We start from the raw sequence: 57,671 nt of genomic DNA, 5'->3' as shown, positions 1-57,671 counted from the left end.
GCCGGTGCCTGGCAGACCACCGACCGTGGTCGAGTAACCCTGACCCTCAAGACTTCCTTCTGAGCTGTTGTATAGCGCACCACAGTAATAGGGGTCGGCCTGGCCGGCCCCGCACGTGATAGCGGCTGGATCACCCGGCACGATAAGAATAAAAGCGGTAGAGGTGAATTCGACATGAAGAAACAATGGATGGGTTGGTGTATTGCCTGGTCTACGTTGTTGATTGTTCATATGCCATTCGCAGCAGATCCGGTTTCTGTCGATCCCCTCGAAGTACCGGCCTTAATGAGCAAGATGGCGGCCTCGACTCAGTTAGTCGACATCGCCCATGCCGGCCAACGCCTAGTAGCAGTTGGTTGGCGCGGGCACATTTTGTATTCCGATGATCAAGGCAACACTTGGCAACAAGCCAAGGTACCAGTTGGCGTTGACTTGACAGCAGTGAGTTTTCCTAGCCCGCTGCACGGTTGGGCAGTAGGGCATGGCGGGGTCATTCTGCACAGTGACGACGGCGGTCAAAGTTGGGTTAAGCAACAAGACGGCATCAGCACCGGCAAAGGCATGGCCAGTTATTACCAGCAGCGTCTTGACCAGGCCACTGCAGACGATAAACCGATGTACCAGAGCCTGGTTGATCAGACCCAACTCAACTACGGCACAGGCCCCGAGCAGCCGTGGCTCGATGTGTGGTTCGAAAATGACCAACAGGGCTATGTCGTTGGCGCCTTCAACTTGATCATGCACACCAATGACGGCGGAGTGAACTGGATCCCGGTGCTCGAACAAGTCGACAACCCGGACAGTCTGCATTTGGGGGCAATAGCTCAAATAGCAGATCACCTCTATATCGCTTCCGAGCGCGGAACTGTGTTCCGTCGCGAAGGTGGGCGATTCGTTCCCAGCAGTACCGGCTACAAAGGAACGTTCTTCGGCGTGGTCGGCAACGACCATGTCGTTCTTGCCTATGGATTACGTGGCACGGTCTACCGCAGCCTTGACCAAGGTCGTAGCTGGCACAGGGTCGACACGGGGGTAAGCAACGCGCTGACCGGTGGCGCTGTGCTTGCGGACGGACGCATTGCCCTGGTCAGTCAAGGAGGGCAGTTGTTGATTGCATCTCCAAGCGCCGACCGTTTTTTCGCTGTACCGCTTTTGGGCGGCGCGCCGTTAGCCGGCATCGAAGCCCTCGACGCTCGTCGAGTGGCATTGGTTGGTAGTAACGGAGTCCAGGTCCAGCCTTTACCGGCATCCGGCAGCTGAACCACCCCGTCTGACTGAATTGGAGCAATCATGGCTGTCAACACCGAAGAACTGCGCCTGCCTGTGGTGCGTGAACTCAAGGACTTCGACCAACACTCCGGCAACCGGTTGGAGCGGCTGATATTCAACCATAGAATCTGGGTGATCCTGCTGGTCGCGGCCGTGACGGTGGTGCTGGGCTTTCACGCCACGCGCCTGGCTGTACAAGCGCGTTTCGATGACATGATTCCGCAGTCGCATCCTTACATCCAAAACTATTTCGCCAATAAATCCGAACTCAAGGGACTGGGTAATTCCCTGCGTATCGTCGTGCAGACTGAACAAGGCGATATTTTTGGCAAGCAGTATCTGGAAGTAGTGCGGCAGATCAACGATAAGCTTTTCCTCACGCCTGGGGTGGACCGCGCCTTCATCCGCTCGTTGTGGACACCGATCGTGCGCTGGACCGAAGTCACCGAAGAAGGCTTTAGCGGTGGGCCCGTGATGCCGTTCAACTACGACGCTTCGCCGAAGGCGTTGGAGACATTCAAGCAGAACGTGATGCGAGCTGGCTTGCGCGGTAATCTGGTGGGGAAGGACTACAAGTCCAGTATGATCTTCGTGCCACTTCTCGACGCATTGCCTGAGACAGGTGCACCGCTGGATTACCGTGTTTTGTCGACATTGCTGGAAAAGGAGGTACGCGACAAGTTCCAGTACGCCGCTAATGTCGAGCAGCAAGTTGCCCAGGTGGGGCAGGGTGGTCCTTACAAGATCCATATCATCGGCTTTGCCAAGCTGGTCGGCGATTTGATCGATGGGTTGGTTCAGGTGATGTTCTTCTTTGCTGTCTCGGCAGCGATTGCGACCCTGGTCATTTACCTCTATACCCGAGACTTGCGCAGTACTCTATTACTGGTGGGGACCGCCGCCATTGGGGTGGTCTGGCTACTGGGCTTGCTGCAATTGCTGGGTTACGACCTCAACCCCTATTCCATTCTGGTACCGTTCCTCATCTTCGCCATCGGCTTGTCCCATGGCGCGCAGAAAATGAATGGCATCATGCAGGATGTTGGCCGCGGTACACATAAGTACGTTGCTGCCCGCTATACCTTTCGACGTTTGTTTCTTGCCGGACTAACGGCGTTGATTACCAACGTGGTGGGTTTTGCGGTGTTGATGATCATCGATATCCCGGTAATTCGCGATTTGGCCATGACCACCAGCTTGGGTGTCATGGTGCTGATCTTTACCAAGTTGTTCTTTATTCCAGTGGCGCTCTCTTACACCGGGGTCAGCGAAAAAGCTGCCTTGCGTAGCCTGCGAGAGCGCGGTGACGGTAGGGCTGGCGCCTTTGGACTATTGCTGCGTTGTACAGAACGTCGTTTTGCGCTGCCGCTGGTGATCGGTGCTGTCGTTGTAGGCGGTGCGGCAGCCGCGGTCAGTTTGACCAGCCTGAAAATGGGCGACCTCGACCCCGGAGCGCCGGAATTGCGCCCGGACTCGCGCTACAACCGCGACGTGGCCTATGTCAATGAGCACTATGGGCTCTCCAGCGACCAGTTTGCGGTGATCGTCAAGACCAGCAAAGATGGCATGCGTCGATATGATTCGCTGGTAGAGCAAGACCGCCTGGCCTGGGAATTGGATCAACTGCCGCAAGTGCTGATGACTTCGTCGGTGGCCGGTGGTATTCGCCGGGTGGCTTCGAGCTCATTCGAAGGCAATCCAAAGTGGGGGACCATACCGCGTAACGAGCAGACATTTGGCAACGTCACGCAGAACCTGCTGGTGGGTAATCCCGAGCTGATGAATCCCAACGGCAGTGTCGCGCCCGTGATTGCCTATCTCAAGGATCACAGTGCCGATACGCTCGACGCCGTGGTCAAAACCACCGAGGCCTTTGCCGCCAAGCACAACACTGTCGATCGTCAGTTCTTGCTCGCAGCCGGTCCGGCGGGTATCGAGGCTGCCACCAACATTGTGGTCAAACAAGCGAATTACCGAATCCTCGGTCTGCTCTATGCCGCCGTTGTAGTGTTGTGCCTGATCACTTTCCGCAGCTGGCGGGCCGTAATCGTGGCAATGGTTCCTCTAGTGATCACCTCGTTCCTGTGTGAAGCGCTGATGGTGATGCTTGGTATCGGCGTCAAGGTAGCGACTCTGCCGGTTATCGCCTTGGGGGTCGGGGTCGGTGTGGACTACGCGCTCTACTTGCTCAGTGTGCAATTGGCCGCCCAACGCCGTGGTGTGCCGTTGACCGAAGCCTACGGTCTGGCCCTGAATTTCACTGGCCGTGTCGTGGCGTTGATCGGGGTGACCATGGCGGCAGGTGTTATCACCTGGGCGTGGTCGCCGATCAAGTTCCAGGCAGACATGGGGATCCTGCTGACCTTTATGTTCCTGTGGAACATGCTCGGTGCGCTGACTTTGATACCTGCGCTGTCGTATTTCCTGCTGCGTGATGTCGGGAAGGAACTACGTCAACCGCAAGTTGCTGAAGGGATGGCGCATGTGACGCGCCTGGAGCGCATCGAATCGCCCGCCGAGGTTGGTGGCGAGCTGCAAAAACAACCGCTGGTCTTGCGGGGCTGAGGAGTAGTGACGATGAGCGCACAACCTAATCGAGGCTGGAAGAGCGTAATTGCTGCGCTGATGTTGGCTGAAATTGCTTCGGCCTTTGAAGTCAGCATGGCCTTTGCTGCACTGCCGACGTTTTACAAACTATTCAACGACCCAGCTCTGGTGGGCTGGGTCATCACGGCCTATCTGCTGATGGCAGCAGCAGCCGCGGCCATTTGCGGTCGAATCGGTGACATTTACGGGCGAAGCCGTGTTTTGATTGCGATGCTGGTACTTGCGGCGGTTGGTTCGTTGATCAGTGCGCTGGCCGATAGTTTGGAGATAATCGTGCTGGGGAGGGCAGTGCAGGGTGTTGCAGCTGCTGTGACCCCGCTGTGCTTTGGCCTGGTTCGCGAGAATTTGCCTCAGGACAAGGTGCCGTTGGGTATCGGTATTGTGGCCGGGACCATGTCTACTGCAGCCGGCGTGGGTTTTGTGGTGGGTGGCTTGGCCATCGACTACCTGACCTGGCACTGGATTTTTTATATCAGTACTATCGCTGCAGTGATCGGATTGATCCTGGTGAGTTTGTTGCTGCCACCTTCACCGCGCAAGCCACAGGGTGAACACTTGGACATCCTGGGTGGAGTGATGTTCGCACCCGCAGTGGCGGGACTGCTGTTCGCGCTAACCAAGGCACCTGCCTGGGGCTGGGCTGATTCGCGTACCCTGGGCCTGGGTGGCTGCAGCCTGGTCTTGTTGCTGTGTTGGGGGGTGTATGAGTGGCGGCATCCCACGCCACTCATTGACGTGCGGCTGTTCCGTAATCGCCAGATCGCCCTGACCAACTTGTGTTATGTGTTGATTTCACTCGGCGCCATGCAGTTTGCGCAAGTGTTGTTCACACTGCTGCAACAGCCGACCTGGACAGGTGTGGGCCTCGGAGTGGCGGCAACCATGGCAGCCATGATCAAACTGCCTTCATCTCTAGTCGCGATCGTTGCCTCCCCGTGGGGCGGTTACATCTCTGGTCGTCATGGCGCGCGGCGGGCCATGCTCTATGCAATGTGCTTTATGATCAGCGGTTGGGCGGCATTGACCATTCACCACAGCACCATCTGGTTTGTAGTACTGGCGGTGATGGCCAACGGTATCGGTGCAGCCATTGCCTTCAGCGCTATCCCGAACCTGATAGTGGAAGTGGCACCGGCTCAGCGGATCAGTGAAATCACCGGTTTGACCCAGGTGATCCGTACTACTTTCATGGCAGTGGGCGCCCAGATGGTTGCTTTCATTTTTGGCGCTTACTCCATCACCAGCAGCGAGCATCCCGGTACCTTCCCGAATGAACAAGCCTACACCACGGTATTTGGCATCATCACCCTGTTGAGCATGGCCTGCCTATTGGTGTGTCTGGCCTTGCCTAGGAGAGGTTCCCCTGGGTTCGCAATGCAACCTGGTGACAAACAATCCGGGGAAGTACAGGCTAAGGCGACTACTTGAAGGTCAGCGACTGGTAACCCCTGGAAGGAGATAGTTCATGCCGGAATCATTGATGCCAGACAACAGCATCATTCGTCTTAACCGCGTTCCGGAACCCGGCGTATTACCAGCAGATATATTTGAACTGGTCACTGAACCGATGCCAGAGCTGCGCCCTGGACAAATCCTGGTTGAAATCCTCTATCAGACCATCGATGCCGGTAGCCGCGGTATGTTGGACAGTGCCAGCGGGTATGTTTTCACTGTGAAACCGGGGGATCGTTTACCGGCTTCCGCCAGTATCGGTCGGATTGTCAGAAGTCATTCAGATCAGTACATCGAAGGTGCGCTGGTACGGTTGTTTGGGGGGACGCGCCAGCGCTACCAGCGCATCGATCCGAACCGTTGTGTCGGGCTTCAAGTGCTGGAGTCAGACGTTCCGGAGCCGATACACTACTTGGGCATCCTGGGCATTACCGGGTTTACTGCCTGGCTGGGTATCACCGATATTTGCCGGCCGGCTCCCGGCGAGACCGTGTTGATTTCTGCCGCAGCAGGAGCTGTAGGCAGCGCCGCAGGCCAGTTTGCCAAAGCCATGGGCGCGCGGGTCGTGGGCATTGCCGGCGGTGCGATGAAGTGCCAATACGTCCGCGAGCACTTCGGTTTCGATGACTGTGTGGACTATCAGGCTGTCGACTTTACCGAACGCCTGACAGAGGCATGCCCACAAGGCGTGAACAGCTATTTCGAGAATGTGGGCGGTTCTGTCCAGCAGGCGGCGTTCGCGTTACTGCGCGATTTCGGTCGCGTGGCGATGTGTGGCCAGGTCGCGCAGTACAGCGGTTCAGGCGAAGTGCCAGGGGCCAATCTCATGACCGTGGTTACACGACAGCTTGAGGTACGTGGTTTCCTGGCTCATACGCACTACCACAGACTGCCTGCGTTCATGGCCCAGGTCGGGCAGTGGTATCGTGAAGGCAGGCTCTTTCAACCCTGCGACGTGGTTCAGGGCATGGAAAACCTGCATGAAGCCATCAACTCATTGATGGAAGGGCGCAATATTGGTCAACAGGTGCATCAGCTCGCGGCGAGCTACTGATCATATTGTGTGGCGCCGGCGGGTGGCCAACGGCGCCAGTCAACCTTTAACCTGGAATGATCAACTCTTTCCAGACGAGGGGGTAAGTTGCCCAAGAGCAGCCGATACCTGCCTGGTTTCGCCTTCGGAAACGTGCATCTGTTGAAGAGTCAACTCGGGTTTGATTCCAACGAACCCCAGTAGTGCGACGCCTAGCGTACAGATCCCAAAGCTTGCGATTGCTACTTCGAATCCATGGGCGATGTCATTGCCATTCAATGCAATCAATTGTCCGACGAGTGCAGGCGTTGCGATGCCTGCTGACGTTTGCACGGCATTGTGGATGGCCAGCAATGATCCCCTTTGCGGTGTCGGCGTGAAATACGCAATCAGAGTCATGCTAAAGCTTGGCAGTGTCGCTAACAAAGCGGTTGCCAGAAACATCAGGGTCAACTTCACAGCAGATTGATCGCTCATCGCTATCGCGGCCAACATCGCACCACCGCAGGCACAGCAGAGCAACGGTGGCACAACCAGTGCGCGGAACAAGCTGGCACCTCGTTTATAGGCACGCTGAGCCAGCGCTGGAACGATTAGCCCGCAAACGATGGCCATTGTCGTCATGCTCAAAAGATAGGCACTGAGTGCCTGGGTCTGAAGTCCCATCCCCTTTTTCAGGTAAACGATCGTCCAGCTAAAGCCGAGGGCGGCAGGGGTGTAGCAGAAGAACGCCAGCAGAGTCAGGCAGATGAATGTGCGATTCAGCAATAGCCGCCGATAGAAAACCCTCTGGTTGTCAGGCGCAGCGCTCTCAGTCTCGCTGTGCTGGTTGCCTTCGCAGCCAAAAGTCAGCCATAACAGCATCCACAGAAACCCTGCAGCAGCAAGTACCAGGTAGGCCGCGCGCCATCCCAATTGCTCGATGGCAAAAGGCAATATCAACGCACCGATCAGGCTGCCGATCATGATCGAAGTGTAGATTAGCGAGGAGGGAAGCATCCGTTCGCAGGGTTCGTACCATTTGAATGCCGCGTGCTGGGTGACTGCTGTTGCGGGTCCGGTGCCAGCGCCAAGTAGCACCCGACTGGCAATCAGGGTAGCCAGTTGACTGCTGAATGTAACCATTGCTTGTGCGGCCATCCAGACGACTGACATGCCGATCAGGATCCAGCGCGTCTGAATGCGATTGGCCAAGAATCCCACCATGATTCCGCTCAAGGAATACAGTAGGAAAAAAGCACTGCCTACCATGCCGTACTGTCCGGGCGTCAGGTGCAGTTCATCGATGATTTGCACGCCCGCGAAGGCAAAGATAGTTTTATCCAATGCACTGATGATCATTACTACCATCAGCAGTGCGACGATGATTTGACGTTTTTTAAGATATTGAGTCATGTTGATCGCCTCCTGGCGACTGCACAGAGTCGAGTATCAAACCAGGTAGGTCTGTACCAAGCGGGCCCAGTAGCTGGCGCCATAAGCGATGATCTGATCGTTGAAGTCATAACCAGGATTGTGCAAGCCATGCACCTGACAGCCGGTGGCAGCACCGTCGCCGTTACCGATCGCAACGTAGCAGCCGGGCTTGTGCTCGAGCATCCAGGCAAAATCTTCGCTGCCGAAGCTGCGGTTACCTGAGTGGGTGATGAGATTTTTCTCTCCCACCAACGCGGTGATGACCTTTTGCGCCAAAAGGGTTTCCTGCTCACTGTTGTTAAGGCAAGAAACCAGCGGGCGATAATCCATTTCCAGATCCATGCCATGGATCATTGCCACACCTTGAGCAACTTCACTGATACGTTGCTTCAATTGAGCACGTACTTGTGGGTCGACCGCTCGGATGCTGAGTTTTAGTGTGGCGTGGGCGGGAATGACATTCGGTGCATCGCCGGCATTCAGGGCACCGACTGTAATAACTGCGGCGTCCGTTGCAGCAATGCTGCGTGACACGATGGTTTGCAAGGCCAGCACCATTTCGGCGGCCGCAATGATCGGGTCTTTCGCCAGGTGAGGCATTGCACCATGACCACCTTGGCCGATCAGACGGATGACCGCCTGGTCTGACGAGGCGCCCAGCGTACCACTGCGAGCGGAGAAGCAACCCACGGGCAAGCCGGGGGCATTGTGCAGTGCATACACGGCATCGCAGGGAAAGCGTTCGAAAAGACCGTCCTCAATCATACGTACCGCACCGCTAAGAGTTTCCTCCGCGGGTTGAAATATCAGGTTAAGCGTTCCGTTGAAGTTTTGATGTTCGGCCAGATAACGGGCGGCGCACAGCAGCATCGCCGTATGCCCGTCATGCCCGCAGGCATGCATCTTGCCGATGTGTTTGCTCTGATAGAGCAATGCGTTGTCTTCCTCGATGGGAAGGGCATCCATATCGGCACGCAAACCAATGGCGCGCGGTCCTTCCCCGGTCTGCAGAACGCCGACAACACCAGTTCCGCCAACGCCTTCCTGGACTTGGTAGCCCCATTGGCGGAGGTACGTAGCCACCAGTTTGCTGGTCTCGCGTTCCTCGAACCCCAGCTCAGGGTATTGATGAATGTGCTGGCGAATAGAAGCGAAATCGCTTTGCATTGCTTCGATTTCAGGAATGAGTCCAAGGGGCTGCGCGGTCATGCGTGAATCTCCGTTGAGTAAGGCGGGTGATTCGCAGCATGCCAAGCTGTGGCGTCGTGGAATAATCGTCAATACGTATGGGTATAGGTTTTTTGCATAGCGAAGTTAGAACGCGTTCAGCGGACCAGCATTTCGTCAGTGGGCTGGTGTTGCTCAATGGCACAGCGGGTGCCATGGAACTCATAGATGATATCTTCCGCCAAGGCGGCTGCTTCCCTAGTAAGCAGTCCCATTTCTCGACTGACCATGGAGAAGGTAAACGATGGGACTGGTTCAATCAGCTGCAAAACCTGTAGGTGGTTGCGTAGGTCACCCAATGCCATCCCGCGCTTGGACCAGAAGCTGACCGCGTCTGTACGCATTGCCAACTCCAGGTACATGACCAGTGAAGAGCAGGTCATCAGGTTGTCCGGTGGCAGCAGTTGTTGATCGGCGAACATCGTGGACACCGGCGAGTCTTCAATGCGATCGGGCAATATCCAGTCCAGCTTGCGGATGTCGTGTAGTGCACGCAATTTGCTTTTGGGGTGATCTTTGCGAACGGCCAGGACGCCCGGCTCCTGATACAACTTCACAGATTCGAAACCTTCCAGAGTGCGTGTGTTTGAATGCGATGTCAGTATCAGATCCAATCTCCCTTCACGCAGTCCTTCGAGCAATTTAGTCGGGCGTAATTCTTCGATCTGCAAACGGACTTGAGGATGGCGTTGACGGAATCTAGCTACGCAATCGACGAACCTTGTGCTCGGGGTGACTGGTGATACTCCAAAGATCACGCTGCCATCCATGGCACCCTTGAGCGTGTCTATCTCTTGTTTCGCGCGGCGAACTTCCTCGACAATCAGCCGTGCCCGAGTGACTAGGTGCTCACCGTACTGTGTGAGTGTGATGCCGCGATTTGAACGCACCAACAAGCTAACGCCCAGCTCCGCCTCGAGTTCCTTGATGCCGCGTGACAGTGAAGGCTGGGAGAGGTGCAGGGTTCTGGACGCTTCCAGGATGCTGCCACTTTCACAGATGGCCAATAATGCGCGAAGCTGATGGATCTTCATGGCGTCAACCTGGGGCTATTGGCAGAAAGGTTTGCTTTAAGTAAACAACTCTCTGATCAGTTGAAGCCAGCAATTGCATGTGGAACGTACGGTGCTTCCAGACGCTGCCTTTCTTCAGGGGTCAATTGCAAGCGCAGTGCGGCGATGGCATCGGTCAGATGATGGGGCTTCGAGACGCCGATCAATGGCGCGGTAATACCAGCGCTCTGCCTGACCCAGGCCAACGCGACCTGAGCCCGCGTTACACCCCTTTCGGCTGCGATGGCTGCCACTGTTCCTACAACCTCACGATCAGATTCGGCAGTTCGTTGGGTGTAATAGGTCTTTCCAACGTCATCGGCTCGCGCTCGTTCGCTGCTTTGGTCCCAATCTCGCGTCAGTCGGCCGCGTGCCAGCGGACTCCAGGGAATTACTGCGATGCCCGCATCACGACAGAAGGGGATCATTTCTCGCTCTTCTTCGCGGCTGATGAGGTTCAGCTGGTTCTGCATTGACACGAATGGAGTCCAGCCGTGGCGTTGCGAGGTGTAAATGGCTTTGGAAAATTGCCAGGCGTACATGGACGAGGCGCCGAGATGCAAAACCTTGCCCGCTTTGACGAGGTCGTGGAGGGCTTCCAGGGTTTCCTCGATGGGCGTGTTGTAGTCCCACCGATGGATCTGGTACAGGTCGATGTAGTCGGTGCCAAGACGCTTCAGGCTATTGTCTATTTCATTGAAAATAGCTTTGCGCGACAGGCCCCTGGCATTGGGTGCGTGCCGTGAGTTGAAATAGACTTTGGTGGCAATTACCACCTCATCGCGTTGAGCGAAATCGCGCAGTGCACGGCCGAGAATTTCTTCAGAGTGGCCATCGGAATAGACATTGGCAGTGTCGAAAAAATTTATACCGCTTTCTACTGCCAGCCTTATCAATGGTCGACTTGTTTCTTCGTCCAGAGTCCAGGATTGAGCTCCGCGATCAGGTGCCCCGTAAGTCATGCAACCCAAAGCCAGAGGTGAGACTTCAAGACCGGTGTTGCCGAGTTTGATGTAGTTCATTTGGGCTCCAGAAAGGGTTGATGTCGCTGCAATGAATCACTCAGGGCATCATGGGTTGAAGCTTTCGCTCGGAAAACTTCCAGCCTTGCTCGGTATGCACATAGCGATCGGTATATCGCAATGTGGCAGCCAGTAACCAACGTTCATCGGTGGCGCGGAGAGCCAGCATGTCCATACTGCCGGAGGCTTGACCTGGAGAAGTGACTTCGATGAGCGGATTCATAAATAGATGGCGAGTCTTTCCGGGTTTCAAAGTTGCCAGCAACCATTGCTCGATTTCGGCATGGCCTACGCAGCGCTTAGTAGGCAGAGCCAGTACGCCGTCGCTGGTAAACAGAGCCGCAAAACACGCAATGTCCGAGTCATCAGCCGTTTGTGCGTAGCGTGCGATCAGGTGGCGGATCTCACGTTCGGCCACCAGTGTTTCGATGAGCTCCATGGGTAATTCCTATTAGGTTTACGGGGCGGTGTTGGCAGGGTAGGAATATATGGATAAATAGTAGCAATTATATATATGAATAATCGGCGCATCGTCAATCGCTACGCACGGGCGAAAACGCCCTGCCATCAATCTGGTGCGGGTGGGGTAGCGTAGGGCGTGACGTCGAGGCTGGATCGAAATGGTCTCGACTAATTCACATCGACGCTTGCTTGATATCTCCGCAGAAAATATCGGCATTGCCATCGGCGGGTGTTGTTCGCACGACGATAGAGTATTTGCCCGAAAGCAGGTCTGGCATTGTGATAGGTGCGTTTCTTGAGTAAGTCCAAGCGCGCGCTCTTGCCATGCGTTCAGTATCGATCCGATCATTCATTGCGTATGCGACTGGCCCAGGTTGCTGGCAGCTACCGCTATAGATGAAGGTATAAAGACGCAACGGCAGGGAGGCTCCATCTGGTACACCACCGATGAAGAAAGTGAAGCCGGTTTGAGTACCTTGGCTTACCAGCGTTGTATTGGCAATTTGGCCGGCGTTCCGTGTGGTGGCTGCCAGAGGAAGGGTCACTACAGGGTTTGAAGTGGTGCAACCGAGCGTGCTCGTGGTGACCAGCAGAACTATCAGTTGGCATCTGAAATTCATCGTCGGCTTCCAGTTAGCCCAGGATGGGGAACGACGGGAAAGACTCTTCAAGATGAATGAAAGCCAAATTGCTTTCTAGGCAGCCATTCTGGATCTCACCAGTTTAGTCGAGCCATGACCATTCGCTACCTTACGTCAACTGCTGTTGATATTGTTGGCGTGTAGACGTAGGCTCGAAAAAACTCAGAACCGGGTTCCAGGTTCAAACGACAACAGTTCTCACCCAAATTGATAACTCAACTGCCGCCGAGTTTTCCATTTGATTTGGGGCCTGATGTGGCCGGAATCACCCATGTGAAGCGTTATGTCCCAGTTGCGGGAGGTCATTCCTGCTAAAGAGGAGGGGTACCCCGGCACGTGCGGTTCCAAGGCTCGCCAAACGACCAGCAGGCTCCGGGTGTCAGTTCGTGCACCATTACAATAATAAAGAAACAAAGAATGAAACGTTGGTCAATATTTGTCGGATGCTTTCCCGGGATGAGTATCGCGCCGCCCGCCATTCTGCTGATTCCGCTGGGTTTGTTCATTGAAGTCGGTGGCAGGGGAGTTCGGCGGGTCCCGTACCGATTTCTCTATCATCCTTTCGACCGCTACCATCTGCAGCGCTCTGGCGATGACGCTGGCCGGCTACCTAGTAGACCGCTTCGGCACGTTTGTCGCGATCACGGCGTTGAGTGTTGACTTGAGCAATTTGGCGAGTTATCCGGCCTTTCTGTTCTTGACCCAGCGCTGGTTCGACAAACATCTGAGGCTTGCCTTTGCCATCACCTCGTCGAGCCTCGCGGTGGACACCGGCGGATTTTCTTACCTTATTTCGCAGAACATCGAACTGCATGGCTGGCGTGAGGCTTTTGTGATCGGTGGGGCGATTGCCCTGCTAATTGCCCTGGTCAATCTCGCCGTGTTTGTTCGCGACAACAACAAGGCGCCGATTCATCTCATTGCCCGTCGATTTGGTCGCCTGGCTTACGCGCGAGTCATCGGCAGCGCCTTTTCGGCCACGCTAGTAGGAGCCATCATCGGCCCCATCGTGCTGGGTATGGTTTTCGATAAATTCGGCTCTTACCCATGGGCTTAATGCTGTTTCCGGGCTCTACCGGTCTTTGCGTATGGCTTGCTTTGCCTGTCAGCCAAGTCGCCGCAACAAGCATGAACCTCTACCGCTGCCAAAGTGACATAGCGCGGTGCAATAACGTTATCTTCTGAATAAAAAATAATAATTAGGAAATAGTATGCGGCCCAACTCAATCGGGATGAACCGAATTCGTAAGTGTGCGCCTTTGTTTATACGCGTTACGCTCGCGGCATCCCTGGCTATATGGGCAGCTCATTCGCTGAATGCTCGCGCTGAAATAACGACGACCAAACAAGATTTAGTCGTGCAGGTTGCCCCAGAACTGAAGCTGCCGGTTTCCTCTTTTGAGCAGGCGGTAGGACAGAAATCACTGCCTGACAGTCAACTGCTTGGCCATATTATCGAGAGAAAAAAGCAGTTCGCGAAAATCGATGCATTGGTAGAGCACGGCCAACTGACCGAGTTGCCACCGCCGTCCGAAAGTATCCTCGGTGATGCTGGTGGACTGCGCAATGACCTTGCCGAGCACGGCATCGGCTTCAACATCCTGAATATTTCCAATTTTACCAATAATTACCTCGATCACGATCGGCATAATCCGCAAGCCTATAGCGGCGAACGTCCGACTTACTCGTCGATACTGGTGGCAGGATTTACCTATGACCTGGGGCGAGTAGGCCTGGAAAATGGCCAGTTCATTTTTGGGGTTGGCAGTTACTACTCCAGCTGGGATGAAGTGAATCCATCCTCGAAATTTAGTTACACGCGCATCGCCTACTACCAGAGCCTGTGGGATAAAACCGTCGAATTCAAGATAGGTGTGTTGCCCAACGAACTGGAGTTTATCGGCCCGTTCACTGGCGGCACGTTAGTAGGTGGTACGCAGGGTCTGCAGGCGCTCATTCCCTATCAGGTCGGTTTGAACCACGCCCCCATTTCCAGCCCTGCAGCCAATGTGACCCTGAACGTCGGTAACTTCTACAACAAGTTTGGTGTGCAACGCAGTATCAGTCCTGACGGTATGGGGGCGGAGATCGACCGCCATCTCGGTGAGCTTGATTTGCACGTGGATCATGCCGGCGCGCTTTATATTGATGAGCTTGGCTTCAAGCGCAACGCGACCCCAAGCACCCCGTATGCGTGGTTGCGTGCCGGTTACATATACAACACGTCGGACTACACCCAGTTTTTAAGCAGTGAACGTAGTGGCAATAATTACGCGGGTTACGTGCTGGGTGACTACCAGTTCTATCAGTTCGATAGCGCCATCGCCTCACGCGGTCTTTATGCCGGCTTTACCTGGATGTCGGCACCGGAAGATCGCAATTTGTTTGATCTGTATTACGGCTTCCGCGTGTTCGCAAAAGGGCCGATGGATTCGCGCCCGTTCGATATGGTGACGCTGGAATACGGTTACACCAGCTACAGCGACAACGCCAACAAGAAGCTCGATAATTACCATGTGTCGAACGCTGACGATTCAAGGTCTACATCGCTTGCTTACAACATGCGCCTAGCTGCCGGTACGTATTTACGTACGGGGCTTAGCTACGTCGAACATCCGTCATTCAGTCCGGATGTCAAAGATGCACTCAACCTGCAAGTCGGCCTGACGTTGTTTTTTTGATGTGTTCTACAGCTGGACAGAGTAGTGATGTTGTTGGTTTCAGCTACTAGTTTTTTCAGCCACTCGATCAGGTCGTAGCAGTCGCGGACGTCATGGCGGTAGATCACCGGGCACCTGGGGAGTCCTCAAGAGTGAGTCCCCCTTTTTTTGCAGCAATATCGAGTTCCTGTTTTTGGCCGATTCTGTTGAAAAAGTCGGATTTTCAGCTGGCCTGAACTCGGGCACGGCTAGCAGTGCTAATTAGTTTGTGAACAGAGGCAATTGATTGCTAGAAAATAGTTGCTAAAATTTTTTCAAGACGTACCCCTAGTAATCTCCAAGCCTCGGTTTTTTCCTTAGCATAATCATGATGAAGATAATGTCGACGAACCTTTGATCCACCAAGTACATGATTTTGGCAGCGATCAATTATCTCTATTGTTATTCCGAGCTCTTGCATCATAGTTGCGCCAGTTCGGCGCAAATCGTGAGGTGTCCATTCACCTTTGCTTCCCTTGTTGAGTACCAATGAGTCATCATGGTGGCGGCCAATTAGTGGTTTACTGCGCTTTTTGAATCGGCACTGCCGGTCACCGATCAATTTGCTAATTGTCTTCGTATCGACATGGCTTTTCTCGTCTTTGCTAGGGAAGCAGTACGGCGTATGTCCGCTTTCCCTTTGCAATAGCTTGAATTGTGTCTGCACGAAAGAAGACATAAACACGTGGTGATCCTGGCGTCTGCCCATATGTCCTTTGGTGGATTCGGCGGGAATGAGCCAGGTCCCTTTTTCCAGATCCACATATCTCCATTCAGACTTGAGCAGTTCTCCGATGCGGCATAGGGTACCTAGACAGATCCAGACTGCGCATTGCACGCGTTGGTTTACTGGGCGGATACCAGAGTATTTCTTGCCGGCGGGTAGGGCGTCATAGTCGTGTGCCAAACTCGCGAAGATGTCGCGCAACTCGCGAATTTCATCAGGAGAGAGTAGGCGGTCGCGTTGTTCTTGGTAGTCGTGATCGAGCAGTTTGCTAGCGTCTATTAAGTAGGCCGGATTTCCATCAACCATTAAGGTGCGCCACGGCTTGCGTTTCTCAGCCCAGCGCAGCATCTGGCCGATGTCCTTACTGCGAATCACAACGGCGCGGTTCAGGCCGCGGGCTTTAACCAAGCGTAGGACAGTGAGCAGATCTTTCTCGGTGAGGTTGCGCAGCGGCTTATCGCCAATGACTGGTAACACGTCTTTGGTGAAGCTGCGGCGCAGTTCAGCGTTTCCGTCCTGGCGAGATACGCCGTCGCGAATCCACTCTTCGAAGAGATCAGTGACTGTCTTGTTCTCTACTGCCTGGCGTTCGGCCTCGGCAAGGGTGGCGACAATGGCAGCCTGGGCTTCGATTCTGGCGGCCTTGCGGGCGGTGATGGGGTCTATGCCTTTAGTGATGCTCACTCTCATTTCGTCACGCTCGGCACGAATTTGCGCCAGCGTTTTCTTCGGCCAACTGCCCAAGCGGTGATCACGTTTGGTTCCGTGCAGTTTGAACTCGTAGCGAAATAGGAGAGTAATTCCGCGTACACCGGCGCGAACCTTCGCAGTCAGGCCACCGTCTTCGCGTAGCGTCCTTCCGTCATCCGCGGAGGTGAGTGCCTCCAGTTGCTTCACCGTTAGTTTTGCCACTGTCGACCTCATGTCTGTCCAGCTTCTTGAAATTTTGCCCCACTTTTGCCCCACCGAATCACTTGGCTGTCGATGGATATTAGTGGATCGCAATAGACGTTAATATAGCCTGAATCTCTGTAAATTCTAGGTTAAAGCGGTCCATCAGAGCGTACGTTCACCCATGGACTTCCGGGTATTAAGTGTATGGGGTGCTAGGGGTCGAGTGTTCGAATCACTCCGTCCCGACCATATTTTTCAATGACTTAGCCGCTTTTTAGCGGTTTTGTTATTTCTGCCCTAGTGACTTTCCGAGTGAGCTAGGGTTTTTCTTCAAGCCTGCCTCCTTTTCAGAATCGTCAGCGCTGGTCCACGCGAATCGGTTACTGATACCTTATTCGCAGCTTCAATCAGTTGACCCAGCTCTGCGGCCGAGTAGTAGCTGGTAATACTTCCTTTCTTGTGGCCGAGCATCGCTTTCCGATTTTCCTCAGTCACATCTGCCGCACGCAGCCTTCTCACAAAAGTGTGCTTCAAGTCGTGAATGCGGACTCTGGCAAAGCCATCGTGTGCGGTTTTCTTACGCCCTGAATTTTCAACAACGTCACAGAATCGATTCAGACCCGTTCTGCTCAAAATCGAGCTGCCAATAGCGTTCAGGAGAGCCCATGTCGGCGCGTTTGGCGTTTCCGAATAGTGGAAGTTGACTCTGATAGGCGCCTACGGCGTAGGCTTTCTTTATGAGGCTTGAGGTGGGAAATTTAACCGCCCTCATTGTTAGTCCAGCCTGCTTCCAGGCTGCGAGCCGAGTAAGGACCAGGCCCGGAAACTGCCGATAGGTAGCCTCCTCATAGACGAACCAATTCATTCGGTGCTCAGGTGCTCCATCCTCTGTGTATTGTTGTGCAAGACGTAACGCTTCGCGCACCGCCAAGCAAGCGTTGCTAGTCAGCAGATGGTCGGGGTGGCGAAGTCCCATAGGCATGAGGACGGTCCCACCCCTTTGCTCAATGATTGTTTTTAGCGCAGGTACCAGGTCGGTCGTTTGATAACTGCGACCGTACTGGCTATCCCAGAAGCTGAGCCATGCGTTTTTCGCACCCAGTCTGCGCATCGACTCCGTATCTTCATCACGTCGCGCAAGCACCGCCTGATACCCACTACTAAAACCCGTTGCTACATCCCAAGCCGGGGCCGCTATTTCAGGATCAGGCACGCCAGCAAATACTGTAATGACTAGAGCGTCTCGACTCTCAGCCAAAAGGCAACCGCAACTGAAGACGGCATCATCTAAATGTGGGGAAATTACGGTAATTTGTTTGGGGATTGGTAAAAGCATTTTATTCCCACTTCCCGACTGCAGATGAGTAAGCGCTCACTTCATCAATTCAGGGAAACCGGTGCCTCTCCTCAGTTATAGCCAAGCTTGAATATCAGGCGCACAAGGAGTTGCCGAAAGCGCTCCGGCTTGAGGAAAAACATTGTATTTAAGAGTGCGTATTATTTGCGATTCAACGTTCGGGATTCGCTCTGACGATGGTAAGCGGCCGCCAGAGTCACCTTGCGTGACTGAGGTGGGCATGGGAAACGCCAGGGGGCGAGGGATTTCTCCTTGCAGCTCGGTGGTTAGGGCTTGGAAGTCCTGCTGTCGAGCACCTCAACAGGCCGATTTGACTTTGGAATCGCCGGTTTGACCCACGTACTTAACCTGAAAAGCTGAATGAAGGCGCTGACGCTAGCAGTGGTCGTTGTCTTTTTCCGAGCACCAGGAGGCGACCAATAAGGTCTTTTACTGATTTCAAACTCATCGTAAAGCGTCGGGTACACCGTTTCTGCTGGTCGTTCGGTACCAAACTTGATCATGCGAGCCCCCTCCTAATTATTGTTGCTGCGCTTAGGCTAGTCGATTCAAGCATTCTTGCTTTGCGTTTTGGTGGCACCCGCGATTGCCAACGCGCCCGCCTCAAGCGGTCTTTTTGCCTGGAGCCTGGAGAGCAGTAATGACTGCAATCCACAGCGCCCTCGACCTCCTCACTCGAACGCTGTGAAAGCCTGTGGGTTCGGGGGAAATCCGGTTCCGCCAGCAACGTTTTTTTGGGGATGCGGCAACCATAGAACTCTCTGTAGTTACTACTGGATCGGCTGTTTTCGATATGAGGGCCGGAGTCGTTGCCAATCAAAGCGCCTTGAGGGTATTGCAGATATATATGAGGGAGGTATGTCGGGCGGGAGAATGAATTTCAGCGTTGGATGCGCTCTGGCCTACCGCTGCTTATACGATTGAAAATTCACACATAGTTGCCGTAAAAATAGCACCGGAAGTTAATTCGACCAGACTCAGTGCCCCATCTTCAAACGAGCAGCCGGTATCGATGTACATTACATTTCCCAGGCTCATAACGTTCGGTACGGTGGAGTGGCCTACGTAGAGTTTATCCAGTCCTTTAACGATGGAGTGATCATGCCGATCGATTTTTTTTCGCGAATACAGTGCAAGCATTAGAGCTTGTTGCTGGAGCTCATCGCCAAGTTCGCAGCTTATGGCGTCTTTGGCTTCTTGCCAACCGTCAGTAGTGAGTAGAAGTGGGGCTTCGGCATGCACAACTCCAACTCTTCGACCATCCGACAACTCGATCTCGATCATGATTGGTAGGTCGCGCAAAGCTCCAGAAATACCGAGTTGGGCAGAGGGTGGAAGATCGTAAAGCCACGCACCTCCATTTCGAGTGTGCCTTGGTATATCCCCTATACCCGACATGCATTCAACTATCATTTGCTCATGATTGCCGCGTACTGCGTGGAACCATGGTTCCTTCAACCATGAAATTACTTGTTCGGAATCAGGCCCGCGATCAATAAGATCACCTACAGAAAAGATGCGATCTTGGGTTGCGTTAAATTTTATTTTGCTTAACAGTGAGTCTAGAAGTTCAAAGTGACCATGTATATCACCCACGACAAAGTCACGACCTTTTTCGTTGGCAGCGTATGATTTGACGGTAAGAGAAGGAACAGGTTTGCGCATGATTACTTGGTAAGGTCGCGGGTAGCCAATAAGCATATCATCTTGCGAATTTTTTTTGACAATCGAAGCCAGGCGTCAAAAGATTTATGCCCGCCCAAGTCAGCACCGCACATGAACTCGCGGTTCAACTTTTTCGCGGCCCGTATCGCTACGCATGTGGCTGCGGACTGCCCGGGAGGCTGGCGAAGTCTATTCTGGCCTCAGCACAGGTGCTAAAGCTCGCTGATCTTTACTCTCCCGAACGCCGGCCGATACGCCACCAGGCTGGGCGATGCAGGAACCATTGAGCTCTCTGTAGCTTGCGAATCAACTGTTTTCGATATCCGCGCCGGGACCATTGCCGACCAAGCAACCTTGAGGGCGTTTCAGGTGTATGTGTGTGAGGTGTATTTTCGATAGATGCACTTTCATTGCACCAGGAAAAAAAGGCTTGCTTGAACGGCTTCAGGGGGGAGACGTCATTTAGAACGCCCGTTTCTACCCATTCTTCTTTTTTCGGCAGTCGTAGTGTGCCAAAAAACAGGTCTAAAACCGGAAAAAACGCTGCGTAGTTTGAGTTGTGATATTGAGCTTCCTTCCCGTGATGCAGTCTGTGCCATTGTGGGCCTGATATTATTCGGGTGAAGGGGCCTAATGATAGGCGAACATTCGCGTGATTGAAGTAACCCCAGCCACTGAACAATATCAATGAGCCAACGTAGGGAATACTGTTTCCACCGCATATTATTGCGGTAGGTATGTGGGTTAGGAAAAAGCCGATTAATGCACCCCCCACGCTTTGACGTAGAGCCGTTGAAGCATTCATATGCGCATCGCTGTGATGCACCCTGTGGAAAGCCCATAGAGCTGCATATTTGTGCTCAAGTCGATGGGTCCAGTATTGGAAAAAATCCCAGATAAACGCATAGATGAGAGTGGCAAGGATGCCACCTGCGATGCCTTTTGATTGCCAGTCCGGCGCAATACGTTCAAGCAGCGATATGCTCGGTAAGAGTTGCGCGCATTGATTCAATATCGGGGCGGCAAAAGCCAAGCCGATTAGCAATAAAATGAAGACTTTGACGTTGTGCCACCTACCGCTTAGATCCGAATCGGTTACGGCGGGTCTGCACCACTCAAATAACCAAACGCCACCCGTCATCAAGACTGCGATCATCACATCCTTCGTATTACCTTCAAGCACCTGAATGATGTACTGCAGGAAATCGTTCATCGCCGCCCCATTTTCTTGTGGGCGAGTTTACAGAGACCTGGCTTGGCAGGTCCAATGCGATCAATGGTTGTCGGGCCAAACAGATCAATCCGTTGCTCGATGTCAGGCAAACTGGGGCGGTCGGACGGGGTCGATTGGCGGTAAGCATTGCAGCGTGGCCAGCTCCAACAGCGTGAAGTGGCCATTCATCCAGCCAGCGGTATCTATGTGGTAAACATTCCCGAGTACAGCCGGCTGCCAGAGTGGCGTATGGCCCACGATCACCGCCCGCACGCCATCGACACCGGCGTGGTTTTCGTCGGTCAGGCGCTTGCGTGACCACTGAAGGATGGCGGCAATGTGGTCGGCCTCTCTTGCCGATCCGGAAAGGGCTGTAATCATTTCTCCCCAGCTTGCGCACGGAACGTCGGCGTGCACGATGCCGATCAGGCCCAGGGCGGTCTCGACTTCGATCACCAGGGGCAAGTCCTGAAGGATAGTGGCGTACCCGTCTTGCTCAATGCTGGATAGCCCGTAGAACCACGCACCACCGTTGATGAAGTGCATGCTGCATTGATTGCTTAGGCGGCCGGCGGCGTGCGAATCAATAGCCATTTGCTCGTGGTTGCCACGCACTGCGTGGAACCAGGGCTTGCGCAGGAGCCATTCATCGACATCCAGTGACTCGGGCCCACGATCAATCAGATCCCCGACGCTGAACAGGCGGTCAACGGCAGGATCGAATCCGGCGGCATCCAGCGCAGCCTGCAGCCGGGTGAAGTGGCCATGAATATCCCCGACCGCGAAATCCCGGCCAACCGTGTTTGCGGCGAAGTGCTTCACGCGCGACAGCTCGGTAGTTTCGAACATTGGATGCTCCGACGCGGCAGAAGGCGGCCAGGTTATCGCTTTGGCGATGACTGACTCAGCATCAGCGGCTCATCGCCAAGCGCTCCCTTAAATTCTGGCATAGCTTTGCCGCGCCCGCTGTTAACCGACGAGAACGCTGTCCTCTTTCACTTAAACATACCAACTAAAATCGCCCGTCATTAACCAAGAAGATCATAGGCTCTTCTGGTATCTATCCTCGGGGTTAACATATTTCTGGCGTCAAATATTTACACTAATTAAGTTGATCGAAAAGCGATTGGCCTTAGTGCAATTCATTCATACGCCGTGTTGAAACTTCAACCATAAGTATCACAGCGTCCAACTAGAACAAGAGGCGAGGAGTATTGCGACCCGACAAAAGACAAAATTCTGACAACAAAAAACAGTCACATTCTCCCTATAAGTCGGTGATACATCATGATCAAGATCATGGCCTGCTTTTTAATAGGAGTTGTCACTGCAGGATGCAACGGCATCGTAAAACCCGATCTTTCGGGTGTTACTAATGATTCATATTTTTTAGTCTTCTCTGGCTTTCCCGTGCCGTATCTGTACATGGCCTCGGCAGTGCAATGGAACGATGACTACGCCGTCACCACCCGCCATACGCCATTCATCCCCAATGTGACATACAGCTGCAGCACCCACTGCGATCTTGTCTTCATCAAGCATAAAGCCAACGGCCACTACCCATCATGGCGCGCACCGCGTGTGGGCGAGAGCATTACGGCCGTGGGGGGAAGTCCCTACCTCGTGACCACTACCGGGAAAGGCAAGGTGTATCAAACGCCTTTCGTCAATGCTGATGAACACAGCGGTGATCTCTACGCCATCCATGATGCCCCGCTGGTCAAGGGGATGTCCGGTGGGCCTGTCATTGCCAATGACGGTAGTGTCGTCGGCATCAATATCGGTTTCTACTCCACCACATTAAACGATGTGAGTAACAACTCCGGGGTCAAGGGCGCTGAGAGGATCAGCATCTTTATCCCTTACTCGATCATTCAGCGCGAGTGGGGGATGTTGCAGGCAAAGCTTAATAATCCGCACGGACCGAAGTATGCCGCGAAGTAACCCTGCAGGAGCCGGCTTGCCGGCGAAGACGACATCCCGGCCAACAAGGCAGTGTCTGATCCACCGCGATCGCCAGCAAGCCGGCTCCTACAGGTAGAGGAAGCATTACTTCTTCGGTGGTTTACCGCTGGAGGGAATATGCAAGTAAGACATCACGCTTTCAGTCAACTCCGTTGCAAGTTTGACGGCCTCTTTATTGCGCGCCATCACACCCGCCACCAGTCCTTCGATCAATGCGAGGACGGCAATGTTGGAGCTGGTCATGACCGGATGATCGGCGGGGGCAAACAGCACGTGTTCGGCAATGCCGGTGAGAGGCGATGCGGGTGAGTCGGTGATTGCCAACACCGAGGCGCCGCGTTCATTGGCAAAACGTGCGAGTTGCAGGGTGTCGAGGGAATAGCGTGGCAGGGAAATCGCCAGCAATACGTCCTGATCGGTGATGGCGGCCAGACGGTAAGCGGCGTTTTCGTTGCCGCCCTCCATGCTGATGGCCGTGGCGTCCGCACAGAACGGCATCAGGGTCGAGGCGGCGAGGCCGGCGAAGTAGACACTGTTGCCAAAACCCAGGATGTAGATTTTGCGAGCGTTGATCAGGCGGGTGACGAATGCTTCGAAGGTGTCTGCATGGTTGTTCGTCGCCGCGGTGGCGAGGTTGCTGGTGGCGCTCTGAATTTGCTCATGCAGGCCAAAAGCGCCGCCAGGGCGATGCGCCAGTTCGTTGCGCAGTTTGTCCACCGGCGACACCATCTGTTGCAACGTCGCTACCAGTTCGGCCTTCATGCCGGTGTAGCCACCCAGGTTCAGCGCCTTGGCCAAACGATTCACCGCTGCTGGTGAGGTGGATGTTTCATGGGCCATTTCTTCGATAGTCAGCGTCGCGGCCCTGAGCGGGTGACGCAGGATAAAATCCGCCACCTTGCGCAGTGACGGCGGTAAATCGGGAACGATTTCCGCGAGTTTGCGCATCACTGGCGCGGCATAGACCGTGGTGTCTTTCGAAGGGGTCGGCATATCCGGTTCAACACTTCCTGAGGGTTGGAAAAGGGGCGGGGGGTGGACGCATAACCTGTGGGAGCGTGCGGGCGGCGTTCCCACGGGGTTTTGCGTTGGCTGGAGTGTAAGGTTATTTCAAGCTGCCGGACAGAAACTGCTGGAGGCGTTCGGACTGCGGTTTAACCAGCACTTCGCGCGGATCGCCGCGCTCTTCGACCTGGCCTTTATGCAGGAACACCAACTGATTCGACACCTCCCGTGCAAAACCCATTTCGTGGGTCACGACCACCATGGTGCGTCCTTCGAGTGCCAGGTCCTGCATGACTTTAAGCACTTCGCCGACCAGCTCGGGGTCGAGCGCCGACGTCGGTTCGTCGAACAACATCACTTCAGGTTCCATGGCCAATGCACGGGCAATGGCCACCCGCTGTTGTTCACCCCCAGACATATGCGCCGGCCAGGCATCCTTGCGGTGCGCTACGCCGACTTTGTTCAGGTAGTGCTCGGCTTTTTCCCGCGCCTCTTTTTTACTGATACCCAGGACGTGCACCGGCGCTTCCATGACGTTTTCAAGGGCACTCATGTGCGACCAGAGGTTGAAGTGCTGAAACACCATCGACAATCGCGAACGCATGCGTTGCAACTGCTTGGGTTCGGCCGCCTTGAGCCCGCCGAGCTTGTTGGTCACCAATTTGAGCTGTTCGCCATTGAGCACGATATTGCCTGAGTTGGGCTGCTCCAGCAGGTTGATGCAGCGCAGGAAGGTGCTTTTGCCTGATCCGCTGGAACCGATGATGCTGATGACATCACCGGCTTTCGCCTCCAGGGACACGCCCTTGAGTACTTCGTGGCTGCCGTAGCTTTTGTGAAGGTCCTGAATTTCAAGTTTGTACATGGTTTCAACTCTCTGGAATCAGTCGCTGAGCAAGCGGCCTTGGCGAATGGGGGTACTGCCGGCCACTTTGGCCAGCCACAAACCGGGCTGGGCGAAGCGCAGGCGTTCGCGGGCATACAGGATGCCGTCGGTGCTGGCGTTCACCACGCTGTGCTGATCGGTCAGCGGATCAATCACTTCGAACAGCGGATCGCCGACCTTTACGCGGGCGCCCAACGGTTGCAGATAACTCACCACCCCTGGGTGCGGTGCATAGGCGTATTGGGCGCCGGCGAATGGTGTCGCTTCACAACGACTGGGTGGCGCGGCGGGCCAGTCACCGCTGATCAGGCCTTGCTCGGCGAGATAGCCGAGAATGGCCTGCGCACTGTCGACGCATTGCTCGCGTTCGGTGTCAGCCATGCCGCGCAATTCGATCGTGGTGGCGACGCACGCCAGCGGAATATTGGCCTCAGGAAAGCGATCGGCCAGGTGCTGCCAGGGAATGGCGCAGGCTTCATCGAAGGCGCTGCCTCCGGCGGCCTCGGCCAGCAGGGCAACGCCGGCACCAAGACGGGCTGCCAATGAGTGCAAGCGCGACCAGTTTTGCGGCATCGCATACAGCAGCATGATCGACTCGAAGTCGCAGTGCAGGTCCAGCACCACATCGGCATCACAGGCATGCTGCATCAGCAGGCGCCGCAGGCCATCGAGTTCCGATGTCGGCGGCGACAGGTTTGCGAGGGCGTCGCTCATGGCGCGGCGAATCAGCGTGATGTTGGTGTCGGCATCGTCTCCCAGGCGACCTTCCAGCATCGGCACTACGGCTTCGGCGAGCTCCGGAAAGTCGCGGTTGAAATTCTTCCCGCTGGAGAACTCGAAACGACCTTGATGAGTGGCCTGGAACATTTGTGCGATACCGATTGGATTGGCCATCGGCACCAACTCGATCACACCGGTCAGGCGACCTTGTTCTTCCAGCGCTTGCAAGTGGCGCTTGAGCTCGACGGCGACGCGCATTCCCGGCAGCTCGTCGGCATGCAACGAGGCCTGGATGTAGGCCTTGCGCGGCCCGCTGCCAAAACGAAACACGGTGAGCTTTCGTTCCGTGCCGGAGGCACTCCACGGCAAGAGATATTGAATGTGCTTCATAAAGCTCCTTAGTGCTTGCGCGGTGCCAGATAGGCCAGCCAGCGGCGCTCGGCCAGCTTGAACAGGCGAACCAGGATGAAGGTCAGGGCCAGGTAGATAAGGCCGGCGGTGATGAACGCCTCGAAGGGCAGATAGAACCGCGAGCTGACGGTTCGCGCGGCCCCGGTGATATCGATCAGCGTGACGATCGACGCCAGGCTGGTGGTCTGCAGCATCATCAGCACTTCGTTGCTGTACTGCGGCAGCGCCCGGCGCAAGGCTGACGGCAGGAGAATGCGGCGGTACAAGGTCAAGCGCGACATGCCCATGGCTTTGGCGGCTTCGATCTCGCCGTGGGCCGTGGACTTCAGGCTGCCGGCCAGGAGTTCCGCGCTGTAGGCACTGGTGTTGATCGCGAAGGCCAGGCAGGCGCAAAAGGTGGCACTGGACAGGTAAGGCCAGAGCACGCTTTGGCGCACCGCTTCGAACTGCGCCAACCCGTAGTAGATCAGGAACAATTGCACCAGCATCGGCGTGCCGCGAATCACGTAGGTGTAGAGCCAGGCCGGGAAGTTGATCAGCGGCGACCGGGATACCCGCATCAGCGCCAACGGAATCGCCAGTACCAGGCCAACCGCCAGGGAAATCAGCAGCACTTTCAGGGTCACCAGGGCGCCACTGAAATACAGCGGCAGGTTTTCCCAGATCAGGTTGTAGTCGAGAATCATGGGGGGCTCCCGGTTACAGTTCGGCGGCTTTGACGCCGACCGAGTAGTGTTTTTCCAGATAGCGCAGGACCAGCAATGACACGCTGGTCAGCATCAAGTAGAGCGCGGCGACCGCGAGGAAAAACGTGAACGGTTCATGGGTGGCGTCCGCTGCGTTCTTGGCTTTGAACATCATGTCCTGCAAGCCGATCACCGAGATCAGCGCGGTGGATTTGGTCAGCACCAACCAGTTGTTGGTGAACCCGGGAATGGCGAAACGGATCATCTGCGGCACCAGGATCCGCCAGAACACCTGAACGCCACTCATGCCATAAGCCGCGCCGGCCTCGCCCTGGCCTTTAGGAATCGCCATAAAGGCGCCACGAAAGGTTTCCGAGAGGTAGGCACCAAAAATGAAGCCCATGGTGCAGACGCCGGCAATAAAGGGATTGATGTCGAAGTAGCGGGTGTAACCCAGGGCCAGGGCGATGCGGTTCACCAGATCCTGGCCGCCGTAGAAGATCAGCAGGATCAACACCAGGTCAGGAATACCGCGAATCAGGGTGGTATAACCTTCGCCCAGCAACGCCAGCCATTTGAACGGTGACAAACGAAAGGCGGCGCCGATCAGGCCCAGGGCAATCGCCATGGCCATGGAGATCAGGGCCAGGTTAATGGTCAGCCAGGCGCCATCGAGAATGCTCGATCCGTAGCCGTGTAGCATGATGAAGTTCCTCAGGCGAGCGCCGGGAGGCGCGCGAGACAAGCCGTAAGTGACGCCCGCCAGTGCCGGCGCCAGGGTTTCGGGTAAAGGCTTATTCGCCGTAGATATCGAAGGCGAAGTACTTGGCCATTACTTGCTGGTACTTGCCATTGGCGCGGATGGCGTCGATTGCGGCACTCAGGCGCGCAACGTTCGCGCTGTCGCCTTTGCGCACCGCGATCCCGGCGCCTCTGCCGAAGTATTTCGGGTCGTTGATGTCCGGCCCTGTCAGGGCGAACCCTTTGCCCAAAGGTGTTTTGATAAAACTCTCATCGGTGTTGACGATGTCGGCGAGCGTGGCATCCAGGCGACCTGATGCCAGATCGAGGAAGGCTTCATTTTGCGAGCCGTAGCGCACCACCTCGACGCCGGCTTTCTCAAGCTGCTCGGTGGCGAAACGGTCGTAGGTCGAGGAACGTTGCACGCCGAGTTTCTTGCCTTTGAGATCGACCTGCGGATCGGTGATCACGTTGCCGGCCTTCATCGCGAACTTGCCGGGCGTGTGGTAGTACTTTTTGCTGAAGTCGACTGACTTCATCCGGTCTTCAGTGATCGACATCGACGACAGCACAGCATCGATCTTGCGCACTTTCAGCGACGGGATCATGCCGTCGAATTCCTGGATGACCCACTCGCATTTGACCTTCATCTCCTCGCACAGCGCGTTGCCAATGTCGTAGTCGAAACCACTGACGTTGCCCTCAGGCGTCTTGAAGGAGAAGGGCGGGTAGGCGGCTTCGATACCGATACGCAGGCTGTCTTCGTCGGCATGTGCCAGAAAGCTTGCGGCGCACAGTGCCAGGGCACCTAGAAGTTCTGTCTTGTTCATATTGTTGACTCCTTGGAGGGGGCGTTTGGATGACGCGGGAATCTGCCGTCCGATCCGCGGAGGTGGATCGGTCCTGGAGATTCCTGGGGATATAAATGACATAGAATGTTTCACAAATCAATATTGTGAAAATAAACGTGTCAGATCGAGGCGACAAAAGGTGCGTGGCCGGACGGTAATCGCCACCCCAGGTGTATGCGCTGGCTTGACAGCGAAGATATGAACTTCAGAACAGTTGCGGTGCACGCCCCCCCTGTAGGAGCTGGCTTGCCAGCGAAGACGGCGGCACCGTCAACATCAATGTCGACTGACAATCCGCTTTCGCTGGCAAGCCAGCTCCTACAATGGCGACATCAACTCAAAACCGATTCAACCTGTACGCCTCAACCGCCGGCAATGCGTGGACTTCCGTGTCGCTCACAGGCGAGACCATCCGCCCGATCATCTCGGCCGTCACCGCCGCCTGAGTCAGCCCCAAATGCTGATGACCAAACGCAAGCAACACCTTGCCGTCGCACACTTTGTCGATGATCGGCAGGGAATCCGGCAGCGAAGGACGAAACCCCATCCACGGCGTCGCAGCCTCGGCATTCAGATCACGCTTGAACAGGCCTTTGCTCAATCGGTGCAACTGCCAGGCGCGCTCCATGCTCGGGGGGCTGTCGAGGCCGGCGAATTCGACGGTGCCGGCCAGCCTCAGGCCATCGGCCATGGGGGTCATGATGAATTTGCGCTCCAGTGAGGTGACGGCGAAAGGCAGGCGCTCGTGTTCATGGGGCAACATCAGGTGATAGCCGCGCTCGGTGTCCAAGGGCACCTTCTTGCCGGTCAGCGCGGTGGTGAGTCGGGCGGAGTGGGCGCCGCAGGCAATGAGAACCTGGCGGGCGGCCAGGCTGCCCTGGTGGGTGAGCAGTGACACGCCATCCTGCTGCACGCGCCCGTCGACCACCTGTTGCTTGATGAACTGCACGCCGCTGGCCTTGGCAGCCTTGACCAATTCGCAGACGACCCGGTAGGGGTCCAGAAAATGCCCCGTGCGCGGGAAGAACAGCCCGCCCTGAAGATGCTCGCTCAACTTCGGGGCAATTTCGCGCACAGTCCCGGCCTGCCATAAATCAACGGGCACTTCTTGCTGGCGCATGCGTGCCTGCAACCCGTCGATTGCCTGGCGCGATTCGGAGCGCTCGAACACCAGCAGCGAGCCGTCCTCTTTCAGCAGGTCCGCACGGGCAATCGCTTGCAGCAGCCGTTGCCAGGCGCCAAGGCTGCTTTCGTTGAGTGCGCGGATGCCGGCCACGGTGCGCTGGAACGGCGCTGGTCGCAGGTTCAGCAACAAACGCATGAACCATGGCATGGCGCGAGGCATGTATTTCCAGTCCAGGCGCAAAGGCCCCATTGGGTCCATGAGCATCGCCGGCAGGCGTTTGAGGATGGACAGGTCGGCGATGGGAAACACCTGCTCGGTCGCCAGATGCCCGGCGTTGCCGAATGACGCGCCCTGGCCGGGGTCCTGATGGTCGATGACCACCACCCGCCGACCCTGGCGTGCGAGCCGCAGGGCGCAGGCGACGCCGATGATGCCGGCGCCGATCACGGCGATATCCGCCGGGTCGTGCGGATTGTTTGAAGTGAGAGGCATGTTCCTAGGCTTCCCTCTGGCCGTCGAGCAGGCGGCGCAGCAGCAGCGGGTTGCCGTGCTTGAGCGCGGCGGGTAACAAGCTGTCCGGGAAATCCTGATAGCAGACCGGCCGCAGGAATCGCAGGATGGCGGCGGTACCGACCGAGGTCGTGCGCGGGTCGGAGGTGGCCGGGAAGGGGCCGCCATGGACCATGGCGTCGCATACCTCGACGCCTGTTGGCCAGCCATTGACCAGCAGGCGCCCGGCCTTGCGCTCCAGGGTCGGCAGCAGTGCCCGGGCCTGGTCCAGGTCGGCATCATCCAGGTGCAAGGTCGCGGTCAGTTGACCTTCAAGATGCTCGGTAACCTGGCGGATCTCTTCGTCGTTGGCACATTGCACGATCAGCGATGCGGCGCCGAATATCTCTGCCTGAAGATGCTGGTCAGCGAGAAAATCCTGTGCACGGGTGACGAAGAGATGGGCCTGGCACTGGTTCGGTCCTGTTCCCGTTTGACCCGTCACCACGAGCTGCGCGTGGGCGTTTTCAGCCAGTGCGTCGACGCCTTGTTGATAGGCGTTGAAAATGCCCGGGGTGAGCATGGTCTGGGCGGGGCTGCGCTGGACGAGGTCGGCAGCGGCAGCGATGAAGTCGTCCAGTGCCGGGCCTTGCCGGGCAATCATCAGGCCAGGGTTGGTGCAAAACTGGCCGGCACCCTGGGTCAGGGACGCGACGAAGCCCTGAGCCAGCGCTTCGCCGCGAGTCTGCAAGGCGGCCGGAAACAGGAACACCGGGTTGATCGAACTCATTTCCGCGTACACCGGGATCGGCTCGGGCCGCGCCTGGGCCGCCTTGCACAAGGCGATGCCACCGCTGCGCGAGCCGGTGAAACCCGCGGCCTTGATGCGCGGATCGCAGACCAGGGCGATGCCCACTTCGCGGCCGGAACCGAACAACAGCGAGAACACGCCTTCGGGCAAATCACATTTTTTCACGGCACGAGCCACCGCACGGCCCACCAGTTCACTGGTGCCGGGGTGGGCGCCGTGGGCCTTGACGATCACCGGGCAACCGGCCGCCAGTGCCGAAGCGGTATCGCCGCCGGCGACAGAGAACGCCAGTGGAAAATTGCTGGCGCCGAACACGGCCACCGGCCCCAACGGCACCTGGCGCTGACGCAGATCCGCGCGTGGCAACGGCTGGCGTTGCGGTTGCGCGTAATCCACGCGAACGTCCAGCCATTCGCCGGCACGCACTGTGCGGGCGAAGGTGCGCAGTTGTTGGCAGGTGCGGCCACGTTCACCCTGGATACGTGGGCGCGGCAGGCCTGTCTCGGCCACGGCGCGTTCGATCAACTCATCGCCCAGCGCTTCGATTTCATCGGCAATGGCTTCGAGGAATTCGGCGCGTGCGCCCAGGGGCGTTTCGCGATAGCGGTCGAAGGCTGCCCAGGCCAGTGCGCAAGCCTGTTCCACCTGCTCGGCGGTGCCGCCGGGGTAGGCCGGTTCGAGCGGTTGGTCGGTGGCTGGATTGATCGCCCGGATCGCTTCGCGGCTGCCGCAAATGGCGTGCTGGCCGATCAGCATGTTGCCTGTCAGAGTCATGGCGCGTCCTGAAAAATTTGGGTTGATCCTGTCCCACAGCCGGCGCGCTTTCACGCGCCGCTGTGGTCGTGTGCCGGGTGTCAGACCAGGTTCTGCTCTTTCGACCAGTTCGCGTACCACTGGCGGAACAACCCGTACTGGGCCTCGGCGTATCGACGCTGGGCATCGGTGAGCGCATCGGTCTCGTTGAAGTGCAGGGTGTATTCCTTGTCGCCATTGAGCACCATCAGGTGCTTGTAATAGAGCACCAGGTCGCAGCCTTCGTCGAAGGACGACAGCACGGCCAGCGCGGACTCCAGTTCGCGCGCCAGGCGCCGAGCCTTCGCGTCACCTTTGGCGGCCTGCTTGCTCAGGGTCACCAGTTGCAACACTTCGCGGGGCAGTGCGTTACCAATGCCGGTGATAGCGCCGGTGGCGTTGCAGTTGACGAAGCCATGAACCACCTGGGTATCGACGCCCACCATGAGGGTGACGTCGTCGTCCTTGGACGTGATGTTCTCGGCGGCGTAGCGCAGGTCGGCGGCACCGCCGAACTCTTTGAAGCCGATCAGGTTCGGGTGCTCGCGGCGCAGTTCGAAGAACAGATCGGCGCGGGTGGCGAAGCCGTAGTAAGGGCTGTTGTAAATCACTGCCGGAAGTTTCGGGGCGGCGTTGAGGATGGCGGCGAAGTGCGCCTTTTGCGCGGTAGCCGAAGCACCACGGGACAGCACACGCGGAATGACCATCAGGCCATGGGCACCGACTCTGGCCGCATGGGCTGCGTGGGACACCGCTTCGCGACTGTTGACGGCCCCGGTACCGACGATGGTCGGGATGCCGGCGGCGACCAGGCGCGCCACGCCTTCCTGGCGCTCGGCCTCGGTGAGCAGGGGCCAGTCGCCCATCGAGCCGCAGTACACCACAGCGCTCATGCCGATTTCGATCAGTTCGCGACCCTTGGCCACCAGGGCGTCGAAGTCCGGTTTGCGCTCGGCGGTGCAGGGGGTCATCAGCGCAGGAATGCAGCCAGTGAAGATGTTATCGCTCATTGTTGTAGCTCCTTGGAACATTCATTCAGATTGATAGGAAGGCGCGGGGGCTCAAATGCCCCACGCGAAGGGGTCCTGTTCGTCGATCAGCAGCGTGCTGTCGGCAGTCATGTAGGCGCGGCCGGTAATGAACGGGCGGATGCGTTCACCTTCCCATTCGTAGCGGCCTTCAAACTGGCTGGCGGTGATGCTGGCCTGGACCCAGCGCTCGCCCGCGGCCAGTTTTCCATCGGCCGCCAGGCATGCCAGTTTGGCGCTGGTGCCGGTGCCGCAAGGCGAACGGTCGTAGGCCTTGCCCGGGCACATGACGAAGTTTCGGCTGTCGGCCCGGTCGTCCTCGGCGAACAACTCGACATGGTCGATGAGGGCGCCATCTTCGCCATGGATGCCCTGGTCTTGCAGCGCCTTGAGCATCGCCCAGGTGTACTCGGTGAGGGCTTCGACGTTGTCCAGTTGCAGCGCCTTTCCATGGTCGGATACCAGGAAAAACCAGTTGCCGCCCCAGGCGATATCGCCGTACACGCGACCATGGCCGGGCACCTCGACGGCGACGTGTTGGCGGTAGCGGTAGGCGGGCACGTTACCCACGGTCACCGCCCCGTCTTCGTGCAACGTGGCACTGACCTGACCGACCGGCGTATCGATCTGGTGCACGCCGGGGCTGATATGACCCAAGTGGTGCAGGGACGCGACCAGGCCGATGGTGCCGTGGCCGCACATGCCGAGGTAACCGGCATTGTTGAAGAAAATCACGCCGCAGGTAGCGTCCGGCGAGACCGGCTCGCAATACAGGGCCCCGACCAGTACATCGTTGCCCCGGGGTTCCAGCAGGCAGGCACGACGCCAGCGGTCATGATGGTCGCGCAGGGCATCGCGCTTTTCGGCCATGGAGTTGCCGGGCAGATCGGGAAAGCCTTTCATCACCAGGCGAGTGGGTTCGCCGCCGGTATGGGAATCGATGATATGTACTCGTTTCATGAATCTATCCATTGAGTGATTGGCGGGTTTCAGGACGCAGCTCGAACAGGTGCGCTTGCGGGACGCTGGCCAGTGGCAATACCGGTAGCGGTCAGCGCGGTTTCGCTTTCATCGTCCTCGGTCTCGAGACGGACCAGATGCGCCGGTACGCCGGTCGCCGCGCCCCAGTAATAGATACCCATGGCGCAGGCCGCCACGACCAGGGTGTCGAAGGGATGGCTGAGGACGCCCAAGCCACCGAAACTGCCGAGTTTGGAAAGGACGATGGTCACCGCGTAGAAGCCGATCAGCCACGCGGACGAGCGCACTTGTTGGCCCAGGTTCAGGTGATGGGTCGGCACGAAGCGACCGCACAGCAGGTACACCACGAACATCAGGATCTGCAGGCCGAGCAGCCAGGACACGGTGTTCCAGCCCGACCAGTAGACGATCAGCGCGGCGATGATGAACGACAGCGGCCCCAGCACATTCATCCACTTGACCCGGAACGGGCGCGGCATATCGGCAGCGTTGCGGCGCAGTGCGGCCACCGTCACCGGCGCCACGGCGTAGCTGAGGACCAGGGCGGCCGATACCACGTTGATCAACGCCTCCCAGGACGGGAAGGGCAGGGTCCAGAACACCGACAGGGCAAAGGTCAGCCACAGCGCGGGGCGCGGGATGCCGGACTTTTCGTCGATCCGGGTGAAGACTTTGAAGAAGGTGCCCGTTTGCGCCCAGCCATAGATGACCCGTGGTGTGGCGTTCATGTAGATGTTGCCGCAGCCGCTGGGGGAGATCACCGCATCGGCGACCACCAGGTAGGCCAGCCAACCCACGCCCAGCGCCAGGGCGATGTCACGGTAAGGCAGGGCCAGTTCCTTGGTGACCCCGGCCCAGCCGTTGGCCAGCATTTCGGTGGGCACGCCGCCGAGGAAAGCGATCTGCAACAACACATAAATGGCGGTGGAGAGCAGCACGGAGAGGATCAGTGCAATCGGAATGGTGCGTTGCGGGTTCTTCACTTCGCTGGCCACCGAGATGATCGGCGTCAGCCCGAGGTACGCGAAGATGACGCCGCCGGCGGACACCGCCATCTCCACACCCGAAAGGCCGAATGGTGCGAAGCCCTGGGCCTGGAAATTTTCCGGCTTGAAGAAGGTGAACAGCACGCCGATGACCAGCAACGGCACGACGAACTTGAACACGCTGACCAGGTTATTGGCCTTGGCGAAGGTCTTCACGCTGCGATAGTTGAGCAGGAAGAACAGGCAGAGCAGACCGAATTGCACCAGCCAGCCCACCACCGTGGGGTCGCTGGAGCCGGCCTTGGTCAGCCCGGGAAACCACGCGGCGGCATATTGGCGCGAGGCGACCACCTCGATCGCCACCAGGCTTGAGAAGGCGATCAGCGTGATGAAGCCCATCAGGTAGCCGAGCAGCGGGCCATGGGAGTACACCGGATAGCGAACCACGCCACCGGCACGGGGCAGCGCCGCGCCCAGCTCACAGTAGACGATGCCCAGCAGCAGGACGGCAAAACCGCCCAACAGCCAGGAAAAAATCCCGGCCGGTCCCGCGATGGCGGACACGTGACTGGCCGCAAACAACCAGCCCGAACCGAAGATCGCACCCAGTCCGATAAACGTGAGGTCTATCAATGAAAGTTGCTTTTTGAACTTGCCGTTGCCTGACATGGCGTCGCCTTCTTGTGAGTTATTGGATAGGCAGGGGTGATGTCACTGGGGCTATAGCGTGAACCCGTCAGCCTGGCCGCGATTGATGTTTTCCACCGGCATGGATGACGAAATCAGCACAATGCAGATGACAGTGAGGTGCCCTCGACAGGGCGCCTGGGTTGCGGCAACCTGCTCGGCGTGCGCCGCATCAAGGGCGTTTTGCCTGGGCAAAGAGGGGGGAGGGAGCTTCATGACGCAGAATGCGCTGGCGATCCTGTGCCAAGGGAACGACGCCAGTCGTCCTCAGACCATCGATGAATTATTGGCGGGCGTGGCATTGCTGCTACCGATGCTGGACGTGATTCCCAATGCGGCGATCTTTATCAAGGATGTCCAGGCGCGCTACGTCATGGCCAATCGCACCCTGGTTCAGCGCTGCGGGCTGAAACACTTGCAGCCCCTGCTCGGGAAAACCAGTGCCGAGGTCTTCCCCGCGCAGTTGGGGCCGGGCTATACCGAACAGGATCGACGGGTTCTGGAGCAGGGGTTTGTACTGGAGGACCAACTGGAGCTGCATCTGTACGGCAGTCGAGAGCCCGGTTGGTGCCTGACGCACAAGCGGCCGTTGTATAACCGTGACGGTGAAATCATCGGCCTGGCGGGAATCTCGGTCGACTTGCAGTCGGCCAGTGAGACACATCCGGCCTACCAACGCCTGGCCGCTGTGGACGAATACATTCGTGCGCATTTCAACCGGCGCGTCACCCTGGGCGAGTTGACGCGGATTGCCGGTATTTCAGTGGCGCAACTGGAACGGTACTGCAAGCGTGTGTTCAACCTGACGCCGCGACAGATGATCCAGAAAGTTCGCCTGGAGCACGCGCATCGCCTGTTGCATACCGACATGCCGATCACGGATGTCGCACTGCAGTGCGGCTATACCGACCACAGCGCGTTCACCCGCCAGTTCAAGGCATTGACCGGCTTTACCCCGCGCCAGTACCGGCAGGTCACGCTCGGCGAATCATGACGATCAAAAACCGGCTACCTGCGCGACGTGATTGTCCTGCGCGACGGCCATCAGGTGCAGCGGTACCTGCTGTTGTTTCTCCAGACACGGAATTTCAAAGCTACCCACGATCTGAAGCTGTCGCTCATTCAACCCGGTCGCCTCCTCTTCTTTTGCCTTGGCCATTCTCGCGTGGTTCGCTGCGATTTCATTAAGAGTTGACACGTTACATCTCCGGTGACTGACCAAGCGTATTGCTGGAGGCCTTAAGCATTAGTTTGAGGGGCGGGCGTGTCAGAATTATGTCGTTCTGGGGCCGCTACGACCGCCTGTGCAAGCCGTAAGCCAGACAGGGGCGCGTTTTGCGCCCCAGGTTTTGATTTGCGACGAAAGGTTGTGTGATCACCCCGGACCCACCAATACCTGTAGGAGCTGGCTCGTCGGATCGCCGCACCGCAGCGAAGGCGGCGGGTCATTCAACATGAATGACATCTGACACACCGCTTTCGCCGGCAAGCCGGCTCCTACAGAAAACAGAGGGCGGCGGGTCAATCAACAGCGATGACATCTGACCCACCGCTTTCACCCGCAATCCTGTTCCTGCTACAACCGGTACTTGATGACAATCCCTTTGAGCTTGCGCCCCTCGATGGTTTTCACGTCCCGCGCCCACAGCGGCCCGTTGGCATGGGCACCCACTGTGCCGATATGGTCATAGACCACCACCACGGCATCGCCCCCCAGCTTGGCGGATTCTTCACGCAATTTCTGTTCGACCTCGGCAATCGGTGGAGCGGGATCGACACTGGCGTCAATCAGCACTTCACCCAGGCGAATGTGCGGGCGCAGGGGTTCGGAGCGCAGCACCACGACTTCGCTGGGCACCGTCGGCGCGGGATGCTCGACGCCGACGTAGGCGGTGGTATGGGCATCGACGGTGGCGCAGCCACTGAGGGCGAGCAGTGCAGCGGTGAGCCCTCCGGCCAATAGCGACAGTTTGAAACGGGCAGACCAGGAAGGGGCAGGCATGGTGGATTTCCTCCGGACAATCCGCTGGGGATGGCATGTTGACGGTAGCAGACGGTCGGGGAGTTGCCAGAAAGCCCAACCTGTTCAGGTTGGGCCGTTTCATGCGTGGAACATCGTCGAACGTGTAGGAACGAGCTTGCTCGCGATGGACGATAGAGCACCGCGGTTAACCAGCAAAAACGCGTTTTCGTTCACGACCATCGCGAGCAAGCTCGCTCCTACAGGGGACTTTGGATGGTTGTCATTGACCCTTTTCGCAGTTGACCATCCACGACACGCCAAAGCGGTCGACCAGCATGCCAAAGCGGGCCGCCCAGAACGTGGACTCCAGCGGCATTTGCACGTTTCCGCCGGCTGACAGCGCGGAGAACACCCGTTCCGCCTCGGCAATGCTGTCGACATTCAACGAAATCGAACAGCCGTTCATTTCTTCGGTGGGGCGGTCGGGTGTGGTATCCGAGCCCATGATGGCCTGGTCGCCCACCGCCAGGCGTGTGTGGATGATCAGGTTTTGCAGATCCTTGGGCATGTGATCGCCGGCGGGCGTTTCACCGAAGGTCAGCATGGCTTCGATCTGGCCCTTGAGGCTTTCGGCATAGAAGGTGAACGCGTCTTTGCAGTCGCCGTTGAAGATGAGGTAAGGATTGATTTTCATGGTGCGGCTCCCGGTCATTGAAGGGACACATCGGATTGGACGCTTCGTTCAGGCGCGAATTCCGATGACATCGACTGGGCAAGCAAAGCGCTAAATGGCGGTGGGAGCCTGGGTTTCTTTAGACGATTTTTCGATAGACCGGGCAAGGCTTATCGCTTCGTTCGCGCGACGTGGCGCCAACAACCGCTCGATGCCGCCGCTCACCAGGTTTTCCAGCAGCTCATCATGCTCATGTTCGTCAAGCGAATGGCGAGCCAGCCAATCGGGCGCGCTATTGAGCAACCTGGCAATGGCATGCCCGGCCGCCAGAACGCCCGGCTCACTGAAGCGCGTTTTGGCCCCGAGCATCACCAGCAACCGGCGCTCATATTGCTCGCGCAGGTGCCGGACCCGAGCCTGTTGCTCTTCATTCAGGCAGCGGCTATCGCGCTCCACCAGCCGGAAATGCCACGGCATGTCACGGTGCAGGTTCAGGTGCGCGCGGATCAGGCTGTTGAGCCGGTCGCGTTTGGCCGGGGCCTTTTGTTCGATGCGGCCAAGGGTGGCCAACAGCTCTTCGTAAAACTCCTCGATCAGGTCGAGCAGCAAGTGCTGTTTGCTCGGGTAATGGTGATACAACGAGCCTGGGGAAAGCCCCAGGCACGTGGCGAGCTCACGCATGCCGACCTGACCGAAACCCTTGCTGGCAAACAACTCCAGCACCTTGTCCCGGTACTCGGCGAAACGCGAGCAACGCTCAGGCGTAGACATGGAAGCCACGCCCCGTCTTGCGGCCCAGGTAACCGGCGGCAACCATTTCCTTGAGCAGCGGCGCTGGGCGGTATTTGCTGTCGTTGAAGCCTTCGTAGAAGGCTTCCATGATTGCCAGCAGGGTGTCGAGGCCGATCAGGTCCCCCAGGGCCAGCGGGCCGATTGGCTGGTTGCAGCCCAGGCGCATGCCGGCGTCGATGTCTTCGGCACTGGCCAGGCCTTCCTGGAACACCAGGATCGCTTCGTTGATCATCGGCACCAGGATCCGGTTGACCACGAACCCCGGACGGTTGCCGGCGGTGATCGCGGTTTTGCCCAGCGCAGTTGCCATGTCCAGCGCCAGGGCGTGGGTGGCGTCGCTGGTTTGCAGGCCGCGGATGACTTCAATCAGGCCCATCACCGGCACCGGGTTGAAGAAGTGCAGGCCGATAAAACGCTCAGGCTGGCTGACACTGGCGGCAAGCTGGGTGATCGACAGCGACGAGGTGTTGGAGGCAATCACGCAGTCGGCGCTGACCTGTGCTGCGATCTGCTGCAATACCCGCAGTTTCAGTTCGAGGTTTTCCGTGGCGGCCTCGATCACCAGTTGCGCGTTATTCAGGCTGCTGTAGTCGGTGCTGGTGCGGATCTTGTCGAGGGCGGCGAGTTTTTGCTCCGGCGTCAGGGTCTCTTTGGCGATCTGCCGATCAAGGTTCTTGCCGACGGTCGCCACGGCTTTTTGCAAAGCGCTCTCGGAGATGTCGAGCAAAGTCACGTTGAAACCGGCCAGGGCACAGACCTGCGCAATACCGTTGCCCATGGTGCCGGCGCCGATCACGCCAATGTTTTGCAGATTCATGTTGCCGTCCTTCCGCTCAAACCCTGCGATACCTTGGCCGCGAAGGCGGCCGAAGGCGTACTATTGCCGCGAGTCTAGAGCCGGCGGGGCGGTTGTCCTATGCCGAAACTGTTCAACGGCACTGGTGTTTTTTGCCATTTCGAATGATGGGGAGCGTAGCGTTCAGATGCGGGAAAAGGACTCGGTGGCCGCCTACTTCGTGCAGGCGATGATCCACGGGCTGGGGGACGATCCGCAGCGGGTGCAGGCTGTGCTGGAACAGGCGGGCATCGATCCGGCGCTGATGCAGCAGCCCACGGCCCGGGTTTCGGCCAACGCCTTTGCGGCGTTGTGGCTGATTCAGATCCGCGAATTGAATGACGAGTTCTTCGGGCTCGACTCCCATGGCATGCCGCCAGGCGCTTTCGCCCTGATTTGCCGCGCATTGATTCAGGAGCCCGACCTGCACAAGGCCATGCGTCAGTGCCTGGCCAATTTCGCCCTGTTCCTGCGCGACTTTCGCGGCACGCTGACCGTGCGCGGCAAACGGGCGGTCATCAGCATGGATAGCCACTCGGCGAATGATGACGTCGGTCGTTTCGGCGAAGAGACCTTTCTGGTGTTGATGATTAGCCTGCTGTGCTGGCTGGGCGGTCGACGCATCCCAATCGATCGCGCGGATTTTCGTCACGAGCGGGTGTCCCTCAGTGACGACCGCTTGCTCTGGGGACCGAACCTGACCTTTGGTGCCGAACGTACTGAAATCGAGTTCGCCAGCCACTACCTGCGTCTGCCGGTGGTGCAGGATCTGGCCTCGCTGAAAGTGTTTTTACGCACAGCGCCGCAATGGCTGGTGATCCGCTTTCGCAACCAGCACGGCCTGGCGTCACAGGTGCATCAACGCCTGCGCAACAGCCATTACAGCGATTGGCCGACCTTGCAGGCCTTTGCCCTCGAACAGCACCTGAGCCCCAGCACCTTCCGCCGCAAGCTGGAACGCGAAGGCTGTTCCTATCAGGAGATCAAGGACGAAGTGCGCCGCGCGGTGGCCTTCGAGCAATTGCGCCAGAGCCAGGCGAGCATCAGCGACATCGCCGAGCAACTGGGCTTTCAGGAACCGAGTGCGTTTCATCGCGCGTTCAAGAAGTGGACGGGGGAGAGTCCTGGGCGGTATCGGGCAAGGTTTCAGGCGTAGATAACGTGGGTCTTCGATTAAGTGTTTGTAGGATTTTTCCCTGATATTTGCCCGCTAAATCCCGGCCTGTAACCTTGAAACGTCTTGTGACGACAGCGACTTCGCAACTGATGGCGCGAGTTGCTGAGGTGAGGTATTTCTTTGCCCCGAATCGAAGCTTTCAATGGATTGAAAACTTGCATGGATGATTTGATCAAGGAAGTGATTCCGCTACTCCAGTATTTGATTCCGGGATTTTTAGCCGCCTGGATCTTTTATTCACTGACAGCCTTCAAGCGACCAGACACCTTTGGGCAAATAGTTCAGGCGCTGATTTTTACCTTTGTGATCCAGTCGCTGGTTGTCGGTTTGGGAGCGTTGTTGTTGGTTGCAGGTGAACGGTTCTTTTCAGTCGGCATGTGGGACAGAAAATCAGAGACCCTATGGTCAGCGGTGATCGCGGTGGTGATGGGGTTTCTTTCCTGCCACATTGCCAGTGGCGACAAGCTTCATGCTCTGCTTCGCAAGCTGAAAATAACCCGGCAATCTTCATATCCTTGCGAGTGGTACAGTGCTTTTTCAACGCGACAAAGACATGTGGTGCTGCACCTGGTCGATGGTAAACGCCTGTTTGGCTGGCCGATAGAATGGCCGGCGGAGCCCGCAAGAGGGCAGTTCGTTCTTGAGCACCCTCACTGGATTGAAGATGCAGACCAGAGGTTTCACACCGGGGCTGAAGTGATTGTTATCGATGTTTCAAAAGTACAATGGGTCGAACTCCTGAAAACAATAGGGTGAACAAATGACAAGCAGAGCACCGCAAGAAATGCCGCCTGAAGTGCGGCGGCTAATGGAGGACTGGATTAACGGCGGTCCTCCTCCCCCGGGGCTGGTGATTCCACTCGGCCCGCCACCTTCAAGAAAAGAGTCTGAGAGACCGCGTCGGCGAAACCGATAAATATGCCCGCGGTCCTTACCCGCTTCTCCTCATTGCTCGACCAGTCCCGACGCGCTCTGCTGCTGGTCTGGGGAACCTCCCGTGGCCTGTTCCTCGGCCTGGTGCTGGCAACACTGATCGCCGGGGTGCTGCCGGCGCTGGCGGCGTGGTTGGGGCAGCGTATTGTCGATGCGGTGGTGTTCGCCATGCAGTTGCATGCGCAGCAGGGCAGTGCGCCGCTGTGGCCTGTGCTGCGTTATGTACTGTTGGAAGCGGGTGTGCTGGCGTTGCTGTCCGCTACCCAGCGTGCCTTGTCCGTCCAGCAGTCGCTGTTGCGTGTACAGCTGGGGCAGAAGGTCAACACGATGATTCTGGAAAAGGCCCAGACGCTGTCGCTGGTGCAGTTCGAGAATTCCGAGTTCTACGACAAGCTAGTGCGTGTAAGGCGCGAAGCCTCGACCCGGCCGTTGGCGCTGGTGATGAAGTCGCTGGGGTTGACCCAGAACCTGATCGTGCTAATCAGCTTCGGCGTGTTGCTGGTGCATTTTTCGCCGTGGGCGTTGGTGCTGTTGGTGGTCGGTGCGTTGCCGGTGTTTTTTGCCGAGGCGCATTTTTCCGGCGATGCCTTTCGCTTGTTCACTCGCCGTGCACCGGAAAGCCGGCAGCAGACTTACATCGAAACATTGCTGTCCCATGAGGCCTACATCAAGGAGGTCAAGCTGTTCGGTTTCGCGCCGCTGCTGTTGCGGCGCTATCGCGAAACCTTCGCCCGGCTCTATGCCGAGGACCGGCGGCTGACCCTGCGTCGCGATGGCTGGGGTTTCGTGCTCGGTCTGCTCGGCACCGGGGCGTTTTATCTGGCCTATGCCTGGGTGGTGGTCGATGCGGTCCACGGCACCATCAGTCTTGGGCAGATGACCATGTACCTGGTGCTGTTCAAGCAGGGGCAGTCAGCGGTGAGCAGCAGCCTGAGCGCCATCAGCGGTCTTTATGAAGATGGCCTCTACCTGTCCAGCCTCTATGAGTACCTGGCCGAGCCCGTAGTGGTCGATACCGGGCATCTCATTGTCGGTGCAGTGCCGGGTGACGGCCTGCGTTTCGAAAACGTCGGCTTCCGTTATCCGGGTGCCAGTCGGGCGGCGGTGGAAGGTGTCAGCTTTCATCTTGCACCGGGGCACAGCATGGCGCTCGTGGGGGAGAACGGTTCGGGCAAGACCACCCTGATCAAGCTGCTGACCCGTTTATACCGTCCCGATCAGGGCCGTATCCTTCTGGATGGCAGCGACCTGCAGGCCTGGGAGGAGGACGCGCTACGTCGGCGTATCGGCGTGATTTTTCAGGATTACATTCGCTACCAGTTCTCTGTCGGCGAGAACATCGGTGTGGGGGATACCCTGGCGTTCCAGGATGAGCAGCGATGGCAAGAAGCCGCTGCCGAAGGCATGGCCGCGCCTTTTATCGAGCGCCTGGATCGCGGCTATGCCACGCAACTGGGGCGCTGGTTTGCCGGTGGGCAGGAGCTGTCCGGCGGGCAGTGGCAGAAGATCGCTTTGTCCCGTGCCTACATGCGCCGAGAGGCCGATATCCTGATTCTGGACGAGCCGACTTCGGCGCTCGACCCGGCGGCGGAAGCGGCGGTGTTCGAGCATTTCAGCCAGCACACCCAAGACCGCATGACCCTGCTGATTTCCCACCGTTTTTCCAGTGTGCGCAACGCCGATCACATCATCGTGCTCGATCAGGGCAGGATTCTGGAGCGCGGCGATCACCTCAGCCTGGTCGCCGCGGGCGGGCGCTATGCGCAATTGTTTGACTTGCAGGCTCGGGGCTATCGATAGCCCTCAGGAGTCCTGCGCGTCCCGTGAAACCGTCGGTCCGGCGATCTGCGGCTTGGCTTTCATCAAACCGTCGAGCGCCTGGCGATACTGGCTACCACCCAGGCTCATGCTGTTGTTGTGCGTCCCGCCGGGGATCAGCAGCAGGCGTTTAGGTGGGTGGGCGGCATTGAACAGTTGCTGGCTGAAGCGCGAAGGCATGAATGGATCGGCCAGGCCATGGACCACCAGCAGCGGCATGTCGATGTCGACGATCTTGTCGATGGAATCGAATTTCTGCGAAAGCAACCACCGCACCGGCAGCCAATTGACGGGCAGATTGTTGTTGGCCACCTCCGCCACAGCATCGCCCAGCGAGGTGAAGGTGGACTCGATCACCAGGCCGCGCACGGGCACGGCAACCTGCGCCTTTTTCGCTTCGGCGGTCAGGTCTGCCGCGAGGTCGATGGCTACCGCACCGCCCAGGGAGTGACCGTAGATCAAGCGTTTGCCGGCATCGGGTTGCATCACCGTGAAGCGCTCCCAGGCGGCACGGGCGTCTTCGTAAACGCTGGCCTCCGACGGCAGGTCGCCTTTGCTCTGGCCGAACCCGCGGTAGTCGATCGCCAGCACCGAATAGCCCATGGCGCGCAATTGCTCGATGCGAAAGGCCTGGCCGGTAAGGTTCCAGCGCACCCCGTGCAGATAGAGAATCGAGGGTGCATCGCGACGTGCCGCCGGCCACCACCAGGCGTGCAGGTTTTGCCCGGCCTTGAAACCGGCAGGCTGGATGTCGAATTCCTGGACATCCTGTGGCAAGCCGCGGTACCAGCTCGCCGTGCCCGGTTCGATGCGGAACAACAACTCGCGCTCCTTGTATTTGAGCGCACCACAACTCACCGGCAGGCCGACGACCAGCGCAGCCATGCACAGCAGCGGCAGCCAGCGTCGGCGCAGACGGGTGAGGAGGGCAGCAGGCATTGGGGCAGTCGCCGGTAAAGACATGAAGCCCGCGTTGTAACAGATGCGTGGGTGAGGCGGGAAAAATTTAGACCTGTGGGAGCGAGCCTGCTCGCGATTGCGATTGTCCAGTCGCCTGATATGTCGACTGACAGATTGCAATCGCGAGCAGGCTCGCTCCCACAAGGGTTAGTGTTGCTCCAACGGATCACTCCACCCGCAAAACAATTTTGCCAACATGACTGCCAGATTCCATCTGCGCATGGGCCAGCGACGCTTCGTCGAGTGTGTAGACCTTGTCGATCATCGGCAGGCAACGACCGGCCGCCAGCACCGGCCATACGTGTTCGCGCAATTGCCGGGCGATCTCGGCTTTCTCTTCCCGGGTGCGGGAACGCAACAGCGAACCGGTGACGATGGCGCGTTTGGCCATGATCGCCAGCAGATCGACATCCTTGGCGATCGCACCACCCAGGAAACCCAACATCACCAGTCGACCCTCGAGGGCCAGGGCCGCGACGTTACTGTTGAGGTACGAACCGCCCATGATGTCGAGAACTACATCGACGCCGCGCCCCGCGGTTTTTTCGGCGATGACCTGGGCGAAATCCTGATTGCGATAGTTGATTGCCTCGGCACCCAGCTCGCGAATCACCGCAGACTTTTCTTCACTGCCGGCCGTGGCGAAAGCCTCGATGCCAAACTCGCGGCAGAGCATCAGCGCGGTGGTGCCGATGCCGCTGGTACCGCCGTGAATCAGGACCCGTGGACCCTTGCGGGCGCCGCCCATCTCGAACAGGTTGGCCCACACGGTGAAGTAGGTTTCCGGAATCGCCGCTGCGTGCTCCCAGTCCAGGCCTTCCGGGATCGGCAACGTCTGGCTGGCCGGGACCGCACAATATTGTGCATAGCCACCGCCATTGGTCAGCGCGCAGACCTTGTCGCCGACATTGAACTCGCTGACACCTGCGCCGACCGCGACCACTTCACCGGCCACTTCCAGTCCCGGGATCGGGTTCATGCCGGGCTTCATCGGGTACTTGCCGGCGCGTTGAATCACATCGGGGCGGTTGACGCCGGCGGCGCGAACCCGGATCAGCACTTCACCGTTGCCGGCAGCGGGCACGGCCGCCTGGCGCGGTTGCAGGACGTCGGGACCACCGGGTTGGGTGATTTCGATGAGGGTCATGGTCTGAGGAAGTGTCATGTGGGGTACCTTTCAAAAGTGAATTCAATTCAAAAACTGTGGGAGCGAGCCTGCTCGCGAAAGCGGTGCATCAGTCGACAACAATGTTTAACGTGCCGACGCCTTCGCGAGCAGGCTCGCTCCCACATTGGATGGGGTTATCAGGCGAACAGCCAATTCCAGCAACAACGCACAAACAATCGCCCCCGCCGCAATCTCGAACATCAGCACATGTTGCCCGCCACTGGCATTGAACAGCCCCGAGTACGCAAACCCGGACAGGGCCTGAACGGTGGCGAACGAAACTGTGGCGCGACTCCAGGCGACCTGTTGTTGATGATGCCCAGGGATCAGTTCGTGAACCCTGGCCAGGGCCAGAGGCACGATGCCCGGCGGGAACGAACCGATGATCACGGCCAGCAACGCCAGTGCCGCGAAAGAACTGGAAATCGACAGCAGGCCGATCGCTATCGCCTGCACCACCAGCACCAGGCGAATGCCCAGCTTCGCTCCCAGTTGATCGGCCAGAAAACCGTAGCTCACTGGCCCGACAATTGCGCCGAGGCCATACATGATCCAGATCAGCGCGCCGACATGTTGTCCGGCCCCCAGCCCGCGGGCCACGTAATCCACCAGGAACACCATGGCTGGCACCAGCCCGGCCGCCATGAGCGCGTATTGGCCGAACAGCAGGTAGACACTTGGATTCATCGAAGTCGAAGTGGCTTTGACTGGTGTCGAAACCGTTGCAGGGGGCGCGGACGAAGGCCAGCCGAACCAACTGACCGCCGTCAGGACCAGCGCCAGCAGACCGAGGCCGAGCCAGGTTTGCTGCAAGCCCAGGCTCAGCAGCGGCGGCACGATCGTCCCCGACCCGGCAATGCCCAGGCCCAGACCGAGAAAAATCGCGCCACTGGCCAGGCCTTTGCGCGAGGCCGGCACATGGGGCAATACCGTCGCCGCCACCAGCACCATGATTGCGCCACCGGCAATGCCGGACAGCAAACGCCAACCGAAAAACCAGCTCACCGATAACGGGAATGCACAGGCAAAAAACGCCAGGGTCACCGCCAGCATCATCAGCCGCAGCACCGTTTTGTTGGACGTGCGCCGAGCCAGCGGATGGCCGATCAGCGCACCGATCAGGTAACCCACCAGGTTGGCGGCGCCAAGGAACACGACGTCGCTGGCGGAAAACCAGTGCGCTTCAATCAACGAGGGAATCAACGGCGTATAAGCAAATCGCGCCAGGCCGATGCTGACCAGGCTGGCGCAGAGGCCGGCGAGGATCGGCAACCAGATCGCGTTGCGCGTTATGCCGGGAGGAACGGTTGAGCTGGGCATGAGCGTTGTCCTGTGGGTATTCTCTGATGGCCAGCATAACGAGATCTTTTGATGCAATAATGCTGCGAATTTGCGTTTCAGTGATGCATTAATGCATCGTCAGGAGGCCCCTATGAATTGGGATGACGCACGGGTATTTCTCGCGGTCTGCCGCGAATCGACGTTGCGCGGCGCCGCAAGGGTGCTGGGTGTGGATCAGGCCACGGTGGGTCGACGGATCGCGGCGCTGGAAAAATCATTGAGCGCGACCCTGTTTCTGCGCACCTCCGAAGGCTACGCACTGACCGCAGTGGGCGAAGCGGCGATGCGTGCGGTGGAGAAAATGGAGCATACGGCGCTGGAACTTGAGCGGCGGATTCAGGGGCTCGATGAACGGTTGACCGGATGTGTGCGGGTCACCACTACGGATTCCCTGGCGATCGATTTCCTGATTCCAGCCATCGCCCGTTTACATCGACATCACCCCGATGTGCGGGTGCAACTGAATGCCTCCACGCAAATCCTCAGCCTGGCCAAGCGCGAAGCCGACATTGCCGTGCGTAATACCCGGCCGGATAACCCGGACTTGATCGCTCGGCGGATCGCCCGTTGGCCGGTGGGGCTGTTTGCTTCGCAAGATTACGTGGACGCCCACGGTATTCCGGAGCCGGGAAAGGCATTCGAGGGCCATGACCTGGTGGTGTATCAGCCGTATTTGCAGGGAGGCAAGGACATGACGCTGGTCAGTGAGCCGCTGGGGCGAGGACGGATTGTCTCGAGCCTGAGCTCCAGCCTGCTGGTGCGCCGGTCCATCGCGGCGGGGATCGGGATTGGGGAAATGTCGGTGTACATGGGGGAGAGGGACGGACTGGTCAGGCTGTGGCCGGAGCGCACCCGACCGCTACCCTATGACGTGTGGTTGGTGACCCATGCCGACCTGCGGCACACCGCCAGGGTGCGGGTGGTGATCGATGAGATCGTCGAGGAGTTTTCCAAGGCCCTGTAGGAGCCGGCTTGCTGGCGATGCAGACAACGCGGTGTGTCTGAAAAGATGCCATCGCTGGCAAGCCAGCTCCTACAGAAGAATCACGGCATTTCGGGCAATTCCTGCGCACGCAAATCGAACACCAGCACCTCGGCATCCACGCCGTTGCTCAATGTCAGCAACTGTTCTTCGCGAACCCGCACGCCGTCACCTTCCTGCAAACGCATGCCGTTGAGTTCGACACTGCCCCGCGCCACATGCACGTAGGCGTAGCGATTGGCGGCCAGTTCCAGGGTGGCGCTTTCCTGGCCATCGATCAGACCGGCATACACCCGCGCATCCTGGCGCACCTTCAGCGAACCCTTGGCGCCGTCGGGAGAGATGATCAGTTGCAGGCGACCGCGCTTCTTCTGCGGGCTGAAATGCTCCTGTTGATAGCGCGGTTTGGCGCCACTCACCTCGGGCACGATCCAGATTTGCAGGAAGTGCACCGGGCGTTTGTCCGAGTGGTTGAATTCACTGTGTGCCACGCCACTGCCAGCGCTCATCAACTGCACGTCGCCAGGACGGATCACCGAGCCGGTGCCCAGGGTGTCCTTGTGTTCCAGCGCGCCGTCGAGCACGTAGGAGAAAATTTCCATATCGCGGTGCGGGTGCTGGCCGAAGCCTTTACCGGCGGCCACGCGGTCATCGTTGATCACCAGCAGATCGGAAAAACCCTGCTCCCTGGGATTGCGATAGTTGGCGAAGGAAAAGGTATGGAACGACTTCAACCAGCCATGGTTGGCCATGCCACGATCAGAAGCTTTGCGAAGGGTCAGCATGATGGAATCTCCTGAGGGACGTGAATTCGTCCGAGTGAGGAGAAGGTTAATGGTTACCGGCTGGTGCAATAAGTAGATGGAAATTGAAATACTGTCTCCTTCAGGTTGACAGTAAAGTGCAGACGACGTTGACGACACACTTCGCCATAATGCACACCAACGCAAGGCACCTAACCTGTGGGAGCGAGCCTGCTCGCGAAAGCGGTCTGACCCTCACCTCTTCGTTGAATGTGAAACCGTTTTCGCGAGCAGGCTCGCTCCCACAGGGGATAGCGTCCAGCAGACTGATCTATTTATGACTCCAGTGATGTTGAACCCATGAAAACAGTGGCAATGGTGCTGTTCCCCAACTTTCTCCTGCTCGACATGGCCGGGCCCATGGAGGTGTTTTCCATTGCCAATCGGTACCTCAAGCCTGACGACCACTATGTGCTGACGACCATCGGCACCGAGCCCGGTGCGCTGCGGGCGTCCAATGGCGTCAGCGTGCACGCCGATGTCGATATCGATCAGGCCTGTGACGGCTTCGATCTGCTGCTGGTGCCCGGTGGCCCCGGCGCCTACAACGAACAACATCCGCGGTTGCTCGACTGGCTCAAGCACTGCGTCAGCCGATCCGCAAGCTATGGCTCGATTTGCACCGGCGCGTTTGTGCTGGGACATGCCGGTTTGATCGATGGCTACCGTGTGACGACCCACTGGCACTACACCGAGCGCTTGATCAAGGCCTTTCCCAGGACTACCGTCGAGACCGACCAGATATTCGTCCAGGACCGCAACCTCATCACGTCCGGTGGCGTTACTGCCGGCATTGACCTGGCGCTGTCAGTGGTTGCCGAAGACCATGGCAAGAAAGTCGCACAGGATGTGGCCAAGGTGTTGTTGGTGGTGATGAAACGCCAGGGCGGCCAGGCGCAGTTCAGCCCGTTGATGGCGGCGGTGGCGCCCCATGAGACGGCGATCACCCGGGTGCAGAACCATGTCCTCGAGCATCTCGACGAACCCTTCAGCATCGAACGCATGGCCGGTCTGGGTGCCATGAGCCCGCGCCACTTCGCCAGGGTGTTCGCCCGTGAAGTGGGTATGACGCCCATGGAATTTCTGCAAAGTGCGCGCATCGATTGCGCCCGCAATCTGTTGGAAACCACGGAGTTGCCGCTCAAGACCGTGGCCTTCAAAAGCGGCTTCGGCAGCGTGCGGCACATGCGTTTTCTGTTCGGTGAAAAACTCGGACTGACCCCGACACAGTACCGCGAGCAATTCAGCTAGCGTTCTTGTCCGTCGTGCGCACCGTAATGGCCGTGACGCTCCCCCCGCGATGGTTGTACCGTCACCGAGGCCTGCCAAGATAGCCGGGAACTCATTGCAAGGAAGGTACGGAGCCTGGATGGACTCGCGTGCCGAGCAGGCTCCCGGCGGGTGAAGGTGCATGAACAGCCTACGAGACATACACAGCGAAACGGTGCTGCGCTTCGGCCCCTACGCATTTCATCTGAATCAGCGACTGGTGCTGGAGGGCGACCAGCCGCTGCGCCTCGGCGGACGGGCCCTGGATATCCTGCAGGTGCTGGTCGAGCACGCGGGCTCGGTGGTCAGCAAGGACGAACTGATCGCTCGGGTCTGGCCGCGTTCAGTGGTCGAGGAAATCAATCTGCGCGTGCACATTGCTGCGCTGCGTAGGGCTTTTCGCGACGGACAGAACGGGCATTGCTACATCGTCAACATTCCGCAGCGCGGCTACAGCTTTGTCGCGCCAGTGCGGCAGGCCTCGCAACTCACGCCCATCGCCCTCGAAAGCCTGCCCCCACACCCACAAAAGCCCCGGCACAACCTACCGGCACGGCTGACACCGGTCACCGGACGCGATGCGGTGGTGGGCAGTCTGGTGCGCCAGTTGCCGGTGCAGCGCTGCATGTCCCTGATCGGGCCCTGCGGTATCGGCAAGACCACCGTTGCCCTGCGGGTTGGCGAGCTGCTGTTGCAGCACTATCGCGACGGCGTATGGCGGGTGGATCTGGCAATGCTCGATGACCCGGCACAGGTGGTCGATCACCTGGCGCGCACCCTTGAGCTGGACACCAGCACCGCCCTGGAAACGCTGGGGCAATGGCATGCGCTGTTGATCCTCGATAACTGCGAACACTTGCTGGAACGCTGCCGGGCCCTGGTCGAAACGCTGATGGCCTCGGCGCCGCGCCTGTCGATTCTGGTCACCAGCCGTGAACCGCTGCTGGCCACCGGCGAAACACGGCTGCCGTTGCCGCCGCTTGTGGTTCCGCCGAGATCGGCGTTGCGCAGTGTCGATGAAGTCATGGGCTATTCGGCGGTGCAGCTGTTCGTCAGCCGTGCCCGGGCTCGTCAGCAAGGGTTTGCCCTGCGCGAACAGGACCTCAAGGCCGTGCGCGAGATCTGTCGGCGGCTCGATGGTTTGCCACTGGCGATAGAGCTGGCGGCGTCTCAGATCGACGCGCTGGCGCTGGTGGGTTTGCAAGCGCAACTGGATAACTGCTTCCAACTGCTGACCCAGGGTCGGCGCACGGCAGTCCCCCGGCACCAGACCCTCAAGGCCGCGCTGGACTGGAGTTACGAACGGTTGAGTCCGGTGGAGCAAACCGTGTTGCAGCGCCTGGCAGTGTTCAAGTCGGCGTTCACCCTGGAGACAGCGATGGGTGAGGAGGGTTGCGCCACGCTGTCGCCTGTCAATCTGGCGAAGGTAATGCAAAGCCTGGCGCTGAAATCGCTGCTTTCACTGGAGCACGCCAACGGTGTTTGCCGTTACCGTTTTCTCAACACGACCCGTAGCTATGCCCTGGAAAAACTCCAATGTAGGAGCGAGCTTGCTCGCGATGAACTCAAAGGCGCCATGTTGAGCCATTAGACAGGCGTCATCGTTAACGACCATCGCGAGCAAGCTCGCTCCTACAAAAGGCTGTCCTGCAATTCGTCGAGTAAACGGCGTACGGCGATCAGGTCCGGCGTTGCATGTCCTTCGGTGAACCGCTGGTAGATCGGCGTCAGCAGTTCATGGGCTTGCCGGTAGCGCCCCTGACGCTGCCAGAGCCTGGCCAGCGAAGTGGCGCTGCGCAGTTCCCAGGCCAGTGCGCCTTGGGACTTCGCCACGTTGAGCGCATTGAGCAAGATGGTTTCGGCAGTACAGTTTTTCACCGGGCAATCGACGGCCAGCAGCGTATCGGCACGAGCCCTTAGAATCTCTGCGGTGCTCCAGCCTGCCGCGCCGCTGTCGGCGCGTTGCAGCAAATCGTCATCGATGAACCCGGGGCCCAGCGTGACCATGATTTCCTTGATCAAGCCGACGCCCGGACGTTGCGATGCCTGCGCATCGGCACCGTCGATGACTTGCGCATACTGCCGGGCCCAGGTGTAGAACAGCAGCACCGAGTTTTTCTGTGCCTGTTCCAGCAGCAGGTGCAACAGTTCGCGAGCGGTGCGGGTGTGGCCGTTGTAGTGGGCGATCAGGCAACCCGAGAGCGCCAGGGTGTAGCAGATGGAGGTGCCATGGTTGATCTGCAAGGCAATGTCCAGCGCCTGTTGGGCCGTGCGCCAGGCCTGTTCCGGTTGCCCCTGCAACCAGAGAATGCGCGCCAGGATGGTCAAGGCGGCGACGCTCTGGTCGTACTGCACGCCAAAACCATGGGTAAAGCGGTTGAGGTGGCCGCTTTGGGCCATGCGCTGGATCACCTCTTCGGCATTCAACCGCGCCCGTGACTGATCCCCGGCAAAGTGCAGGGCCAACACCCGCAGGCGATGCGTGCTGAGCGACAGCACCGGGTCGCCGTGCAGGCCCAGCTGGTCGAATTGCTGGCTCTGCTCCAGGGCCATCTGATAATTGCCACAGCTGAGGTTGACCGCCATGTGCCCGGAAACGGCGCGCAGCTCTCCGACCACGTCATTGCATTGTCTGGCCAGGGTTCTGGCGGTGACGAAAGCGCCGACGGTTTCCTCGCTGCCGCCCTGGACGTGATAGCAGGCGCTGCCGAGGGCCAGCTTCAGGTTCATTTTCAAATGCGGGCAGGGCTCGGGCGCAGCGTCGAGCAAGGCCAGGGCCTTGCGCACATGGCCGCCGTGCTCCTTGAGCAGTGACAGTTCTTGCCAGAGGGGCGTGGACGTCGCTGTCAAGCGGATCGCCAGCGTCTGCGGTCCCCGGGCATTCAGGCCCCAATCGAGGGCTGCGCGGATGTCCTCCAGGCCACGGGCGTAGCGCTCGATCCACAGCGCTGTCGGAATCAGCTCCCAATTTTTTTGCGCCTGATGCATCAAGGCCAGGCAGCGTTCGGCGTGGCGTTCCCGGGTGGCGGGCAGTTCGCTGGCCTGTTCGAGTTTTTCCAGGGCATAGCGGCGGGTCGTGTCGAGCAGGCGGTAGAACACTTCTTCGTCGCCCACGTCCACACTCAACAGGGACTTGGCCACTAGTTGCATCATCGAGCCAAACACTTCTCGGGGTTCGATGTGTTCGCCGACGATCACCGCCGCTGCCGACTCCAGGGTAAATCCACCGCGGAAAACGCCCAGTCGACGCAGGCAGGTTTTTTCGCAGGCGCTGAGCAGTTCGAAACTCCAGTCCAGCGTGGCGCGCAGGGTCTGATGTCGGCCGGGGGTTGCCTGGCTGCCGTGGGGCAGCAGGCGAAAGCTATCCTGCAGTTGCGCCAGCAAACCGCCCAGGCCAAGGCTGGGGACTTGTGCGGCCGCCAGCTCCAGGGCCAGTGGAATGCCATCGAGACGTCGGCAGATGTCGACCGCCAGCGGCAACTCGGCATCGCTCAGTTCGAAAGTATCCTGGCTGGCCATGGCTCGCTCGACGAACAGCTGCAACGCGGAAAAGCTCAGGGCCTGGGCGCGGTCCAGCACGGCAATGGGCGGTGGGCAGTCCAGCGACTCCAGGCGCTGGATGAACTCACCCTCGGCCCGCAGACCCTCGCGGCTAGTGGCCAGGATGTGCACCTGCGGCGCGCCACGCAGCAGGCTTTCACAGAGCAGGGCGACGTGGTCGATCAGGTGTTCGCAGTTATCGAAGACCAGCAGCATCTGCCGTTCGCGCAGGAACAGGGCGAGGCTGTTCAGCGGTTCGGCGTCGTGCAGGGACAGGTCCAGTAGCGTGGCCAGGTGACCGGCAATCATCAGCGGGTCATTGATCGGTGCCAGGTCCAGCAGGCGAATGCCGTCGCGGTATTGACCGATAAGATGTTCAGCCACGCGCAGCGCCACGGTGGTCTTGCCGATGCCGCCGGGGCCGACCAGGGTGATGAAGCGCTGGCGCGGCAGCTGCGTCACCAGGCTGTCGACCAACGCCTGGCGGCCGATCAGGCGAGTGCGGCGCAGGGGCAGGTTGTGGCCGCTCGATTCAATCGGGCCAGTTTGAGAGGGTTGCTCGACGTGCTCCACGGAGTAAGGCGCGACAAAACTATAGCCGCGCTGGGCCACGGTAATGATGTAGCGCTGGCCGGCCTGACCGTCGCCGAGCGCCTTGCGCAGGGCCGCCATGTGCACCCGCAGGTTGATTTCTTCCACCACAGTGTTGGGCCAGACTTCGGCGATCAGTTGTTGCTTGCTGACCACGTTCCCGGCGTGCTTGAGCAAGATCAGCAGAATGTCCATGGCCCGTCGGCCCAGGCGCAGGGGCTGGTCGGCCTCCATGATCAGGCGCTGTCCGGGGTAGATCCTGTAGGGGCCGAAATGCACAGCCTGTTCGAGGGAAAGGGTCAACGGGTCACTCCTGCCTGAGGCCTTTCAGTTCGCGGTTTTCGAGCATATTCCCCAGATTTTTTCGCCAGCGCAATGCAGGCCCTGAGTGACGGCCGGGGTTCGCTTCGACTGCCGGCCGCCCGGTACTGAGAGTAGCTCCGTGTTTATTGGGCGCGGCGTCTGTGACAGGGCGTCGGGGCTTTTGGCACGCCATGGAAAATTAACAACGTTTAACTCGTCCTGCGTCCGGTCTACGCCCAAAACTCACCTTCTTCAACTTCCACCCGGTCATGTGGGAGCGAGCCTGCTCGCGAATGCGGCGGCACATTCAACATCGTCAGTGACTGATACAACGCGTTCGCGAGCAGGCTCGCTCCCACAAAGGACACCGGAATGAGCAACGTAGTGGTGGTCTATCACAGTGGCTACGGACATACCCGGGTCATGGCCGAAGCCGTGGCCCGGGGTGTGGAGCGACATCCGGGCAGCACCTGCCGACTGGTGGCCGTCGAAGACGTGGATGAGCACTGGGACCACCTGCACCGCGCCGACGCGATCATTTTCGGTGCCCCGACCTACATGGGCAGCGCCTCGGCGGCGTTCAAAGGCTTCATGGAGGCTACGGCGGCGTTCTATCTGGCGCAACCGTGGCGCGACAAGCTGGCGGCCGGCTTCACCAATTCCGGCTGCCTGTGCGGTGACAAGCTCAACACCCTGCTGCAGATGGCGGTGTTCGCTGCCCAGCATTCGATGATCTGGGTCGGCCTCGACCTGCTGCCCGCGCGCTCCGGCATCGGCGTGTTCGATGGGCAACTCAATCGCCTCGGCAGCTCCCTGGGCGCGATGGCCCAGTCGAATGTCGAACAGTCCCCCGACGAGGCGCCACCGGCCGAAGACCGCTGCACCGCCGCGCACCTGGGTGAGCGAGTCGCGCGGCTGGCCGAGCTGATGGGGCGCGCATCTGATTGATTCAACGCAAACCAACCACCCCACCCCCGTAATGGAGCACACCCATGAGTACGTTCACTACCCGCGACGGTACCGAGATTTACTACAAGGACTGGGGCAGCGGTCAGCCCATCGTCTTCAGTCACGGCTGGCCGCTGAATGCCGACAGTTGGGAATCACAGATGATTTTCCTGGCGTCCCAAGGCTACCGGGTCATCGCCCACGATCGTCGTGGCCACGGCCGCTCCAGCCAGCCATGGACCGGCAACGACATGGACACCTACGCCGATGACCTGGCGCAATTGATCGAGCTATTGGATCTGAAAAACGCCGTGCTCTTCGGCTTTTCCACCGGCGGCGGCGAGGTGGCGCGCTACATCGGCCGTCATGGTACCGGCCGGGTGGCCAAGGCCGGGTTGATCTCTTCGGTGCCGCCGCTGATGCTCAAGACCGAATCCAATCCTGGCGGGTTGCCCATTGAAGTGTTCGATGGCATTCGCCAGGCGTCGCTGGTGGATCGTTCGCAGTTGTACAAGGACCTCGCCAGCGGCCCCTTCTTCGGCTTCAACAAACCCGGCGCCAAGCCATCCCAGGGCATGATCGACTGGTTCTGGATGCAGGGCATGACCGCCGGCCACAAGAACGCCTACGACTGCATCAAGGCATTCTCGGAAACCGACTTTACGGAGGACTTGAAGAAGTTCGACGTACCGACGCTGGTGGTGCATGGCGACGCCGACCAGGTGGTGCCGATCGAAGCGGCGGGCATTGCTTCGGCAGGGTTGGTTAAGGGTTCGCAGCTGAAGGTCTACCCGGGTGCGCCCCATGGCTTGACCGATACCCACAAGGATCAGCTGAACGCCGATCTGCTGGCATTCCTCAAGGATTGATCGAGATCCCCTGTGGGAGCGGGCTTGCCCGCGATGAGGTCGTATCAGTCAACATCAATGGCGACTGACCCATCGCTATCGCGGGCAAGCCCGCTCCCACAGTGAGGGTGTTGTGCAGGATTACAGGTTTGAATGGTGAAGGGAACGCACAGTCCGGCAACGCCAGGCGAACGGATTGATGCCTTCGCTGCGGGTGAACATGTGGCAGAAGTGCGCCTGATCGCAGAAGCCGCACTCCAGGCTGATTTGCGTGAGGCTAAGGTCCGTGTGCTGGATCAACAGCTTGGCCCGGGCGATGCGTTGCTGGCGAATCCAGTCCTGGGGCGAAAGACCGGTGCTGCATTTGAAGGCACGGGAAAAATGACTGCGCGACAACGCACAGGCCTGGGCCAGTTCAGTCACTTCCAGGGATTCACCCAGGCGCTCGAGGATCAGCTGTTTTACCAACCGCTCGCGCCACGGGCTGAGGCCGCCGGCGCTTTTCTTTTGCGTTTCAGTGACTGTCGCGTGGGCAGTTTTTTGCTGCAAGTGAGCCATGGCGAATGTCCGGGTCGGTAGGACTAATTCTTGAATCCGAGGGCTCTGGCTTGCGAGTTAAACGTTGTTAATTCCTCGTCCGTTGCGGGATGTCTTGCGTAAAGTCAGACACAATCGTCATCCTCGCACCTGGCCCCGACACACAAGGAACCCGTGCCTATGAACCGAAACGATCTGCGTCGCGTCGACATGAACCTGCTGGTGATTTTCGAAGCGTTGATGTTCGAAAAGAACCTGACCCGTGTTGCGGAAAAGCTATTCATGGGCCAGCCGACGGTGAGTGCCGCCCTCGGCCGGTTGCGCGACCTGTTCGACGATCCGCTGCTGTTGCGCAATGGTCGCGGCATGGAGCCGACGGGGCGGGCACTGGCAATTCTCAAGGAACTGCAACCGGCGATGGACACCATCTCCGGCGCTGTCAGCCGGGCCAAGGAGTTCGACCCGACGACCAGCTGCGATGTGTTCCGCATCGGGTTGTCGGACGATGCCGAGTTCGGACTGTTTCCGCCGTTGCTGCGTCAATTGCAGGAGGAAGCACCGGGAATCGTGGTCGTGGTTCGCCGCGCCAATTACTTGTTGATGCCGGCGTTGCTGGCGTCCGGGGAAATCTCCGTCGGTGTGAGTTACACCACCGATCTACCGGCCAATGCCAAGCGCAAGAAACTGCGTGACATCCCCTGCAAGGTGTTGCGCGGCGACACCCGGCCGGGGCCGCTGAGCCTCGACGAATACTGTGCGCGCCCCCATGCGATGGTGTCGTTTTCCGGTGACCTGAGCGGCAACATCGACCTCGACCTGGCCAAGGTCGGACGGTGTCGCAAGGTGGTGCTTGGCGTACCGCAGTTCAGTGGCTTGCGCGCGCTGCTCGCAGGCACCGAGATGATTGCCACCGTGCCGGATTATGCAGCCTGTGCCTTGGTGGAAGGCTGTGACTTGCGTGCCGAGGATCCACCGTTCGAGATTGAGGCGGCGCAGTTGTCGATGGCCTGGAGCGGGGTGCATGACAACGACCCGGCGGAGCGCTGGTTGCGCTCGCGCATCAGTCAGTTCATGTCGGCGCCACTGGATGCTTCGGCTACTGCCTGATTTTCATGGATGCCCCCGATCCCCTGTGGGAGCTGGCTTGCCAGCGATGGCGGCGTCTCCGGCGACGTATTTTTTGATGGTGTACATATCCATTCCTGCGGTAACGGCCACCTAGGGTTTCGCCCTGACGGCGAGTCACTTTGGAAAAGCCCCAAAGTAACCAAAGGGCTCTTGCCCCTTTC

The 57,671-nt window shown here is 58.5% G+C and carries 52 protein-coding genes and 1 pseudogene (1 of these 53 only partly in view); 18 read left to right on the top strand and 35 right to left on the bottom strand.

Features of this window, described 5'->3' with window-relative positions:
* The 5 genes from GPL81_RS20305 to GPL81_RS20285 form a co-directional block, all read left to right on the top strand.
* Positions 1-63, top strand: partial view of a DUF1302 domain-containing protein gene (locus GPL81_RS20305; RefSeq protein ID WP_160108163.1) — the 3' end only. The gene continues 1,584 nt to the left of window position 1, outside the view; only the last 63 of its 1,647 coding nucleotides appear in the window; its start codon lies off the left edge, out of view; the stop codon is at positions 61-63.
* Positions 64-174: 111 nt separating this feature from the next.
* A complete protein-coding gene (locus GPL81_RS20300; protein WP_160108162.1) occupies positions 175-1,260 on the top strand; it encodes a YCF48-related protein in 1,086 nt (361 codons plus the stop codon).
* A 30-nt stretch (positions 1,261-1,290) separates the two neighbouring features.
* Complete coding sequence (locus GPL81_RS20295; RefSeq protein ID WP_160108161.1) at positions 1,291-3,834, top strand: efflux RND transporter permease subunit; 2,544 nt, start codon at positions 1,291-1,293, stop codon at positions 3,832-3,834.
* Positions 3,835-3,846: 12 nt separating this feature from the next.
* A complete protein-coding gene (locus GPL81_RS20290; protein WP_160108160.1) occupies positions 3,847-5,304 on the top strand; it encodes an MFS transporter in 1,458 nt (485 codons plus the stop codon).
* A gap of 37 nt (positions 5,305-5,341) precedes the next feature.
* On the top strand, positions 5,342-6,382 hold the full coding sequence (locus tag GPL81_RS20285) for an MDR family NADP-dependent oxidoreductase (protein WP_160108159.1): 1,041 nt from the start codon (positions 5,342-5,344) through the stop codon (positions 6,380-6,382).
* A 60-nt stretch (positions 6,383-6,442) separates the two neighbouring features.
* On the opposite strand, the gene GPL81_RS20280 is transcribed toward GPL81_RS20285, so the two are convergent.
* The 6 genes from GPL81_RS20280 to GPL81_RS20255 form a co-directional block, all read right to left on the bottom strand.
* Positions 6,443-7,756, bottom strand: coding sequence for an MFS transporter (locus GPL81_RS20280; protein WP_160108158.1), 1,314 nt, complete (start codon positions 7,754-7,756; stop codon positions 6,443-6,445).
* Positions 7,757-7,792: 36 nt separating this feature from the next.
* The gene (locus GPL81_RS20275; RefSeq protein WP_160108157.1) at positions 7,793-8,986 is read right to left on the bottom strand and encodes a M20 aminoacylase family protein; all 1,194 of its coding nucleotides are present in this window, start codon (positions 8,984-8,986) and stop codon (positions 7,793-7,795) included.
* A 116-nt stretch (positions 8,987-9,102) separates the two neighbouring features.
* Positions 9,103-10,038 (bottom strand): LysR family transcriptional regulator, encoded by a 936-nt coding sequence (locus GPL81_RS20270; RefSeq protein ID WP_160108156.1) that lies wholly within the window; start codon positions 10,036-10,038, stop codon positions 9,103-9,105.
* A gap of 56 nt (positions 10,039-10,094) precedes the next feature.
* A complete protein-coding gene (locus GPL81_RS20265; protein ID WP_160108155.1) occupies positions 10,095-11,078 on the bottom strand; it encodes an aldo/keto reductase in 984 nt (327 codons plus the stop codon).
* A 40-nt stretch (positions 11,079-11,118) separates the two neighbouring features.
* Complete coding sequence (locus GPL81_RS20260; protein ID WP_160108154.1) at positions 11,119-11,517, bottom strand: nuclear transport factor 2 family protein; 399 nt, start codon at positions 11,515-11,517, stop codon at positions 11,119-11,121.
* Between the two features lie 196 nt (positions 11,518-11,713).
* On the bottom strand, positions 11,714-12,160 hold the full coding sequence (locus GPL81_RS20255; protein ID WP_160108153.1) for a hypothetical protein: 447 nt from the start codon (positions 12,158-12,160) through the stop codon (positions 11,714-11,716).
* A gap of 526 nt (positions 12,161-12,686) precedes the next feature.
* Between GPL81_RS20255 and GPL81_RS20250 the strand changes: the two genes are divergently transcribed.
* Together GPL81_RS20250 and GPL81_RS20245 are read left to right on the top strand one after the other, a co-directional pair.
* A complete protein-coding gene (locus GPL81_RS20250) occupies positions 12,687-13,238 on the top strand; it encodes an MFS transporter (RefSeq protein WP_218585660.1) in 552 nt (183 codons plus the stop codon).
* Positions 13,239-13,392: 154 nt separating this feature from the next.
* On the top strand, positions 13,393-14,862 hold the full coding sequence (locus tag GPL81_RS20245) for a carbohydrate porin (protein WP_160108152.1): 1,470 nt from the start codon (positions 13,393-13,395) through the stop codon (positions 14,860-14,862).
* A gap of 268 nt (positions 14,863-15,130) precedes the next feature.
* Here the strand turns inward: GPL81_RS20245 and GPL81_RS20240 are convergent, their stop codons facing one another.
* The 7 genes and pseudogenes from GPL81_RS20240 to GPL81_RS20210 all read right to left on the bottom strand — a co-directional run bounded on the left by GPL81_RS20240 (position 15,131) and on the right by GPL81_RS20210 (position 21,585).
* On the bottom strand, positions 15,131-16,519 hold the full coding sequence (locus tag GPL81_RS20240; protein ID WP_160108151.1) for a tyrosine-type recombinase/integrase: 1,389 nt from the start codon (positions 16,517-16,519) through the stop codon (positions 15,131-15,133).
* A gap of 312 nt (positions 16,520-16,831) precedes the next feature.
* A pseudogene (locus tag GPL81_RS31525) lies at positions 16,832-17,077 on the bottom strand (tyrosine-type recombinase/integrase); the annotation flags it as partial.
* A gap of 25 nt (positions 17,078-17,102) precedes the next feature.
* A complete protein-coding gene (locus GPL81_RS20230; protein ID WP_160108150.1) occupies positions 17,103-17,837 on the bottom strand; it encodes a PIG-L family deacetylase in 735 nt (244 codons plus the stop codon).
* A gap of 287 nt (positions 17,838-18,124) precedes the next feature.
* The gene (locus GPL81_RS20225) at positions 18,125-18,361 is read right to left on the bottom strand and encodes a hypothetical protein (protein WP_160108149.1); all 237 of its coding nucleotides are present in this window, start codon (positions 18,359-18,361) and stop codon (positions 18,125-18,127) included.
* 409 nt (positions 18,362-18,770) lie between these two features.
* Positions 18,771-19,523, bottom strand: coding sequence for a metallophosphoesterase (locus GPL81_RS20220; RefSeq protein WP_160108148.1), 753 nt, complete (start codon positions 19,521-19,523; stop codon positions 18,771-18,773).
* Positions 19,524-19,752: 229 nt separating this feature from the next.
* Positions 19,753-20,736, bottom strand: a complete 984-nt coding sequence (locus tag GPL81_RS20215) for a sterol desaturase family protein (protein ID WP_160108147.1) — start codon at positions 20,734-20,736, stop codon at positions 19,753-19,755.
* Between the two features lie 102 nt (positions 20,737-20,838).
* On the bottom strand, positions 20,839-21,585 hold the full coding sequence (locus tag GPL81_RS20210; protein WP_160108146.1) for a metallophosphoesterase: 747 nt from the start codon (positions 21,583-21,585) through the stop codon (positions 20,839-20,841).
* A gap of 438 nt (positions 21,586-22,023) precedes the next feature.
* Here GPL81_RS20210 and GPL81_RS20205 point away from each other — a divergent pair, with 438 nt between their 5' ends.
* Positions 22,024-22,680 carry a S1 family peptidase gene (locus tag GPL81_RS20205; RefSeq protein WP_160108145.1) on the top strand — a complete coding sequence of 219 codons (657 nt, stop codon included), beginning with the start codon at positions 22,024-22,026 and terminating at the stop codon, positions 22,678-22,680.
* Positions 22,681-22,785: 105 nt separating this feature from the next.
* Here the strand turns inward: GPL81_RS20205 and GPL81_RS20200 are convergent, their stop codons facing one another.
* The 11 genes from GPL81_RS20200 to GPL81_RS20150 all read right to left on the bottom strand — a co-directional run bounded on the left by GPL81_RS20200 (position 22,786) and on the right by GPL81_RS20150 (position 34,883).
* On the bottom strand, positions 22,786-23,694 hold the full coding sequence (locus GPL81_RS20200; protein WP_160108144.1) for a MurR/RpiR family transcriptional regulator: 909 nt from the start codon (positions 23,692-23,694) through the stop codon (positions 22,786-22,788).
* A 112-nt stretch (positions 23,695-23,806) separates the two neighbouring features.
* Positions 23,807-24,571, bottom strand: coding sequence for an ABC transporter ATP-binding protein (locus GPL81_RS20195; RefSeq protein ID WP_160108143.1), 765 nt, complete (start codon positions 24,569-24,571; stop codon positions 23,807-23,809).
* 18 nt (positions 24,572-24,589) lie between these two features.
* A complete protein-coding gene (locus tag GPL81_RS20190) occupies positions 24,590-25,702 on the bottom strand; it encodes a succinylglutamate desuccinylase/aspartoacylase family protein (protein WP_160108142.1) in 1,113 nt (370 codons plus the stop codon).
* Positions 25,703-25,710: 8 nt separating this feature from the next.
* Entirely contained in the window at positions 25,711-26,409 is a 699-nt protein-coding gene (locus GPL81_RS20185) for an ABC transporter permease (protein ID WP_096512453.1), read from the bottom strand.
* A gap of 13 nt (positions 26,410-26,422) precedes the next feature.
* A complete protein-coding gene (locus GPL81_RS20180) occupies positions 26,423-27,112 on the bottom strand; it encodes an ABC transporter permease (RefSeq protein WP_096512452.1) in 690 nt (229 codons plus the stop codon).
* Between the two features lie 91 nt (positions 27,113-27,203).
* Entirely contained in the window at positions 27,204-27,980 is a 777-nt protein-coding gene (locus GPL81_RS20175) for an ABC transporter substrate-binding protein (RefSeq protein WP_160108141.1), read from the bottom strand.
* 358 nt (positions 27,981-28,338) lie between these two features.
* Positions 28,339-29,619, bottom strand: a complete 1,281-nt coding sequence (locus GPL81_RS20170) for an NAD(P)/FAD-dependent oxidoreductase (protein WP_160108140.1) — start codon at positions 29,617-29,619, stop codon at positions 28,339-28,341.
* 4 nt (positions 29,620-29,623) lie between these two features.
* Positions 29,624-31,201, bottom strand: coding sequence for an aldehyde dehydrogenase (NADP(+)) (locus GPL81_RS20165; RefSeq protein ID WP_160108139.1), 1,578 nt, complete (start codon positions 31,199-31,201; stop codon positions 29,624-29,626).
* 80 nt (positions 31,202-31,281) lie between these two features.
* A complete protein-coding gene (locus GPL81_RS20160) occupies positions 31,282-32,229 on the bottom strand; it encodes a dihydrodipicolinate synthase family protein (protein ID WP_160108138.1) in 948 nt (315 codons plus the stop codon).
* Between the two features lie 51 nt (positions 32,230-32,280).
* The gene (locus GPL81_RS20155; RefSeq protein ID WP_160108137.1) at positions 32,281-33,207 is read right to left on the bottom strand and encodes a 4-hydroxyproline epimerase; all 927 of its coding nucleotides are present in this window, start codon (positions 33,205-33,207) and stop codon (positions 32,281-32,283) included.
* Positions 33,208-33,236: 29 nt separating this feature from the next.
* Positions 33,237-34,883, bottom strand: a complete 1,647-nt coding sequence (locus tag GPL81_RS20150; protein WP_160108136.1) for an APC family permease — start codon at positions 34,881-34,883, stop codon at positions 33,237-33,239.
* A gap of 232 nt (positions 34,884-35,115) precedes the next feature.
* Between GPL81_RS20150 and GPL81_RS20145 the strand changes: the two genes are divergently transcribed.
* The gene (locus tag GPL81_RS20145; protein WP_160108135.1) at positions 35,116-35,895 is read left to right on the top strand and encodes an AraC family transcriptional regulator; all 780 of its coding nucleotides are present in this window, start codon (positions 35,116-35,118) and stop codon (positions 35,893-35,895) included.
* Between the two features lie 3 nt (positions 35,896-35,898).
* Here GPL81_RS20145 and GPL81_RS20140 read toward each other — a convergent pair whose 3' ends face one another.
* The 5 genes from GPL81_RS20140 to GPL81_RS20120 all read right to left on the bottom strand — a co-directional run bounded on the left by GPL81_RS20140 (position 35,899) and on the right by GPL81_RS20120 (position 39,146).
* Positions 35,899-36,099 carry a hypothetical protein gene (locus tag GPL81_RS20140; protein WP_160108134.1) on the bottom strand — a complete coding sequence of 67 codons (201 nt, stop codon included), beginning with the start codon at positions 36,097-36,099 and terminating at the stop codon, positions 35,899-35,901.
* Between the two features lie 378 nt (positions 36,100-36,477).
* Positions 36,478-36,903: a YajG family lipoprotein gene (locus tag GPL81_RS20135; protein WP_160108133.1), complete on the bottom strand. Its 426-nt coding sequence runs from the start codon at positions 36,901-36,903 to the stop codon at positions 36,478-36,480.
* Between the two features lie 241 nt (positions 36,904-37,144).
* A complete protein-coding gene (locus GPL81_RS20130; protein ID WP_160108132.1) occupies positions 37,145-37,558 on the bottom strand; it encodes a VOC family protein in 414 nt (137 codons plus the stop codon).
* Between the two features lie 90 nt (positions 37,559-37,648).
* Positions 37,649-38,308, bottom strand: a complete 660-nt coding sequence (locus GPL81_RS20125; RefSeq protein WP_160108131.1) for a TetR/AcrR family transcriptional regulator — start codon at positions 38,306-38,308, stop codon at positions 37,649-37,651.
* Positions 38,295-39,146 (bottom strand): 3-hydroxybutyryl-CoA dehydrogenase, encoded by an 852-nt coding sequence (locus GPL81_RS20120; protein ID WP_096512439.1) that lies wholly within the window; start codon positions 39,144-39,146, stop codon positions 38,295-38,297. The genes GPL81_RS20125 and GPL81_RS20120 overlap by 14 nt, the downstream gene beginning before the upstream one ends.
* Before the next feature lie 166 nt (positions 39,147-39,312).
* Here GPL81_RS20120 and GPL81_RS20115 point away from each other — a divergent pair, with 166 nt between their 5' ends.
* From GPL81_RS20115 to GPL81_RS20105, 3 genes are all read left to right on the top strand, one after another.
* The gene (locus GPL81_RS20115) at positions 39,313-40,320 is read left to right on the top strand and encodes an AraC family transcriptional regulator (protein ID WP_160108130.1); all 1,008 of its coding nucleotides are present in this window, start codon (positions 39,313-39,315) and stop codon (positions 40,318-40,320) included.
* 180 nt (positions 40,321-40,500) lie between these two features.
* A complete protein-coding gene (locus GPL81_RS20110) occupies positions 40,501-41,097 on the top strand; it encodes a DUF6338 family protein (RefSeq protein ID WP_160108129.1) in 597 nt (198 codons plus the stop codon).
* Positions 41,098-41,259: 162 nt separating this feature from the next.
* Positions 41,260-43,074 (top strand): ABC transporter ATP-binding protein, encoded by a 1,815-nt coding sequence (locus tag GPL81_RS20105; RefSeq protein ID WP_160108128.1) that lies wholly within the window; start codon positions 41,260-41,262, stop codon positions 43,072-43,074.
* Positions 43,075-43,077: 3 nt separating this feature from the next.
* Here GPL81_RS20105 and GPL81_RS20100 read toward each other — a convergent pair whose 3' ends face one another.
* From GPL81_RS20100 to GPL81_RS20090, 3 genes are all read right to left on the bottom strand, one after another.
* Positions 43,078-44,031, bottom strand: coding sequence for an alpha/beta hydrolase (locus GPL81_RS20100; RefSeq protein ID WP_160108127.1), 954 nt, complete (start codon positions 44,029-44,031; stop codon positions 43,078-43,080).
* Positions 44,032-44,218: 187 nt separating this feature from the next.
* Positions 44,219-45,217: an NAD(P)H-quinone oxidoreductase gene (locus GPL81_RS20095; RefSeq protein WP_160108126.1), complete on the bottom strand. Its 999-nt coding sequence runs from the start codon at positions 45,215-45,217 to the stop codon at positions 44,219-44,221.
* Positions 45,218-45,304: 87 nt separating this feature from the next.
* Positions 45,305-46,540 (bottom strand): YbfB/YjiJ family MFS transporter, encoded by a 1,236-nt coding sequence (locus GPL81_RS20090; RefSeq protein WP_160108125.1) that lies wholly within the window; start codon positions 46,538-46,540, stop codon positions 45,305-45,307.
* A 112-nt stretch (positions 46,541-46,652) separates the two neighbouring features.
* On the opposite strand from GPL81_RS20090, the gene GPL81_RS20085 reads away from it, so the two are divergent.
* On the top strand, positions 46,653-47,525 hold the full coding sequence (locus GPL81_RS20085; RefSeq protein WP_160108124.1) for a LysR family transcriptional regulator: 873 nt from the start codon (positions 46,653-46,655) through the stop codon (positions 47,523-47,525).
* Positions 47,526-47,605: 80 nt separating this feature from the next.
* On the opposite strand, the gene GPL81_RS20080 is transcribed toward GPL81_RS20085, so the two are convergent.
* The gene (locus GPL81_RS20080) at positions 47,606-48,328 is read right to left on the bottom strand and encodes a pirin family protein (RefSeq protein ID WP_160108123.1); all 723 of its coding nucleotides are present in this window, start codon (positions 48,326-48,328) and stop codon (positions 47,606-47,608) included.
* A 318-nt stretch (positions 48,329-48,646) separates the two neighbouring features.
* On the opposite strand from GPL81_RS20080, the gene GPL81_RS20075 reads away from it, so the two are divergent.
* Positions 48,647-49,597, top strand: a complete 951-nt coding sequence (locus tag GPL81_RS20075) for a GlxA family transcriptional regulator (protein WP_160108122.1) — start codon at positions 48,647-48,649, stop codon at positions 49,595-49,597.
* 160 nt (positions 49,598-49,757) lie between these two features.
* Complete coding sequence (locus GPL81_RS20070) at positions 49,758-51,206, top strand: ATP-binding protein (protein WP_160108121.1); 1,449 nt, start codon at positions 49,758-49,760, stop codon at positions 51,204-51,206.
* A gap of 41 nt (positions 51,207-51,247) precedes the next feature.
* On the opposite strand, the gene GPL81_RS20065 is transcribed toward GPL81_RS20070, so the two are convergent.
* Positions 51,248-54,049: an ATP-binding protein gene (locus tag GPL81_RS20065; RefSeq protein ID WP_160108120.1), complete on the bottom strand. Its 2,802-nt coding sequence runs from the start codon at positions 54,047-54,049 to the stop codon at positions 51,248-51,250.
* Between the two features lie 372 nt (positions 54,050-54,421).
* Between GPL81_RS20065 and GPL81_RS20060 the strand changes: the two genes are divergently transcribed.
* Both GPL81_RS20060 and GPL81_RS20055 read left to right on the top strand, forming a co-directional pair.
* The gene (locus GPL81_RS20060) at positions 54,422-54,997 is read left to right on the top strand and encodes a flavodoxin family protein (RefSeq protein ID WP_160108119.1); all 576 of its coding nucleotides are present in this window, start codon (positions 54,422-54,424) and stop codon (positions 54,995-54,997) included.
* Between the two features lie 44 nt (positions 54,998-55,041).
* Positions 55,042-55,866: an alpha/beta fold hydrolase gene (locus tag GPL81_RS20055; RefSeq protein ID WP_160108118.1), complete on the top strand. Its 825-nt coding sequence runs from the start codon at positions 55,042-55,044 to the stop codon at positions 55,864-55,866.
* 120 nt (positions 55,867-55,986) lie between these two features.
* On the opposite strand, the gene GPL81_RS20050 is transcribed toward GPL81_RS20055, so the two are convergent.
* Positions 55,987-56,403, bottom strand: coding sequence for a helix-turn-helix domain-containing protein (locus GPL81_RS20050; RefSeq protein WP_160108117.1), 417 nt, complete (start codon positions 56,401-56,403; stop codon positions 55,987-55,989).
* Between the two features lie 159 nt (positions 56,404-56,562).
* On the opposite strand from GPL81_RS20050, the gene GPL81_RS20045 reads away from it, so the two are divergent.
* Entirely contained in the window at positions 56,563-57,489 is a 927-nt protein-coding gene (locus GPL81_RS20045) for a LysR family transcriptional regulator (RefSeq protein ID WP_160108116.1), read from the top strand.
* Positions 57,490-57,671: the final 182 nt, after the last annotated feature.

The sequence above is a fragment of the Pseudomonas izuensis genome, from assembly GCF_009861505.1.
Lineage (GTDB): Bacteria > Pseudomonadota > Gammaproteobacteria > Pseudomonadales > Pseudomonadaceae > Aquipseudomonas > Aquipseudomonas izuensis.
This window is presented reverse-complemented; position numbering and strand designations above follow the sequence as displayed.

Bases quoted from the DNA above. Each gene is read 5' to 3' on its own strand.
- GPL81_RS20300 (WP_160108162.1), top strand. From the start codon at position 175: ATGAAGAAACAATGGATGGGTTGGTGTATTGCCTGGTCTACGTTGTTG.
- GPL81_RS20295 (WP_160108161.1), top strand. From the start codon at position 1,291: ATGGCTGTCAACACCGAAGAACTGCGCCTGCCTGTGGTGCGTGAACTC.
- GPL81_RS20290 (WP_160108160.1), top strand. From the start codon at position 3,847: ATGAGCGCACAACCTAATCGAGGCTGGAAGAGCGTAATTGCTGCGCTG.
- GPL81_RS20285 (WP_160108159.1), top strand. From the start codon at position 5,342: ATGCCGGAATCATTGATGCCAGACAACAGCATCATTCGTCTTAACCGC.
- GPL81_RS20280 (WP_160108158.1), bottom strand. From the start codon at position 7,756: ATGACTCAATATCTTAAAAAACGTCAAATCATCGTCGCACTGCTGATG.
- GPL81_RS20275 (WP_160108157.1), bottom strand. From the start codon at position 8,986: ATGACCGCGCAGCCCCTTGGACTCATTCCTGAAATCGAAGCAATGCAA.
- GPL81_RS20270 (WP_160108156.1), bottom strand. From the start codon at position 10,038: ATGAAGATCCATCAGCTTCGCGCATTATTGGCCATCTGTGAAAGTGGC.
- GPL81_RS20265 (WP_160108155.1), bottom strand. From the start codon at position 11,078: ATGAACTACATCAAACTCGGCAACACCGGTCTTGAAGTCTCACCTCTG.
- GPL81_RS20260 (WP_160108154.1), bottom strand. From the start codon at position 11,517: ATGGAGCTCATCGAAACACTGGTGGCCGAACGTGAGATCCGCCACCTG.
- GPL81_RS20255 (WP_160108153.1), bottom strand. From the start codon at position 12,160: ATGAATTTCAGATGCCAACTGATAGTTCTGCTGGTCACCACGAGCACG.
- GPL81_RS20245 (WP_160108152.1), top strand. From the start codon at position 13,393: ATGCGGCCCAACTCAATCGGGATGAACCGAATTCGTAAGTGTGCGCCT.
- GPL81_RS20230 (WP_160108150.1), bottom strand. From the start codon at position 17,837: ATGCTTTTACCAATCCCCAAACAAATTACCGTAATTTCCCCACATTTA.
- GPL81_RS20225 (WP_160108149.1), bottom strand. From the start codon at position 18,361: ATGATCAAGTTTGGTACCGAACGACCAGCAGAAACGGTGTACCCGACG.
- GPL81_RS20220 (WP_160108148.1), bottom strand. From the start codon at position 19,523: ATGCGCAAACCTGTTCCTTCTCTTACCGTCAAATCATACGCTGCCAAC.
- GPL81_RS20215 (WP_160108147.1), bottom strand. From the start codon at position 20,736: ATGAACGATTTCCTGCAGTACATCATTCAGGTGCTTGAAGGTAATACG.
- GPL81_RS20210 (WP_160108146.1), bottom strand. From the start codon at position 21,585: ATGTTCGAAACTACCGAGCTGTCGCGCGTGAAGCACTTCGCCGCAAAC.
- GPL81_RS20205 (WP_160108145.1), top strand. From the start codon at position 22,024: ATGATCAAGATCATGGCCTGCTTTTTAATAGGAGTTGTCACTGCAGGA.
- GPL81_RS20200 (WP_160108144.1), bottom strand. From the start codon at position 23,694: ATGCCGACCCCTTCGAAAGACACCACGGTCTATGCCGCGCCAGTGATG.
- GPL81_RS20195 (WP_160108143.1), bottom strand. From the start codon at position 24,571: ATGTACAAACTTGAAATTCAGGACCTTCACAAAAGCTACGGCAGCCAC.
- GPL81_RS20190 (WP_160108142.1), bottom strand. From the start codon at position 25,702: ATGAAGCACATTCAATATCTCTTGCCGTGGAGTGCCTCCGGCACGGAA.
- GPL81_RS20185 (WP_096512453.1), bottom strand. From the start codon at position 26,409: ATGATTCTCGACTACAACCTGATCTGGGAAAACCTGCCGCTGTATTTC.
- GPL81_RS20180 (WP_096512452.1), bottom strand. From the start codon at position 27,112: ATGCTACACGGCTACGGATCGAGCATTCTCGATGGCGCCTGGCTGACC.
- GPL81_RS20175 (WP_160108141.1), bottom strand. From the start codon at position 27,980: ATGAACAAGACAGAACTTCTAGGTGCCCTGGCACTGTGCGCCGCAAGC.
- GPL81_RS20170 (WP_160108140.1), bottom strand. From the start codon at position 29,619: ATGCCTCTCACTTCAAACAATCCGCACGACCCGGCGGATATCGCCGTG.
- GPL81_RS20165 (WP_160108139.1), bottom strand. From the start codon at position 31,201: ATGACTCTGACAGGCAACATGCTGATCGGCCAGCACGCCATTTGCGGC.
- GPL81_RS20160 (WP_160108138.1), bottom strand. From the start codon at position 32,229: ATGAGCGATAACATCTTCACTGGCTGCATTCCTGCGCTGATGACCCCC.
- GPL81_RS20155 (WP_160108137.1), bottom strand. From the start codon at position 33,207: ATGAAACGAGTACATATCATCGATTCCCATACCGGCGGCGAACCCACT.
- GPL81_RS20150 (WP_160108136.1), bottom strand. From the start codon at position 34,883: ATGTCAGGCAACGGCAAGTTCAAAAAGCAACTTTCATTGATAGACCTC.
- GPL81_RS20145 (WP_160108135.1), top strand. From the start codon at position 35,116: ATGACGCAGAATGCGCTGGCGATCCTGTGCCAAGGGAACGACGCCAGT.
- GPL81_RS20135 (WP_160108133.1), bottom strand. From the start codon at position 36,903: ATGCCTGCCCCTTCCTGGTCTGCCCGTTTCAAACTGTCGCTATTGGCC.
- GPL81_RS20130 (WP_160108132.1), bottom strand. From the start codon at position 37,558: ATGAAAATCAATCCTTACCTCATCTTCAACGGCGACTGCAAAGACGCG.
- GPL81_RS20125 (WP_160108131.1), bottom strand. From the start codon at position 38,308: ATGTCTACGCCTGAGCGTTGCTCGCGTTTCGCCGAGTACCGGGACAAG.
- GPL81_RS20120 (WP_096512439.1), bottom strand. From the start codon at position 39,146: ATGAATCTGCAAAACATTGGCGTGATCGGCGCCGGCACCATGGGCAAC.
- GPL81_RS20115 (WP_160108130.1), top strand. From the start codon at position 39,313: ATGCGGGAAAAGGACTCGGTGGCCGCCTACTTCGTGCAGGCGATGATC.
- GPL81_RS20110 (WP_160108129.1), top strand. From the start codon at position 40,501: ATGGATGATTTGATCAAGGAAGTGATTCCGCTACTCCAGTATTTGATT.
- GPL81_RS20105 (WP_160108128.1), top strand. From the start codon at position 41,260: ATGCCCGCGGTCCTTACCCGCTTCTCCTCATTGCTCGACCAGTCCCGA.
- GPL81_RS20100 (WP_160108127.1), bottom strand. From the start codon at position 44,031: ATGCCTGCTGCCCTCCTCACCCGTCTGCGCCGACGCTGGCTGCCGCTG.
- GPL81_RS20095 (WP_160108126.1), bottom strand. From the start codon at position 45,217: ATGACACTTCCTCAGACCATGACCCTCATCGAAATCACCCAACCCGGT.
- GPL81_RS20090 (WP_160108125.1), bottom strand. From the start codon at position 46,540: ATGCCCAGCTCAACCGTTCCTCCCGGCATAACGCGCAACGCGATCTGG.
- GPL81_RS20085 (WP_160108124.1), top strand. From the start codon at position 46,653: ATGAATTGGGATGACGCACGGGTATTTCTCGCGGTCTGCCGCGAATCG.
- GPL81_RS20080 (WP_160108123.1), bottom strand. From the start codon at position 48,328: ATGCTGACCCTTCGCAAAGCTTCTGATCGTGGCATGGCCAACCATGGC.
- GPL81_RS20075 (WP_160108122.1), top strand. From the start codon at position 48,647: ATGAAAACAGTGGCAATGGTGCTGTTCCCCAACTTTCTCCTGCTCGAC.
- GPL81_RS20070 (WP_160108121.1), top strand. From the start codon at position 49,758: ATGAACAGCCTACGAGACATACACAGCGAAACGGTGCTGCGCTTCGGC.
- GPL81_RS20060 (WP_160108119.1), top strand. From the start codon at position 54,422: ATGAGCAACGTAGTGGTGGTCTATCACAGTGGCTACGGACATACCCGG.
- GPL81_RS20055 (WP_160108118.1), top strand. From the start codon at position 55,042: ATGAGTACGTTCACTACCCGCGACGGTACCGAGATTTACTACAAGGAC.
- GPL81_RS20050 (WP_160108117.1), bottom strand. From the start codon at position 56,403: ATGGCTCACTTGCAGCAAAAAACTGCCCACGCGACAGTCACTGAAACG.
- GPL81_RS20045 (WP_160108116.1), top strand. From the start codon at position 56,563: ATGAACCGAAACGATCTGCGTCGCGTCGACATGAACCTGCTGGTGATT.